Consider the following 57,151-nt stretch of genomic DNA (forward strand, 5'->3'; position numbering starts at 1 on the left):
GCACTCGTCGTCGGGGCAGTCCCATGGCAGGTCGTGCAGCTCCCAGATTCCCTCGAGCGGAACGAAGAGAACGGCGCGCCCGGCTACCTCACCGGCGCGGCCTCTGCCGCCCACGACCTTGCCGCCCCACAGATCCATCGTCCTGAGCGCCTCCCCTCGTGACAGTAACGAGCACGGCGCACTCGACGCCAACCCAGAGAAGGTCGCACCGACCGAAGTCAGCGAGCAGATGCCATGCACCCGAGACGACCCGGGATGTCGAAGAACCGTCGGGCTGAGGCATCCGCCGCTGCGTGACCAGCCTCACGAGCCGGTCCGGATCCAGCGTCTCAGTGCGGGAACGCATTCACTCCGCGACGAGCTCCACCTTGAAGCGCTCGGCGTTCTCGAGGAACGCCGCATAGTGGTCGCCGCCGCCCGCGTAGGGATGGCGGTCGGCGTAGAGCCACCGCCAGCCGTGCTCGGGCGCGGCATCCCAGAGCCGATCGACGTCGCCGCGCGTGCCCGCGTGGAACGCGAGGTGGCTGAGCCCGGCCCCGCGTCGATCGTGCGCGGCGGCACGAGGGGCTGCGGCGAGCACGACGTAGGTGGCACCGAGCCGCCAGCTGCGCCCGCCCGGCCACTCCTGGAACGATTCGTAGCCGAGCTCGCCGAGCAGCCAGTCGAACGCTGGCGTCGTCGACGTGGGGTCGAGCGATTGCAGTTCGACATGATGAAGGATGCCGCGCCGTGGCGCGGCGCCTGCTCCCGCGCCGGTGCCGGTGTGCGCTTCGAGATGCGAGGGATCGGCCACCCGCCCGAGCCTACGGGGACGCGGAACCCTCACCCCTGAGTGCTCTCGACTCCGCTCCCGGGCCTCGAAGCCGTGACCGAACGGGCGACGGCGGGGTGGAGGTGCTCGGAGGCGAGCGCGACCGTGGCCTGGCGGGCACCGGCGGCGAGGCATCCCGTCAGGTCCTGGCCGGCGAGCGAGGCGGCGAGGAACCCCGCGAAGAACGCGTCGCCTGCCCCGTTGGTGTCGACGACGTCGACCGGCACGGCGGGCACCTCGGCCCGCTCCCCCGTCGCCGCGAGGGCGATCGCGCCCTGCGCGCCGAGCGTGCACACCGCGATGCGCGGGCCGCGGTCGAGACAGCTCTGCATCAGCGCCCAGGGGTCGTCGGTGGCGTCGTCGTTCATGAAGACGACATCGGCGGCGCGCATGAACGGCTCGTGGAAGCTCGACGTGCCGTCATAGTCGTGCAGGTCCGTCCAGATCGGTGCGCCGGGAGCACCGGCCAGCCGGCGTTCGACGAGAGCGGCACCGACCTCGCTGAGATCGACCACGGCGACCTCGGCCTGAGCGAGGGCAGGCTCCATGCGGTCCACGTCAGCAGCAGCCGGCGACGAGGGAGTGGAGAGATAGAGGCTCACGCGCTCCCCCGCTCGCGTCATCAGGTTCGCGTGCCTTTCGGTGCGCTCCGAAGCATATGCCTGCAGTCGTACATTCCCCGATGCCAGCGCGGTCGCGACTCTTCGACCGTCCTCGTCGTGGCCGATCAACCCGTGCAGCGCCACCTCGATGCCCTGGTCAGCGAGATGCAGCGCCTTCCCCGCAGAGGTGCCGCCGAGAGTGTGGTGGTCGCCGATCACGAACTGCATGTGCGGCACCGGATCCGGAAGACGGTCGAGCAAGATCAGATGATTCCACGAGGCCGGCCCGTAGACGGCGACCCGCGTGGCAGCCGTCGAAGACAGGAGGGAGGCGGGAGGCATCCGATCAGTAAACCAGCTTCCGCCCGCGGGTGTAAGCGCTTGCAGATGCGGCCGTTGCAGTACTGCGGCAGCCCGGCAGCACGCCGCGGCGGATCGAGATGCCAGGCTGGTCGCATGGCTGTCACCGTCGTTCCCTACTCCGAGGAGTGGCCGCAGCAGTTCGCCCGTGCGGCCGCAGATCTGCGGCTGGCGCTGGCGGACGTGCCCGTGCTCTCGATCGAGCATGTCGGCTCCACGTCGGTCACGGGGCTATCTGCCAAACCGGTCATCGACATCGACATCGTGGTGCGGCGTGAAGAGACCCCGGCGGCGATCGCGGCACTGATTGCCGTCGGGTACACGCATCGGGGCGACCTCGGCGTCACCGACCGGGAGGCGATGGCCGCGCCCGACGACGATCCGCAACGCAACGTCTACATCTGCGTCGAGGACACGCTGCACCTGCGCAACCACCTCGCGGTACGCGCGATCCTGCGCGAGCGTGAAGACCTTCGCGACCGCTACGGCGCGATCAAGACCGAAATCGCCCGCGACCCGGCCATGGACATCGAGCGATATCTCGCCCTCAAGTCGCCCGTGCTTCAGGAGGTCCTCGCCCTGTCCGACCTCACCGACGCCGAGAAGCGGGCGATCCTCGCCCTCAACACGGGCACCTGACGACGGACCGGCCGAGCTGCAGCGACCGCTCACCGGACCGCTCCCCTCGGTCGGCGGGCTGCCGTCAGTGTGAGCCGGTGGCTACTCCTCGCGGGGGCCGAGGTCAGGCTCGGCGATGAACCGGGCCACCGTTTCGGTGACGCGGTCCAGCTCGATCACGACGAGCGAGTTCTCCCCCGCATGCACGGCGGCTGCCGGCACGTACAGCGTCCGCTGCGGCCCGCTGCTCCAGTACCGGCCGAGGAGGAAGCCGTTGACGAGCGCATAGCCCTTGCCCCACCCGGCCGTGTCGAGGAACAGGTCGGCGGGCGATTCGAGCGTGAACACCCCGCGCCGCAGGAACGGGCCGACGAGCGGCTCGGCCGCGGTGGGCGGCGCGTCCGCGACCGGGCCGGCGGCCCCCGTTGTCGCAGAAGCCGCAGCCGCGGCACCCAGCGCGGCGACGTCGATCGGCGTCGCGGTCCAGTCGGTGAGCGGGTTACCGTCGAGCGTCACAGGTCCGATGAGGCCCTTGGGCTCCCCCAACCGGACGTCGTAGTTCACGCGCCCCTGCTCCTCGACGAGCACGCGCACCCGACGAGCGTCTGGCACGAGGAGCGCATCCTCGTGGCGCGTGCGCGACAGCGTGCCCAGCGGCACGCCGTCGACCGACACCCAGGCGTGGTCTCGCACCTCGCCGAAGCGCAGCACGCCGCCACGACCGTCGGGCAGCTCGGCCTCATACGAGACGAGTGCGCTGAGGTGACCCAGCTCCTCGAATGTCGGCGGCGTCCCATGGTGGGACGCGGTCCCCAGGACCGGCGCCGCGGCCGGCTGGAGCGCGACCTCGAAGGCCGGTGCGGAGCCGGTGACCGCCGGCACCTCGTCGGGCACCGTCGCGTACTTGGCGATGACGTCGCGGAAGGCGAAGTACTTGTCGGTCGGGTCGCCGCGCTCGTCGAGCGGCGCGTCGTAGTCGTAGGACGTCACGATCGGCAGATACCGACCCTTGTCGTTCGCGCCGTTGGTGAGGCCGTAGTTGGTGCCGCCGTGGAACATGTAGAAGTTCACGGATGCCCCGGCCGAGAGCAGTGCGTCGAGCTCGGCGGCCGAGGCCGACGGCGGCGTCGTGTGATGGGCGTTGCCCCACCAGTCGAACCAGCCGTCCCAGAACTCGGCGCACATCAGCGGTCCGGTGGGCTGGTGACGGCGCAGCGTGGCCAGACGCTCCGCGGCGCGCGAACCGAAGGAACCGGTGAGATGGACGCCCTCGACGCTGCCGTCGCTCAGCATCTGGTCGGTCGGCTGGTCGATGGTCGTGAGCGGGACGGTGATGCCGGCATCCTTCGTCACGCGCACGAGATGCTCGAGGTAGGCGGTGTCGTCGCCGTAGGCGCCGTACTCGTTCTCGATCTGCACGAGCACGACGGGTCCGCCGCGGTCGATCTGGCGCGGGACCACGATCTCGTACACGCGCTCCAGGTACGCGGTGACCTCGGCGAGGTAGAGCGGCTCCGAACGGCGGAGTCCGACACCCTCGAGTCCGGTCAGCCACACCGGCAGACCGCCGTTATGCCATTCGGCGCATATATAGGGTCCCGGGCGGACGATGGCGTGCATCCCCTCGGCTGCCACCAGGTCGAGGAAGGCGCCCAGGTCGTTCCAGCCCGTGGCATCCCACTCGCCGCGGCGCGGCTCATGCGCGTTCCACGCGACGTACGTCTCGATGGTGTTGAGGCCCATCAGCCGGGCCTTGCGGATGCGGTCGGCCCACTGCCCGGGGTGCACCCGGAAGTAGTGCAGCGCACCCGAGAGCACCCGGAAGGGCTCGCCGTCCAGGAGGAAGTCGGTCTCGCCGATCGCGAACGAGCGGCGGGCCGCCGCCGTCATCGGGCGGCCGCGCGGGTGCGGAGCACTTCGGCGAGACGCTCGAGCTGCGAGGCGTCTTCGAGGGCGGAACCGACCGCCGCGACACGAACTCCGGCGTCGAGGAACTCCTCCACGTTCGAGGCGTCCAGCCCCCCGGTGGCGACGAAGCGCACCTGGGGGAACGGCCCACGGATGTGCGTGAACCAGCCGCTGCCGAGCCACGTCGCCGGGAACGCCTTGAGCCACGTGAGCCCGAGCGAGACCGCCAGCTGCACCTCGCTGGGCGTCGCGACGCCGGGAAGGATCGGGATGCCGGCATCCTGCGCCGCCCGCACCACGACCGGGTCGAGACCCGGCGAGACGAGATAGGCCGCGCCGGCGTCGGCCGCCTGTGTCACCTGCGCGGGCGTGATGATCGTGCCTGCTCCGACGCTCTTCCCGCGGGCGGCAGCCGCTGCGACGACCGCGCGAAGCGACCGCTCGTCCTCGTCGGTCTGCAGGGGCACCTCGACGGAATCGATGCCGAGATCCCACGCGGTCTCAGACAGGCGCACCGAGCGCTCGACGCCCATGCCGCGCAGGATCGCCATGAGCGGCGCCCCGGCGAACGCCGTCTCGAACCAGTCGCCGCCGGTCGCGCCATCCGCCTGGGTGGTGTGTGAGTTCATGCGTGGATCCTTCGTGCGTCGAGGTCGGTCAACTTCTCGGGTTTGGGGCGGATTTTCTCCCTTGGGGCGGAGAATCTGCGCCCCAAGGGACAGAATGCGCCCCGAACCCTGGACTCATCGCGGGCGGGCGCGAGGCTCGTCGATCGAGTCGGTGGTGGTCTGCAGCGTGCGCGCGGCGCGCTCGTGGCCCGCGCGCAGTCGTTCCGACACGGACGCCCCGGAGAGGCGGCCGGCGAGGTACCCCCCGGCGAAGGCGTCGCCGGCACCCACGGGCTCGACGACCTCGACGACCAGCGCCGGTTCGAAGACCTCATCGGCGCCGACGAACGCGGTCGCGCCGATGTCGCCGTCCTTGACGATGAGCTCCGCGACCTCCGGCAGGAGCGCACGCGCCTCGGCCGCGGTCGCGGTGCCCCACAGGTTCTCGGCCTCGTCGCGGCCGACCAGCACGATGTCTGCGGTGCGAGCGAGCTCGAGCAGCGCGGGGGCGGCGGTGGCGGCATCCCACAGCGGCGCCCGGTGGTTGACGTCGAACGACACGGTAACCCCGTGCTCCCGCGCCCGCGCCATGACGCGGGAGAGGAAGGACGAGGCGGATGCCGAGATTGCGGCCGTGATGCCCGACACGTGCAGCAGGTCGATGCCGTCGAACGAGACGGCGTCGGCATCAGCGTCGTCGAGGTGCGCGGCCGCCGAACCCCGGCGGTAGTAGAGGACGCCGTTGCCGGGATCCTTCACGTACAGCCCCGTGGGGTGGGCGCCGTCGAACACGACGCGTGAGACGTCGACACCACGCGAGGTGAGCTGGCGCGCGATGCGGCGGCCGAGTGCGTCGTCGCCCAGGCGGCTGAACCACACCGCCCGGTGGCCGAACGCGGCCACGTGCGCGGCGACGTTGGACTCCGCGCCGCCGGCGTCGAGCAGGAACGCGTCGGCCTCGGCGACGGGCGCCGCCACGACGGGCGTGACCATCGCCATCGTCTCGCCGATCGCGAGCAGAGTCAGGGGCACCGCCCCAGCGTAGTCAGGCCGCGGCATCCTCACCGCCTCGACTTCTCGCTCGCGCCGCCCCCGGCGCCCGCACCGCGAAACGCCGGCACGACCTCGCCCGTCATCGCAGGTCGGTGACGGGCGCGGCGTCCATGTCGTCGAAGGCCTGGTTCTCGCCCGCCATCGCCCAGACGAACGTGTACGCCGATGTACCGACGCCCGAGTGCAGCGACCACGAGGGCGAGATCACGGCCTGGCGGTCGGCGATCACCAGGTGGCGCGTCTCTTCGCGCTCGCCCATGAGGTGGATGACGCGGGCATCCTCGGGCAGGTCGAAGTACAGGTAGCACTCGGTGCGGCGGTCGTGCGTGTGGGCCGGCATGGTGTTCCACATCGAGCCCGGGTGCAGCTGGGTGACGCCCATGACGATCTGGCAGCTCTTCACGCCGTTCTCGTGGATGTACTGGTTGAGCGTGCGGCGGTTGGAGGTCACCTGGTCGCCGAGCTCACGCACCGTGCCCTCGCCGGGCGAGACGAGCGCGGCCGGGTAGGCCGTGTGAGCCGGAGCCGAGAACAGGTAGAACTGGGCGCCCGACTCCGCGCCGTCCGAATCCGCGAACGACACGGAACGGATGCCGCGGCCGAGGTAGAGGCAGGCTCCCTTGACGAGCGTGTAGACCTCGCCGTCGGCGGTGACCGTGCCGGTGCCGCCGACGTTGATGATGCCCACCTCGCGGTGCTCGAGGAAGTAGTCGCTGCGGATCTCGGGGTAGCCGCCGAGCTCGAGCACACCGCCCGCGGGCACGGCGCCGCCGAGCACGATGCGATCGTGGTGCGTGTACGTGAGGCGGATCTCGCCGGGCACGAAGACGTCGGGGATGAGGTACGTGTCGCGCAGGTCCTGCGTGGTCATACCCGGGATCTGGGCGGGGTTGGTCGCGTAGCGCTGCGGGATGTTCGTCTGGGTCACGGTGCTCTCCTGGTCGTGCGCGGTTCTGTCGGGGGTGCTCGGGCGGTGCGTGCGGGTCAGCGGACGAGCCAGCCGCCGTCGACGGGGATGACGGCGCCGGTCACATAGGCGGCGGCGTCCGAGGCGAGGAAGACGAAGACGCCCTGCAGATCGGATGCCTCGCCCCAGCGTCCTGCGGGGATGCGCGACAGGATCGACGCGGCGCGGTCCTCATCGGCGCGCAGCGGTGCGGTGTTGTCGGTCGCCATGTAGCCGGGGGCGACGGCGTTGACGGTCACGCCGGCGGCCGCCCACTCGTTGGCCAGCGCCTTGGTGAGCCCGGCGACAGCGTGCTTGGAAGCGGTGTATGCCGGAACGAGAATGCCTCCCTGGAAAGAGAGCATCGACGCGACGTTGATGATGCGTCCGCTGCCCTGCGCCAGCATGTGACGCCCGGCGGCCTGCGAGAGGTGGAACACGGCGTCGAGGTTGACGGCGAGCACGTCGTCCCAGTCCCCCGCCGGGTACTCCGCGGCGGGCGCGCGGCGGATGGTGCCGGCGTTGTTGACGAGGATGTCGAGACCGCCGAGCTCGCCGATCACCTCGGTGACCGCCGAGGTGAGCTCCTCAGCCGTCGCCGAGACGAGGTCGCGCTGCACACGGTGCACGCGGCGGCCGGTCGCGGCGATGAGGTCGGCGGTGGCCGACGCATCGCCGCGGTCGAGCAGCGCGACGTCGGCGCCCGCTTCGGCGAGCGCGACGGCCGCACCCTGGCCGAGGCCACGGCTCGAGCCGGTGACGAGCGCCACCTTGCCGTCGAGGCGGAACGAATCGAGGATCATGCGGAGCCCTCCTGATCGGTGTCGGCCGTTGCGCCGATGAAGGTGGTGGTGAGCTCGCCGAGGCGCGAGATGCGCACGGTGACGGCGTCGCCGTGGGCGAGCGGCCGGTGCGCGTCCTGGGCGGCGGGCAGCTTCTGCGGCGTCCCGGTCGAGACGACATCGCCCGGCTCGAGCGTCAGCACCTGGCTGAGGTGGTGGATGACGTAGGCCACGCTGAAGATCGTGGTCGAGGTCGACTGCGACACCGTCACGACGCCGTCGCGCACGACCTCGACGAGGAGGTCCTGCGGGTCGCCGGCCTCGTCGGGCGTGACGACCCACGGGCCGAGCGGCGCGAACCCGTCGGAGCACTTGCCGAGCGCCCACTGGCTCTGGCGGCGCTGCCACGCGCGGTCAGACACGTCGTTGAGGATCGTGTACCCGCCGACGTGGTCGAGGGCGTCCTCCAGCGCGACGCGCTGCGCACGGCGTCCGATGACGACGGCCACCTCGCCCTCGTAGTCGACGTCGGTCGCACCCGGCGGGATCATCACCGGCTCGTTCGGGCCGGCCAGCGTGTTGGGCGTCTTCACGAACACATCGGGGTACTCCGGATCGTTCGCGGTGGGATCGACGCCGTCGGGCACGTGCCCACGGTAGTTGTAGCCCAGGCAGAGGATCTTGCCCGGGGCCACCGGCGCGAGAAGCGCCGCGGCGTCGAGCGCGGGCAGTGGCTCCGCCCCGCCGGTCGCCTCCTCGGCCGCAGCGACCTGCATGCGAGCAGCCGCCAGGGCCGCGGCATCCGTCAGCAGTTCCACGACCGAGCCGGCGAACCCACCGAGATCGAGCACCCGGTCGCCGTCGGCACCGGCGACCACGGCACCGGGTCGTGCGGCGCCGTCCGCACCGGTGTAGGTGACGAGCCTCACCAGTACTTCCTCCAGTCGGGGCGCACGACCCGCATCAGAGCCTCGAGGTAGAAGTAGTCGCCCCAGAGCGTGCCTTCGTCGACGCCGTTGCCCTTGGGCAGGTCGTACACCGCGTGCAGGATGAGCGCATCCGAGTCCTCGGGCGTCGCGGGCGTGTAGTTCGCGATGAGCGACGCGAGCATGCCGTGCGCCCGGGCCGTCCAGGCGGCCGCGCGGTCGGGATCCGTCTCGACCTTGGCGAGCTCCAGCAGACCGCACACCGCGATGGCCGCGGCCGAGCTGTCGCGCGGCGCGTCGCTGCCGTCGGTGTAGACGAGGTCCCAGAACGGCACCTCGTCGGCCGGCAGGTGGCGCACGAAGTACTCGGTGCAGCGACGGGAGGCCTCGAGCAGCCGCTCGTCGCCGGTCACCGCGTAGTTCATGGCGAAGCCGTAGATGCCCCACGCCTGCCCACGGGCCCAGCACGACTCGTCGAACGCGCCCTGTTCGGTGGCTCCGCGGAGCGGCTCGCCGGTCTCGGCATCCCAGTAGAAGGTGTGGAAGGTCGAGTCGTCCTCGCGCAGGATGTGCTCGCGCAGCTGCGCGGTGTGCCGCGTGACGGCGTCGGCGAAGCGCTCCTCGCCTGTCTGCTCGTGGGCCCATGTCAGCAGCGGCATATTCATGAGGCTGTCGATGATGGTGCGGCCGCGCTGGGCCGGATCCGACAGGTCGCCCCATGCCTGGATGATGCCCGCGGGCTCCAGGAACCGGCGCATCAGGTGATCGGCGGCGAGCAGCGACGCCTGGCGGGCGTCCTCGTCGTCGTCGAGACGCCACGCGGCGACCGTCGAGAGGGTGTAGAGGAAGCCGAGGTCGTGCGTGTCGAGGTCCTCCTCGGCGCGCACGCGGCGCTCGAAGTCCGCCGTGTCGACCAGCGCCGCCTCGCGGTACGCCTCCTCGCCGGTGAGCTCCCACGCCAGCCACAGCATCCCGGTGCGGAAGCTCGTGGTCCAGCCGCGATTGCCGCCGAGCGGGATGCCGCCCTCGGCCGGGCGCTGCCGGTAGCGGTCGTCCACCGTCGTGTCGTCGGGGTAGGCGCCGCCGAAGGTCGAGATGTTGCGCCGGATCGTGGACAGGGCGGCCGTGATCGCGGCCTCGACCACGATGGTGTCGACGGGCGCGATGCGCGGGTCACCGGGCGTGGCTCGGGTGCCCGCAGCGGGCGAGGTGGACGTCATGGAGGGAATCCTTCGGAGGGAGAAGTGAGGAAGGGATGCTCGGCCTCGTGCCGCGTCGGCAGCGCGAGTGCCGCGGCCTCAGGCCGGCGCAGTCGCCTTCTCATCGAGATCGAGTACGGGACGGAGGGTGTAGCGCGAGTTCGTCCACGCGAAGAACAGGGCGGCGGATGCCGTGAGCCCGAGTCCCAGCGCGGGCGCCGTCGCGAAGACGGCGACCTGGGCGGCGAGGGCGGCGAGCGAGACCGCGGTGAGGTACCAGCGCCGCAGACTCAGGTACAGGCTCGCGCGCACCACGTCACGCAGGCGTGCGGTGGGCGCCTCGGCGATCGCGACCAGGGACACGAGGCCCACCGCGATGGCGAGCAGCGCCAGCACCGCGAGGAGCGGCACCGTGATCACGGCCGCGGCCGTGTTCGACAGCATCCGCACGTCCACGAGGAGCACGACGATGACGGCGGTGACGGCCGCCCCGATGACCAGCGCCCGACGCCAGGTGGCGCGGAAGCCCGCGACGAACGCGCGGATGGGGCCGAGCCCGCCGTCGCCGTGCTCGCGGAACGCCCGGAAGGCGGCCGCGAGACCGGGTGCCGCGAGGGGCGCGGCCACAGCCAGCAGCGGCCACGAGTACACCGGATCGGTGGTGACGAGCAGCACCACCAGCGGCAGGCAGGCGACCACCAGCAGGAGGTTGACGATGAGCGCGAGGTAGATCATCCCGATGAGGGACGCCCACGTCTCGTGCGAGACGAGTCCGTTGAGCCTGCTGAGCGCGCTGGGCTTGTTCACGGTGTCAGCCCTTCAGTCCGCTCGTCGCGATGCCCTCGACGAAGTACTTCTGGCCGAGCAGGAAGATGATCGCGATCGGGATGACCGAGATCGTCAGGCCCGCGAACAGCAGCGCGTAGTTCGTGTCGAACAGGTTCGAGACGAAGCTCTTGAGGCCCAGCTGGATGGTCCACAGATCGGGGTTGCGCAGGTAGATGAGCGGCCCGAGGTAGTCGTTCCAGGTGTTGACGAACGTCAGCAGCGTCAGCGAGGCGAGCGCGGGGATCGACAGCGGCAGCATGATCTTGCGCCAGATCGCGTACTCGCTGAGGCCGTCGATGCGTGCCGCCTCGGAGAGCTCCTCGGGGATCGTCTCGTAGAACTGCTTCATCAGGAACACGCCGAACGCGCCGAACGCCTGCAGCAGGATGATCGCCCACAGCGTGTTCGACACCTTGAAGTTCGAGAGCAGGATGAACTGCGGGATCATGTACGACTGCCAGGGCACGGCGATCGTGCCGACGTACAGCAGGAACAGCACGTCGCGGCCCTTGAAGCGCATGCGCGCGAAGCCGTAGGCCGCGAACGAGCCGGTGAGCACCTGCAGGAAGGTCACGACGACGGCGAGGAACAGCGTGTTGCGGATCCAGACGAGCATGTTCGACTCGGTCCAGATGTCGATGTAGTTCTGCCACACCCACGTCTCGGGGAACCACTTCACCGGCACCGAGAAGACCTCGTTCGCCGACTTGAACGAGCTCAGCACCATCCACGCGAACGGCATGAGCAGGGCGATCGCGAAGACGACCAGCGCGGCGTACAGCGCGATGCGTCCGACGCGGCGACCGGGCGTCATCTTCTCGCCGCTCGCCGCGCGCCGCGGCTTCGGCTCGGAGAGCTTGCGGAGGCCGCGCACGGCCGAAGTGGGGGGTGTGAAGTCCGCGACCAGCTGGTCTGCGGGGACTTTCTCCAACTGCTCGGCCATCAGCTGCTCCGCTTCTTGTTCCAGAGGAACTGCACGATCGTCACGATGATGCACATGAAGAACAGCGCCACCGCGGCGGCCGAGGCGTAGCCGAACTGGCTCTCTTCGAAGCCCTTGCGGTAGATGAACTGCGACATCACGAGGGTGGACTGACCCGGACCGCCGTCGGTCATGACGAGGATCAGGTCGAAGATCTTGAACGAGTTGATCGTCAGCATGACGGTGACGAAGAACATCGTGGGACGCAGGCACGGCAGCGTCACGTTGACGAACCGCTGCCACACGCTCGCGCCGTCGACGCGTGCGGCCTCGTGCAGCTCGCGGGGCACCGTCTGCAGACCGGCGAGGAACAGGATCATGTAGTAGCCCATATCGCGCCACGTGCCGACGATGACGACGGCGGGCATCGCCCACTCGGGCGAGGTGAGCCATCCGGGCGGGTTCTGGATGCCGATGAACCGGAGGAACTCGTTGATCGGGCCGTACTCGGGGCTGAAGAGCAGGTTCCAGACGACCGCGATCGCGACGATCGAGGTGATGTAGGGGAAGAACGCGGCTGTGCGGAAGAACGCGACACCGCGGATCTTGTTGTTCAGCAGCAGCGCCAGGCCAAGCGAGACGATGATCGTCAGCGGAATGTGCAGCGCCGAGTAGTACAGGGTGTTGATGACCGAGATGCGGAAGCTGCCGTCGCCGATGAGGCGCTCGAAGTTCGCGAGTCCGACCCAGTTCGCCGTGCCGAAGACGTTCCAGTTCGTGAACGACATGTAGAACAGCACGACGATCGGCACCAGGGTGAGCAGACCGAAGCCGAGGAAGTTGGGAAGGATGAAGCTCCACCCGATGAGGGTGTTGCGCAGCCGCAGCTTCGAGCGCCGGCGGCGCACGGGCGGCGGCGCGGTGCCGGCCTCTGTGGCAGTGATGGTCGCCATGGCGGACCTCCAGTGGGGTGGATGTAGCGGGGGGCGGTGACCGGCACGCCCGGGAGGAGCGGGCCGGTCACCGGGTGTCCGGTGTGTCGGCGCATCAGGCGCCGAGTGCCGTCCGGCCGGCCCGGGAGAAGTCCCGGGCCGGGCGGACGACGAGGGATCAGTCGGTGCCGACCTCATTGGCGACGCGGTCCTGCGCCTCCGTGATGGCGTCCGCGACGGACTTGGAGCCCGACATGATCGCCGTGTGCATGTCGCCGAGGATGCCCTGGATCGCCGCGGCCTTGTCGGACGTCGGGTTCTCGGGGTGAACCTCGTGCGTCGAGTACGCGAACTTCGACAGGTCGTCCGACGGGGCACCGTCGACCGAGAAGTACGTCTCGACGACGCCGTCCGTCAGCAGCGCCGGCGTGATGCCGATCTCCGCGAGCACCTGCGCGCCCTCTTCGCCGGCGGCGAAGGCGAGGAACTCCTTGGCGGCCGCCACCTTGGACTCGTCGATCGCGGCGTTGATGCCGAAACCGGTCGGGTCGCCGAAGGTCACCGGGGTGTTGTCGAGACCGGCGGTGTCCGAGTCGACCTGCGGGATCGGCGCGATGCCCCACTCGAAGTCATCCGCGTCGCCCGACGCCTGCTGCGCGATGAGGGTCGCGACGAACCACGTGCCCATGGGCAGCATGGCGGCGTTCTGCTTGCCGAACTCGCCCTGGTACGTGACCTGGTTCGCCTTCGCGGTGTTGAAGTCGAGCTGGTCGCCCGCGTCCTGCAGTGCGAGGACGTTGTCGTAGAACGGCTCCATGTAGTCGTACTCGCCCTCGAGGATGTCGCCGTCCGACTGCGCGTTCGCGAAGCCCTGGACCGTCGACTGCCAGTTGTGCAGGTACGCGCCCTTGGCGGTGCCGCCCGCGCCGGCGATGCCCTCGGTCAGTGCCGCAGCGGCGTCGCTGTAGTCGTCCCACGTCCACGAGCCGTCCGGGTACTCGACGCCGGCCTGGTCGAACAGCGCCTTGTTGTAGTACAGCACCCACGAGTCGTTGCGGTACGGCACGGCGTAGGCGGTGCCGTCGACCTCGTACGAACCGGCGCCGCTGATCTCGTCGGGCAGCTCGACGTCCGACACATCGAGCAGCTGGCCGCCGTTCACGAAGGTGGGAACGAACTTGACCTCCTTCTGCGTGATGATGTCGGGGCCCGAGCCGGCAGCGAGGTCGGCCGTGATGAGGGTGTTGTACTCGGTCGCGTCGTAGCCCTTGAGCTCGATCGTGACGTCGGGGTTCTCCTCGTGGAACGCGTCCGCGAGCTTCTGGAATTCGGGCGTGGTGTCGAGGCTCCAGCCTGACAGGGAGAGGGTGACCGGGCCCGACGACTCCTCGGGGGCGGCCTCGCCGCCGCCGCTGCAGCCGGCGAGAGCGAGCGTGGCGACCACGGCGACGCCGGCCGCGGCAGCGAATGAACGCTTCATTCTGGGGGTACTCCTTTGTGATTGCGGACCCGTCCTCGGGCCCATCGGGTTACCGGTTCGCGACGGACGCGGTTCCGGGGTGTGCAAGGCGACTCGTGGTCGCCGTTCCGTCGGGCCAGGTGACCGTGACGGTGGTCTGTTCGCCGTCGTCTGCGACGGCGACGCTCCCCGCGCCGTCTGCCGGCGCGGCGAGATCTGCGGTGGTGAGCTCGACGAGCGTCGCGCTCCACTCCCCCGGCACGACCGGGTAGGTCACGACCGGCACGGCGGCGAGGGGCCCGAGCGGGCTGGCGTCCTCGCGCGTCTCGATCGAGAGCGTGCCGGTGCCGAGAAGGGGACGGATGCCGGAGCTCAGGCCGTTCGCGACCACCGAGGCCGCGGCATCCGTCGTCTTCTCCCCCACCGCCGCTTCCTCAGCTGAGGACACCGCCGCGTCCTCAGTTGAGGACACCGCGGCGTCCTCAGTTGAGGAAGAGGGCCGAGATGAGGAGCGCGACTCGGCGTTTCGGCCCTCATTCTGGCGCAGCTCCTCGATTGAGGAACGGGGCTCTTCGTGGGATGCCAGGGCCCAGCCGCCGACGCGGAGGCGCAGCGCGCCGGCGTCGACCCCGGGCTCGAGGGCGTCGACGCGTGCGAGGCGCACCTCCCACGGCCCGCGCACGAGCGAGTGCACCTCGACGACGCCCGCGATCTCGACGTCGCCGTCGATGCCCGAGCCGTGACGGTGGGAGACGGGACGCAGCGTGATCCAGTGGGCGCGTGACACCGAGGCGGCGATGCCGACCCGGCCGTGCTCGTCGTCCTGCACGCGCACGTCGATGAGGTCCATCGCGGCGCGGTGGGTGGGCCGGCCGGCGTCGTCGACGAGGGCGACCGACTGCTCGAGGGGCTCTTCGAAGGCACGCTGGTTCGCGAGCGGTGCGGCCGCGGTCGCGTAGCCGATGCGGGCGTACAGCGGCGAGTCGCCGACCAGGCTGCCGTCGGCGGCGTGGTCGGTGCCGTGGTTGGCGATGCGCACGATGCCGTCGGCGCGCGTTCCCGAGATCACCCAGCCGGCCGGACGCACGACGCGCAGCTCGTCGCCCGCCTCGATCGGCAGCGGCTCGCTCTCGGCGGCCCACACCGGGTGATCGGCCGGCAGCGAGATGCCGAGCAGACCCTTGACGGCCCAGTACGGCGAGCCCGGCCCGGAGTACGACTGCGCGAGCTCGCGCCACTCGTGATGCCAGCCCATGGTGAGGACGCCGTCCTCGCCGGGGACGTCCTGCTCGACGAAGTGCGCCACGACGGCGTTCGCCGCGCGCCGAAGCTGCCCGAGCGAGACCGAGGGAACCTCGGCGAGCGCGCCGACCCAGAAGGGCGCCGCCGCCGCGAAGCGGTAGATGAGGCTGCGACCCTGAACGAGCGGCGAGCCGTCGGCGCCCACGAGGGCGACGGCATCCTGCAGGAAGCGGTCGAGGCGGGCGATGTCGCCCGGGGTGCGGCCGGCGGTGAGCTCGTCGGCGCCCTGCATGCGCGACCACAGCACGGGGTACGTGTGCAGCGCCCAGCCCACGTAGTGGTCGTAGGAGCGCTCGAAGCCGTCCGAGATCCAGCCGTCCTCGCGCACCAGCGCGTCGTGGAGCGCAAGGTCGTCGGCGATGTCCTGCGCCGACCACGGCCCGCCGACCGAGCGGAGGAACGTCTGCACGACGACGCGGAACCAGAGCCAGTTCGTCTTCGGGTAGGTCGCGTCGCCCACGACGGGGGAGAGGTACGCGATCACGCGCTCCTGCGTCAGGGCGTCGAGGCGATCCCAGATCCACGGCCGGGTCATGTCGAGCACCAGCGCGAGGGACGCGGCCTCGACCTTCGCCTGCGCGTGCTCGTCCAGTCGCACCCAGCGGTCCTCGGCATCCGGGTCGACACCCGTGACGATGCCGCGGCGGTAGAAGTCGGCGAGCTCCTCGGTGCCCTCGCCGCGCGCGCCGGCGATGCGGAACCCCGCGAGGAGGAAGGTGCGGGCGAAGCCCTCGAGCCCGTCGACGGCGTGGCCGTAGCCGCCCTCGGCGCCGGGGAAGTGGATGCGGCCGGCACCGGGAGATGCGTGCGTGCGAGCGGTGTCGAGCAGGCGGTCGGCGTAGGCCAGCCACTCCGTCCGCGTCCACTCACGGGCGGCCCAGGCAGAACCCGTCGCGATGCGCGCCGACGTGGTGGGTTGCTGGACCGTCACTGGGATCTCCCTTGATGCCTACATGTCTCCGCGTCGTGCCAGCGGAAAGCGAACGTTTGGGACTGTATCAACCCGATTCGTTCATTGCAAGATTGTTTGAGATTCGTTATGATCGTTTGTGATCGCTTTCCGGATCGGATTCGTCCGGAACCGGCCGCGAACCTTCACCACGGTGAATCAATGAGGAGGAACCTTGACGACCGCGACGGCCCCCACGCCCGCTGCAGGAGCCTGGCACACGAGCCCTGACAGGTCGCCGGAAGCGGCCTTCCGCGGTGCGCTGTCCGCCGTCTACCTGGAGCAGGCGGGCGCTGACGCCGCCGACTTCGAGGCCGCCCTCGCCGCGCTCCTGGCACCCGCGGAGCGTGCGCTCCCGGTCCCGGCCGCCGACGACCGGGGGACGTGGGGCCCGCAGGGGAGCGCCGACCCCATCGCGATCCGCGACGTGCTGCAGCGCGCCGCGGCCGAGCGGGCCGCGGCCTGGCCGGTGCCGCTCGCGACCGCCGCCGCCCGCCTGCACGACGACGGCGACCGCGAGGGCTGGGAGAGCATCGTGTTCGAGCGGCAGCGGCGGCTTGCCCGCGCCGCGATCGCCGCTGCGCACCACGCCGACGACGAGACCGGTGCGGTGTGGCTCGCCGAGGTCCTCGACGGCGTGTGGCTCATCTGCGAGCAGAGCTCGTGGTGCTGGCCGGCGCACGACGACGCGTTCCGCGAGCGGGGGTCGGTGCTCCCGACGGTGACCGCGCCGTATCTCGACCTGGGCGCGGGCGAGGCGGTGGCGCTTCTGACCTGGATCGATCATCTCCTCGGCACGCGGCTCGAAGCCCGGTACCCCGGCATCCGCTCCCGCATCCGCCACGAGGCCCGCGTGCGCGTGTTCGACCCGTTCACCCAGCGCCGCGACTGGCACTGGCTCGGACTCGACGGCGATGTGCACAACTGGAATCCGTGGATCCACGGCAACGTGCTGCTCGCGGCGCTGCGGCTGCTCGACGACCCCGCAGACGCCGGCGAGCGCGCGCACATCGCCGCCCTCGCGATCGAGGGGATCGACCGCTACGTCTCGGTGCTGCCGGCCGACGGCGCGATCGACGAGGGGTACGCCTACTGGTGGAACGGCGCGTGCCGCGCCCTCGAGGCACTCGACCTGCTGCACCACGCCACCGGGGGAGTGCTCGACGCGTCGGGCATCCCGGCTTTGCGGGAGACCGTCGCCTTCCCCCACCGCATGCACCTCGGCGGTGACTGGTACCTGAACCTGGCCGACGGGCAGGCGCGCGTCCCGGCCGCGCAGCCGTGGCACGCGCTGCACCGGGCGGCGCGGAGAGCGGGCGATACGGATGCCGCTTCCCACGCCGCCTCGCACCGCATCGCCGGCACGCCCGCCGCCACGGAGCACGAGGGGTTCGGCCGGCTGCTGCGCGGCATCACCGATCGCGCGTGGGTCGACGCCGCGCAGACGTCGTCGCCCTTCCCGCGGGACGTGTGGCTGCCCTCGACCGAGGTGATGCTCGCCCGCGAGCGCGCCGGCACGAGCCGCGGGCTGACCGTCGCCGTCAAGGGCGGCCACAACGGCGAGCACCACAACCACAACGACGTCGGCTCGTTCGTCGTCGCGTCCGACGGGGTACCCGTGATCGTCGACGCGGGCCGTCCGACCTACACGCTGCAGACCTTCGGCCCCGACCGCTACGACATCTGGACGATGCAGAGCGGCTGGCACAACGTTCCCGTGATCGATGGCCTCGAGCAGAGCGCGGGTGCGGGGTTCGCGGCCTCCGACGTCGAGGTCGCCCTGGGCGACGACGCCGCGACCCTCGCTCTCGAGCTCTCCGGGGCCTACCCCGGCGCCCTGTCCTGGCATCGAGCGGTGCGCCTCGAACGGCCCGCGCGCCGCATCGTCGTCGAGGACTCCTGGCAATCCTCGCTCGTTGAGCGAGCGAGAAACGTGGTCGTTGAGCGAGCTCGCGAGTCGAAACGCAAAGACGAAACGCCTCGAACCGACGAGAACGCACCGGCACCCGAGCACGGGGGCGCGAACGCCGAGACGATCGGTGCCACGCAGGTGCGGATGCTGCTCGCCGGCGACGTGCGCCGCGAGAGGGCCGGCGCGGTGGTGGTCACTCCCCTCGACGGCGCCACGCCCGTACGCATCTCATGGCCAGACGGCGTCGCCGCGGCGCTCGTGGTGCGCGAGCTGGACGACCCCATGCTCACCAGCGTGTGGGGCTCACGACTCACCCGGCTGGATCTGGATGTGACGGCGCGCGACAGCGTCACCGTCACGATAGAACTGGATCTGACGAACCCGAAGGGCGCCCGATGACCGACCAGACTCCGGCACTGCTCGCCGCCGAGCGGCGGGCGCACGTGCTGGCGGCACTCGAGCGCGACGGCGCCGTACGGGTCGCGCAGCTGATGGACGACCTCGGCGTCGCCCCGGTCACCCTCCGTCGCGACCTCGCGCAGATGGAGCGCGAAGGACTGCTGGTGCGCGTGCACGGCGGTGCGGTTCCCGCCGCGGGCGCCTTCGACGACGTGGAGCTGGGGCATCCGGTCTCCGTCACCCGCACCGGCTCGATCGCGATGCTGGTGCCGTCGCTGAGCTTCTACTGGCCGAGCGTCGTGCGCGGCGCCGAGACCGAGGCCAGCCGGCACGGCCTGCGCGTCGTGCTGCGCGGCGCGTCGTACGAGCTGCAGGACGAGCGCCCGGTGCTCGAGCGCCTCGTGCACGCTGACGGCGTGCGCGGGCTCGTCGTCGCACCGAACACCGACACGCCTCACGCGCAGGACGTGGTGCAGTGGCTGGCCGAGTGCGGCGTGCCCAGCGTGCTGGTCGAGCGCGATGCCGTGGTGCAGCCTGAGGGCAGTCCCGTCGAGAACGTGACGACCGACCACGCGCTCGGCGCGGTGCTCGCGGCCCGCCATCTCGCCGCGCTCGGCCACCGCCGTGTCGGCCTCATCATCGCGCGCGACTCGCCCACGTCCCGCAAGATCGCGGCCGGCTGGCAGGCCGCGTGCGTCGAGCTCGGCCTCACGCCGTCCGACCACTTCGAGACGAGCCTGCCGCCGCGCACGAGCCCCGACTTCTCGGCTGTCGTCGATGCGACGCTCGACGCGGCGCTGGCCAACTCGGTCACCGCGATCCTCGTCCACTCCGATCCGGAGGCGATGGCGTTCGTCGACCTGGCCCTCAACCGCGGCATCTCGGTGCCGGGCGACCTGTCGGTCGTCGCCTACGACGACGAGGTGGCCGAGCTGTTCACTCCGGCGCTCACCGCCGTCAGCCCGCCGCGCAGCTCGGTCGGTCGCGCCGCGGTCGACCTGCTGGCGCGGCGCATCGAGGATCCGACGCGCCCGGTGCACCGCGTCGTGCTGAACCCGACGCTGAACGTCCGCGGCTCCACCGCGCCGCCCCGCGGCGCCTGACCCTCGCACGCGCGCAGGTCGCATTCCACCCACGGAATACGGATGCGGCGGCCCAGTGCCGCCGGCGTCCGGGCTGTCTGCGTCAGCCGGCGAGGGCGGCCTCGCGCCAATCCGTGAGCACGCGCGCGGCGGCACGCGTGTGCGACCACGGCATCTGCGGCACCTCGAGGCGGCCGTCCGCGACGGCGAGCGAGAGCGCATCCGCCTCCGCGGCCATGGGCTGCACGACCGGCACCTCGACCACCCGCTCTTCGCCCCCGCGCCGCACGATCAGGGTCGACGAGCTCTCGGTGCGGCTGCCCCACGCGTTGGGGAGCACGACCTCGGCGTCGGTGAACCGCAGCACTGCCGTGCGCGGGAGGTCCGCGATGATGGAGGTCGCAATCGCCGCCGTCACACCGCCGAAGGCGATCTCCGCGGATGCCGAGCCGTCGACACCCGACACCACTTCCGCCTCGAACCGGCGATACTCCGGCGCATCGATCGGTGCGCCGGCAGCAGCGGCGAGGTCGATCGCCAGCGAGAGCGGATAGCAGCCGACGTCGAGGATCGCCCCGCCCGCCAGTGCGCGGTCGAACAGCCGGCCCTCGTGCACCGGTGCCGCGAACCCGAAGGCCCCCTCGACACGCTCGAGCGCGCCGAGCTCGCCGCCGGCGACGAGTTCTCGCAGCGCATCGGCGAACGGTCCGAATCGTGTCTTGAAGGCCTCGAGGAACGGTCGCCGGGTGCGGGCTGCGATGTCGAGAATGCGCTCGACCTCTTCGAGCGTGGGGCTCGCCGGCTTCTCGCACAGCACGGCCTTGCCGGCCTCGAGCGCGCGGATCGCGAGCTCGGCGTGCGTCGTGTGCACGGTTCCGATGTACACGGCGTCGACGTCGTCGCGCGCGAGGATCTCGTCGTAGGTGCCGGATGCCGCAGCCCCGTGCTCCGTGGCGAAGGCCCCCGCCCGCTCCGCCGACGAGCTGCCGACCGCGTGCAGCACACCGTGCTGCGACGCCCGGAGCCCCACCACGAAGTCCCTGCTGATGGCTCCGGGGCCGAGCACGGCCCATCTCGTCTGCACCGTGTCGTCCGCCTGAGTCATGGCCCCGATCGTATCGAGCCCCCGGTCGGCCGTCGCACGCCGGCCGTCGCACCCCGGCCGTGGCATCCGTCCCTCGCTGCCCGAGCCGCTGCCCGAGCCGCTGCCCGCGCCGTTGCCCGCGCCGTTGCCCGCAACAGGTGATTCGGCGCACACAGGACGACGGATGCCGAACCGGCCTGTCCTCGGCAGAACACCTGTCCCGGGCAACAGCGGCGGGACGTCGGGCGTCGCGTCGGGCGTCGCGTCAGGCGTCGCGTCGGCCGCGTCAGGCGTCGCGTCAGGCGTCGCGTCGGCCGCGTCAGGCGTCGCGTCAGGCGTCGCGCCGGGCGTCGCGTCAGGCGATCGGCTCGGCCGCTTCCCGCGCGGCCCGTGACGATGAGCGCACCGCGCCGATGCTCGCCGCGATGACGAGCGCGATGCCCGCGATCTCGAGCCACGTCATATGTTGGCCCAGGAATATGAAGCCTGCGAGGGCCGCCGTCGCCGGCGCGAGGCTCATCAGGATCGCGAAGACAGCGGCCTGCAGGCGCCGGAGGGCGACCAGTTCGAACGCGTAGGGGATGGTCGACGACAGGATCGCGACCGCGGCGCCGAGCGCGACGAGTTCGGGACGCAGGAGGGCGGACCCGGCATCCGCGATCCCGAACGGCAGCGCGATCACCGCTCCGACCGTCATCGCCAACGCCAGGCCGTCGAGCTTCGGGAAGGCCCTTCCCACCCGCGCCGACGCCAGGATGTAGAACGCCCAGCTGCCGGCCGCGCCCAGCGCGAACAGCACGCCCAGCGGATCGAGGCGGTCCCACCCGCCGCCGCCCAGGGCGACGACGCCGGCGAGCGCGAGCACGGCCCAGAGCCAGGCGGATGCACGGCGGGCGGCGACGATCGACAGCACGAGAGGCCCCAGCACCTCGATGGTGACGGTGATGCCGAGCGGCAGGCGCTCGAGGGCGAGATAGAACAGGCCGTTCATCAGGGCTAGCACGAGTCCGAACAGCGCGACGCCGGTCCAGTCCGACCGCGAATGCCCGCGCACCCGGGGCCGGGCGATCAGCAGCAGCACGATCGCCGAGAACACCAGCCGCAGCATCACCATGCCGAGGGGTCCCACCGCGGGGAACAGCAGCACCGCCAGCGATGCGCCGACCTCTTGGCACGCCAGGCCCGCGATCACGAGCACGATCGCGGGTGTGGCTCCCGATCCCGCGCTGCGACCGGATCCGCCCGCCGGGCTCGCGCCCGCCCCCGTACCGCCCGAGCCCGCTCCGGCCCGCACTACGTCGCCGGAGGCGTGCAGACGGCTGCGGCGCCGATGGCGCCGTGGTACTGCTCGGGAGTCCAGGGCAGCCCGGCCTCGGGCACCGTCTCACCGGCCGCTGCGGGCGCCTTCGATGCGATCGCCGCGAGCTCCCACGCGAGGTACTCGCCCACTGACGCATCGGCGGCCGAGTTGTTGAGCACGACGGCGACCGTCAGCCCGGTCGACGGGTCGGCGAAGGCGGCGGTGATGTAGCCGGGCACCTTGCCGTACTGCCCGATGAGCGACCCCGCGATCAGCGCACCGCCGTCGGCGGTGTACCACGACGGAGCGTCGGGGGCCACCGCCACCGGGGCGCCGAAACGGTCGTCGTCCTGGACGAGCGCGCCCGAGGCGAGGGCCTGCACGTAGCGGCCGAGATCCTCGATGTCGGTGATGGCGCCGGCGTCCGTGAACCCGCTGCTCGTCGACGCCGCGGTCAGGTCGAGGGGGGCCGCGCAGTCGAGCGCGCCCTCGGCGTTGTTCACCGACTGCCCGCCTTTGAGCACGCCCTCCTCGGGAAGGTCGCCGAGCGCGGTCGCGTCCAGTCCCAGCGGATCGGCCACGTACGTCTGGATGAGGTCCGCCGCCGTCATGTCGGTGGCGCGCTCGAGCGCCAGCCCGAGCAGCACGTACCCGGCGTCGGAGTCGCGGTAGGCCGCGCCGGGCGCGCCCGATCGCGGCTGGCCGAGTCCGAAGCTCGCGAGGTAGCGGGGCTCCCAGTCGCGTGCCGGGTTGCTGAGCCACGACGAGTACAGCTGACCGGCGAACGAGCCGATCCCCGATGTGCCGTCGCAGAGCTCCACCAGGCTGACGTCGGCGAGGTCGGGCACGCCCGAGACGTAGGCGGTGACGCTGTCGTCCAGCTTCACCTTGCCCGCGGCGGCGACTTCGAAGAGCACATCGCACGTCATCGCCCGCGTCACCTTGCCGGCGCGGAACGCCAGATCGGCGGTGACCTCGCCGCCGCCGTCAGGCCGCTGCGTGCCGAGGCCGGTGACCCAGGCGCCGCTCCAGGGTGCCCAGACGCCCACGATGGCGCCGGAGGACCCGGTGGTGCCCATCGCGTGGGTGACGGCATCCGTCAATCGCTGCACCGTCTCGTCAGGCAGCGCCGCGTCCGACTGCGACGGCAGATCAGGCTCGACCTCGCCGCCGAACGAGCACCCGGCGAGCAGCAGAGTGGACGCCACGGCACCGGCGATGACCGCGTTGGCGCGGCGACGTGTAGACCGGGTCCGCATTCTCACCCCCCGACGATCGTGCATTGAATTCAAACACACCCTGGTCGCTTGCCGTGCACGGCGATCCGTAGGGTGTCAGCATGACGCACCACTTCGACGACGACGCCCTCACCGGCGTGCTCCGCCATATGAACGGCGATCACGGCGACGACAACCTCCTCATCGCCCGAGCATTCGCCGGCGACCCGGGGATCGCGGGTGCTGAGGTCACCGGTTCCGTCATGACGGGGTTCGACGGCGACCGCGGCGTGTGGCAGGCGACGCTCGCCGACGGCTCGACCGCCGACGTCGAGGTGCCGTGGCCGTCCGGGCCGATCTCCGAGCGTCGCGAGGTGCGCCGCGAGATCGTCGCGCTCTACGACGAGGCGTGCCGGCGTCTGGACGTCGAGCCGCGACCGCACGCCTAGGCCGCGGCCGGGAGAACATTTTTGTTAGGTTCGCCTTATCTTCAGTTAGCATGAAGGTATGAGCGACCCGATCCCGTTCTCGACCGCCCTGCGCGAGCGTTCGAGCAGCTCGCACTCCTCGAGCGAGCACTCCGGCTTCATGGCCGACCTCATGAAGGGGGAGGGGACGCGCGACGACTACGTCGCACTCGTCGCCCAGCACTGGTTCATCTACGAGGCGCTCGAGCGCACGGCGGCTCAGATGCGCAACGACCCGGTCGCCGCGGTGTTCATCTCCGACAAGCTGACGCGCCTGCCCGCGCTCGAGGCGGACCTCGAGTTCCTCGTCGGGTCCGACTGGCACGACCGCATCGAGCCGCTGCCGACCACGCAGCGCTACGTCGACCGCATCAACGAGGTCGGCGCGACGTGGGCGGGCGGCTTCGTGGCCCACCACTACACCCGCTACCTCGGCGACCTGTCGGGCGGCCAGTTCATCGGCCGGCTGATGGCCCGCCGCTTCGGGTTCGACACCAACGGCATCGGCTTCTACCTCTTCGAGGACATCGCCGACCCGAAGGCCTTCAAAGACGTGTACCGCGAGCAGCTGGACGCGGCGCCCTGGGATGCCGCCGAGCAGGAGCGCGTCATCGACGAGGTCCTCCTCGCCTACCGCTTCAACACCGAGCTGTTCGAAGACCTCGCCCACGCGAAGGCCGCCGCAGTCGCCTGACCGCCGCGCTGCCGGTTCGCCGGAGGCCGGCGAGACGATTCAGGATGCCGCGGGCCTGCGCACTGCGGACGCCATGAAGCGCCGCACGTCGGGGTCGACCTGGATGTCGCGCGGCCGCAGCGGCCGCGAGAGGTAGAGCCCGTCGAGCGAGGTCAGCCGGGACAGCGCGACGTACGTCTGGCCCGGAGCGAACGCGCCGGACCCGAGGTCGATGATCGCGCGGTCGTACGTCTTGCCCTGCGACTTGTGGATCGTGACCGCCCACGCGAGCCGCAGCGGGAACTGGGTGAACTCGGCGACGATGTCGCGCGTCAGCTGCTTGGATCCGGGGTTGTACGAGTACCGGTACTTCTCCCAGACCGCGGGCTCGACGTCGAACTCCTCGCCCTCGACGTCGACGCGCACCGTCTCGCCGGCGATACGGGTGACCGTTCCGATCGTGCCGTTCACCCACCGCGGCGGCTCGCCGAACGAGGCGGTGTCGTTGCGCAGGAACATCACCTGGGCACCGACCTTCAGCTTGAGCTCGAGATCGGCGGGGTACGCGGCATCCCCTCGTCCGAAGTCGCCGTTCACCTCGGCCATCGCCGTCTGCTCGCGACCGACCAGCTCGGTCAGGTGCCGGCGGTTGATGTTGTTGACGATGTCGTTGCGCGTGGCCAGCGTGATGATGGGGTGCTCGCCGTCGACGGGGTCCGGGGGAGTGCGTGCGCCTGTCGTGTTGAGGACCTCCGCGATGTCGGCGGTCACGTGCCCGTAGCGCACCGCATTGAGCATGGCCTTGAACGCCGGGTCGGACTGCCGGTGGATGTCGACCAGCTCGCGGATGTTCAGGTCGGCGCCGTACGACCCGACGTCGAGGATGCCGTCGCTCGCCGCCTCGCCCACCCACACCTTGGCGTCGAAGAACCAGAACGACCGGTAGTGGTCGTTCACGTACCGCAGCTCGTCGCCGCGCGGCGGCACCGGGGCCAGCTGGTACGGGTCGCCGAACATCACGATCTGGGCGCCGCCGAACGGCTCGCCGCGGCGTCCCCGCGCCTTGCGCAGCGCGCGGTCGATCGCATCCATGAGGTCGGCGTTGACCATGGAGATCTCGTCGATCACCAGCGTGTCGATGGCGTTGAGCAGCTTGCGCGTCGCATCGGACTGATCCTCGTCGTGCGCGCCGATGATCCCCAGCGGCAGCTTGAACAGCGAGTGGATCGTCTGGCCCTCGACGTTGAGGGCCGCGACGCCGGTCGGCGCGCACACGGCGATCTGCTTGCTCGTGTGCCATGCCAGGTGCTGCAGGAGGGTCGACTTGCCGGTGCCGGCGCGCCCGGTGACGAACACGTGCTCGCGGGTGTCCTCGATGAGCCGGAACAGCGCCTCCTGCTCGGCCGACAGCGCGAGGCCGGCAGGAGAAGGCGTGGTGGTCACCGATTCATGCTAACGAGCGGATGCCGCCTCCCGGCTGCCCGCGCCCGAATCGGTGGACGACGCGTCACTGTCCACAGGTGGCTCGGCATCACGCCAGCTGCCGGTGCCCGCGACGACCTCGTCCATGATCGCCCGGAACCGCGGGCACGTCGTGATGTCGTGCGAGCGGCAGCGCAGGGCGTGCTCGGTCATGCGCCGCGAGCGCTCCATGTCGGCCATCCGGCGGCCGAGGTCGGCGAGGTGCTCCTCGAGCACGCGGTGCCGCTCGGGCGCCTGCTCGTCGAGCAGCACGCCGATCTGCTCCAGGCTCATGCCGGCGCTCCTGCTGCGCACGATCACGCCGATCCGCACCAGGTCGTCGTCGCCGTAGCGGCGTCGGCCGCCCCCGTCGCGTGCGGGAGTCAGCAGCCCCATGTCCTCCCAGTGCCGCAGCACGTGGGTGGGCAGCGAGAACCGGGCCGCGGCATCCCCGATCGACAGATTTGACTTCATGTCGACATGAAGTCACAGAATCGCTCCGGACGCAAACGACGAGAGGACCACTCATGTACGACGTCATCGTGATCGGCGGCGGCCCGGCGGGCCTGCAGGCCGCCCTCACCATCGGCCGCATGCACCGCACCGTGCTGCTGCTCGACTCGGAGGAGTATCGCAACGCCACGGTCGAGCACGCGCACAACCTGCTCACCAACGACGGCCGCAGCCCCGACGAGCTGCGCCGCATCGCCCGCGCCGAGCTCGCCGCCTACGACACGGTCGAGCTGCGCACCGGAGCGGTCACGGCCGTCGGCGGGGCGCTCGGCCGCTTCGAGGTCGCCACTCCCGAGGGCGTGGAACGTGCGCACCGGCTCGTGCTGGCCACCGGCATGCGCGACGAGCTTCCGCCCGTTCCGGGCCTCGCGCAACAGTGGGGTCGCCGCGTCGCCCAGTGCCCGTTCTGTCACGGCCACGAGTTCGCCGGTGAGCGCATCGGCATCCTCATCGACGGAGAGCACGCGGGCATGATCGAACGGATGCTGCGCCCAGTGGTCGCCTCGGCCTTCATCGCGCGTCCGGCCGACGTGGCCGCGGTGACCGAGGTCGACGGTGGTCTCGAGCTCCGGCTTCACGCGGGCGGCGCCGAACGCGTGGCCGGCGTCTTCACGGCCGCGACGTCGACCCAGCGCGCACCATTCGCCGCGCAGCTGGGCTGCGGCATCCTCCCGAGCGGCGGCGTCGAGATCGACCTGCTCGGTCGCACGACGGTGCCCGGCGTGTACGCCGGGGGCGACATGGCCCACCTCGCCGCGGTCCCCGGGCCGATGGTGTCGCTCGCGGCCGCGATCGCCTCCGGTCAGGTCGCAGGCGCCAGCGCCGTCCGGGACGCGATCATGGCCTGACCTGGGAGAACCGGTCGCGGCGATGCGCGAGGGGACGGGGAGTTCCAAATGTTTCAGGTGCGCGACAATGTCGGCCGTCCACAGGGGCCTCCCGGCCGGTCTTTCCTAGACTGGCCGGGTGGATCAGGGGGCATTGGACACGGCAGCCGGTCGCGCGAGTGCGCCTCCGTCCGTCGACGTGACCCCGTCCACCGTCGCCCCCGCACCGGAACAGCCTCTGATCCAGCCGCCGCGCAAGCCCCGCGGTCGAGGCCGTCTCGCGCTCGACCTCTCGCTTCTCGGCGGTGTCGGCCTTGTGCTGGTGGGCGCCGTGTTCGCCGCGTGGGGCGTGATCGAGCGTCAGTTCTACAGCCCGACGGCGTTCGTCGAGCGCTACGTCGACTACCTCGCCGAGGGCCGTGCCGCAGATGCGCTGACGGTGCCGGGCGTCGATGTGACGAGCGCCGACCTCGAGGCCGCCGGCCTCCCACCCACGGCGTCCGAGGCGCTGCTGCGCAGTGCCGCCCTCGCCCCGATCACCGACGTGGAGGTCGTGTCCGAGGAGCAGGACGGCGACATCACCCGCGTCACCATCGAGTACCGCGCCGGCCGCTACGACGGCCGCACCACGTTCGCCGTCGAGCGCGACGGCTCGATCGGCCTCGCGCCCACCTGGCGCTTCGCGAAGAGCCCGCTGGCCGTCATGAACCTCGGCGTCACCGGCTCGATGGCGTTCGACGTGAACGGCTTCGAGATCGACAAGCGGCAGGTCTCACCGGAGGGGGCGGATGCCGATCCCGCCGCCCCGGTGTCGCTGCTGGTGTTCTCACCCGGCCTGTACTCGGTGTCGGTCGACACGGCGATCTCGAGCACCCCCGGGGTGGCCGTGCTCTCGGACAGCCCGTTCCGCGCGATCCCCGTGAACGTGCAGGCGCAGCCCACCGAGCAGTTCCTCAACGTCGTGCAGGACGAGGTCGAGGAATTCCTCACCGCGTGCGCGACGCAGGAGGTGCTGCAGCCGACGGCGTGCCCGTTCGGCTACTTCGTGCAGGACCGCATCGCGTCGCTTCCCGCCTGGGATATCGTCACGCAGCCGACGGTCGCCGTGGAGCCCGACGGCGCCGGCTGGTCGATCCTCCCCTCCGAGGCGGTCGCGCACATCGAGGTCGACATCCGCTCGATCTTCGACGGCAAGGTGCGCACCGTCTCTGAAGACGTCCCGTTCATCGTCAAGGGCGCGATCACCGTGCGCCCCGACGGCAACGTGACCATCGTCGTGACAGGCCCCGACACCAACTGACCCCGCGGGGGCTCAAGCGTGACCTCAGCGCCCGGAGCCGGCCTTGGCGTCCTTCTCGGCGAGTTCGGCCAGTCGGGCGTTGTAGGCCTCGAGCTCGGCGTCCCCCGTGCGGTCGGCGTGACGGTCGCGCCGCTTCGTCTCGCGGTCGTCGCTGCGGCTCCACTGGATGGCCACGGTGATCGCGAGGATGAGCGTCGGGATCTCGCCGATCGACCAGGCGATGCCGCCGCCGGTGTACTGGTCCTCGAGCGGGGTCGCACCCCAGGTGCGGCCCATCGAGCCGAACCACTCGCCGATCATCAGGCCCTCCTGCATCATGATCGCGATGCCGAAGAAGGCGTGCATCGCCATGACGCCGATGAGCAGCAGCAGCCGCCCGGGGTAGGGCAGCCGGTAGGGGACCGGGTCGATGCCGATGAGGGTCATCACGAAGAGATAGCCGGTGATGAGGAAGTGCGCGATCATCCACTCGTGCCCGAGGTGGTCGTACAGCGACCACCGGAACAGCTCGGTGTAGTAGAAGACCCAGAGGGATCCGACGAACAGCGCGGCGGCGACGAACGGGTTCGTCAGCACCTTGGCGACCGGTGAGTGCACCGCCCACAGGAGCCACTCGCGCCCGCCGCGCGTGCCGTCGTCGCGCTTGCGGATGGCCCGCGCCGCCAGCGTGATGGGCGCGCCGGGTACCAGCAGCAGCGGGATAGCCATGGTCAGCAGCATGTGCCCGACCATGTGCATGCTGAACAGGTAGTCCTGGTAGACGTTGATGACGCCGCCGGTCACCCAGACCAGCAGCAGCCAGCCGGCGACCCACATGAGCGTGCGATAGACCGGCCACGCGTCGCCACGGCGACGCAGGCGCCAGACGCCCGCGAGGTAGAAGAAGATCGCGAACCCGGCCACCACGGCCCACAGCAGGTCGACGTTCCACGACGTGAGCCAGCGGTCGAGGGTCAGCTCGGGCGGCAGGGGCGCGCCGGTCAGGCGCTGGGCGGGCGTCGGGCTCTCCGGGATCAGCGCGGTGACCGGCGGAGGCGTGCGGGCGAGCGCGGCCGCCGCACCGCTCGCGGCGCCCATGAGCACGAGCTCGAACACGATGAGGGTCCAGAACGAGCGGGTCGCGCGGTCGGTGTCGCGCATGCGGCCGATGAGCCGCGTGCGGTACCAGGCGCCGAAGAGTCCGAGCGCGATCAGCGCGAGCACCTTCACGCCGAGGATCACACCGTAGGGCGAGACGAGCGCCGACCAGTCCTGCAGTCCGATGGCGGCGCGCACCGTGCCCGAGACCGCGACGACCGCGAACGCGGCGAGCGCGATGCTCGAGTAGCGCCCGACCGTCGCGACGCTGTCGTCGCGCGACTGCAGCGGCCGCACGATCACGATGAGCAGCAGCCCGCCCAGCCACACCGCCGCAGCGATGATGTGCAGGATCAGCGCCGTCATCGCCTCGTGATGGAACGCCTCCTCACCGGAGTGTCCCTGCGTGCCCATCGGGACGAGGGATGCCGCGGCGAGCAGCGCGACGAAGAAGGTCGCGGTCCATGACCTCACGGCGAACGTGAGCACGGTGAGCGCGGCGCCGGCGAGCGTGGTGATGAGCCAGGTGCGGCCGACCTCGGTCTCGACGATGTAGCGGCCGAGCTGCGCGCCGAATTCCGGGCCCATGCTGATGACGGGGTTGAACGCGTCGACGAAGGTCAGGAAGCCGGTCGCCGCAGCGGCGATCGTGAACACCGCCGCCGAGATGGACGCGGTGTCGAGGGCGGTGTCGAACTCGCGCTCGCCGGCGCGCAGGGCGAACAGCGCGGTGACCAGCACCCCGAGCATGCCGGCGGCGGAGATGTTGACGAGCAGCTTCGCCGTGGGCAGCCCCCACCGCACGAACGGTCCGGGATCCGCGATCGCGAGCGGGGCGGTGCCGCCGCCGAACGCCAGCGCCCACGCCATCACCGCGAGCGCGGCCACGACGAGGAGTGCGGGCCCGGCGGCCCGCAGGGCGCGGGGGTTCACCGTACCAGCCTACGTTGCCGGATTCCGGTCGTTGAGCGAGCGAGGAACGAGCGAGACGAAACGCGGTGGCCAGCGGGCGGCCAGGGTTCGTTCGTGCGCTCGAGGCGTTTCGTCTCGCTCGCTGGCGCTCGCTCGCTCAACGACCGGGGGTCGTTGAGCGAGGACCTGCGGCATGTGGCCCGCACACGCAGGAGAGGGGATGCCGCGAGTCGCGGCATCCCCTCTCCGGAGGTCTGCGTGGAATTACTTGACGGCAGCCTTGAGCTTCGAGCCGGCCGTGACCTTGACGCGCTTGCCCGCGGGGATCTTGATCTCTTCGCCCGTCTGCGGGTTGCGACCCGTACGAGCGGAGGTGGCGACCTGCTCGAAGGCGATCCAGCCCGGGATCGCGACCTTGCTGCCCGCGGCGACCGCGTCGGAGACGGTGGAGAAGAGGGAGTCGAGCACGCCCGAGACGGCCGACTGGCTCTGGCCGGTCGCGCTCGCGATGCTTGCGACGAGTTCGGTCTTGGTGATGGTCTTGTCGGCCATTGGTATGTCCTCCAAAGACAGCGGGTGCCGTCTTGTCATTGCTGGGACCGGATGGCTTCGCCCCCGGCTGGTCTGTTCGACCGGGACCGAATGTACCCGACATGGCCGACAGATCCGCGTATTTTCGCGGATTTCTGCGGATTCGGGCCGCGTGTCGTGTGACGGGAGTGACGGATGTGACTGTTGTGGTGTCGATCGCCGAACTGTGGCAGCCCCGTCGGCGGGCGCCTCAGCCTCGCCGGGCCGCCGCGATGACGTCCCGCGCCGTGCGCGCGAAGGCGGGGCCGACGCGGTCTTGGCCGTCGAGGTAGCCGCCCACGAGTGCGGCATCGCGCAGCAGCACGAGGGATGCGGCGACCTCGTCGGGATCGCGCAGCCCGGCGCCCTCGGCGAGTTGGCGGAGAGTCCCGCGGAACCACTCGCGGTGATCGGCGATCAGCTCGCGGACCGGTCCTTCGGAGGGGTATTCGGCCGCTGCGTTGATGAAGGGGCAGCCGCGCGTGTGGCGGTCGCGGATGTCCTGCTCGATGCCGGCCACGACGAGGTCGAGCAGCACGTCCGGGTCGTCCGACACCTGGGCCGCCTCGGCGAACAGGGAGCGCAGCCCGCGGTCCTCGCCCTCCAGATAGGCGAGCACGAGGCCCTCCTTGCCGGCGAAGTGCTTGTACATCGTCGCGCGCGTGACACCGGCCACCTCGACGATCCGGTCGACGCCGACCGAGTGGATGCCCTCGTTGTAGAAGAGGTCGGTGGCCGCCTGAAGAAGCCGCTCGCGTGCTGGTGATGACGTGCGTGCCGCGTTCGTCGCGGCGACGGTGGTGCTCATGGATCCCCCTCGAGTGCTTCCATCGTGCCATCGTTTCTGCCCGCTGACCGGGGCAAGGAGCCGGCGCACCCCTGGCTGAGCGGAATCTTCGCGAAAAAACCTGGGAATACTCTTGCGTAGATAGAACGTTCGGTCTACTGTCAGGATACATCAGCCGGAGACACACCAGGATCCGCAACTGACGTCACCGCAGGAGCACCGCACCACCACCGCCACACCCCAAGGAGCACGAAATGGACACCACGACCAAGACCCCCATCGTCCTCATCCACGGACTCTGGATGACGCCCAAGAGCTGGGACACCTGGGCCGAGCGCTTCCGCGCCGCAGGCCACCAGGTCATCGTCCCCGGCTGGCCCGGGATCGACGACCGCACGGTCGAGGACATCCGCAACAACCCCGAAGCCCTGAAGGGGATCGGCCTCAAGCAGATCGCCGACAACTACGAGCGCATCATCCGCGAGCTGCCCGAGAAGCCGATCATCATGGGCCACTCCTTCGGCGGTGTCCTCACCCAGATGCTCGCCGATCGCGGCCTCGGCGTCGCTTACGTCGGCGTCGCCCCGGGACAGACCGCCGGCGTCACCGCGCTCCCGCTCTCGACGCTCTGGACCGGCACGCCGATCCTCGCGAACCCCTTCGGCAAGAACGGCGCCAAGCCGCTGTCGAAGCGCCACTTCCACTTCACCTTCGGCAACGACCTGCCCCGCGAGGAGTCCGACAAGCTCTGGGAGGAGTTCGCCGTGAACTCCTACAACCGGGTCTTCTTCGAAGGAGTCCTGTCGGTGCTCAACGAGAAGGGCGGCGTCACGCACGTCGATTACGCCCGCACCGACCGCGCCCCGCTCCTCATCATCACGGGCGAGATCGACCACGTCGTGCCGCCGGCCATCGGCGAGGCGATCGTGAAGAAGTACAAGAAGTCCGGGAGCCCCGCCGTCGTCGACTACAAGACGTACCCGGGTCGCACCCACCGCCTGGTCAGCCAGGACGGCTGGGAGGAGATCGCGGACTACGCCCTCGAGTGGGCGACGACGCACCAGATGCGCGAAACGGAGCAGGCTCCCGAGACGGAGGCGGCGCAGTAATCGGATGCCCCGCCCCGCGCCGACGGGAGACCACCCCGCCGTCGAGGCTCCAGTCACCTGGCGCTTCCACGGTCGGGTGGTGCCCCGGCCGGTGTCCGCGGTGGGACGCACAGGCCCGGGGCTCGTCAGAGCCCCGGGCCTTTCGCGTGAGTGGAACCGCCCCCGGCGTCCGCGTCAGGTGTTCAGACGGCGCAGAGCGGCGACGACGTCGTCATGCCAGCGCCGTGCGGCAGGAAGGGCACCGGTGAAGATGGGGGTGTCGTGCGTCACGCCCTGGTAGCGCACGACGCTGGCATCGACGCCCGCCCGCCGCAGCGCCGCACCGTAGGCATCGCCGTCGCCGCGCAGCGGGTCGTACTCGGCGGTGAGGATCACCGCCGGCGGCAGCCCTTCGTGGGATGCGGCGAGGAGGGGCGAGGCGAACGGCTCGTACGCGTCCGCAGGCCGGCGCAAGTACGTGTTCGCGACCGAACGCAACTCGCGCATCGCGATGAAGCGGGGGATTCCGAGGGGCCGGGTCGCCCGCAGATCGAGGTGGCGCCCTGTCAGATCGACCACCGGCACCTCGAGCAGCTGCAGCCGCAGCGGAAGGCCGGCGCGCTCCCGGTTCACCAGGGTGACCGCTGCGGCGAGGTTCGCCCCGGCCGACACCCCGGCGATCGCGATGCGCCGGCGGTCGATGCCGAGGTCGCCCGCCGAGGCGAAGAGCCACTCGAGGGCTGCGTACGCCTGCTCGACGGCCACCGGGTACTGATGCTCGGGAGCGAGCGCGTAGTCGACCGCGGCCACCACGACGCCGGCATCGAGGGCGCGACGGCGATTCGCGGCATCCGTCGTCGGATAGCCGATGCCGCCGATGCGGAAGGCTCCGCCGAACAGGGAGAGAACGCCGGGGATCCCCTGCGGGGGAGCATCGGCGGGATCCGGGTGGTACACGCGCACCCGCACGTCCGGCTGCCCGGGCACCTCGACGATGTGTTCCGTGGTGCGGATCCGCGTCCCAGCCGTGCCCACCTTGTGCAGTTCGCGGCGGTCCCATGCCAGCGCCGCCTTGCGGTGCCGGGCACGCGCGCGAGCGCGGGGCCCCAGCGGCGGCTTCGTGGCCGCGGATGCCGGGGGTGCGACGTCCTCCGATTGCTGCGCCGTCTTCGGCGCCGGACCCCCGCCGCCCATCCCCATCGCCGGCGCCGGCCCCCGGGCGAACGGCCACAGCGCGCTCAGCCGCGAACGCACCGAGCCCAGCGCCTGGTCGAAGAGGTACTTGCGATGCACCCGCAGTCGCTCTTCGAAGAACGGATCAAGATCCACCGGCCCTCCCGTGTCGACAGACTCAGAGCTTAGGACGGCGGTGCGGTGCGCGCCCCGGGCTTGACGAGAGCCGGATGGGGACTTCCAGCCGTCCCGCAGCACGTGTCCGGAGTCGAGGCAGGGGATTCGCGGCGAAACCGGGGGCGACGCCCTCGGTCTCGGCGCAGATCCCCTGGCTCGGCGCGCAGGCGGCGCGCGGGCGGCGCGCAGGGCGCCCCCAGAGACGCGAGAAGGCCCGCAGTTCCGAGGAACTGCGGGCCTTCTCGTAAGCGGGTGCTTACCAGCTGGACTTGGTCACGCCGGGCAGCTCGCCACGGTGCGCCATGTCACGGAAGCGGACACGCGAGATGCCGAACTTCGTGAGGACACCGCGGGGGCGGCCGTCGATGACGTCGCGTGAGCGCAGGCGGACCGGCGACGCGTTGCGGGGCAGCTTCTGCAGGCCCACGCGAGCGGCTTCGCGCTCCTCGTCGGTCGACGTCGGCGAGACGAGCGCCTTCTTCAGCTCGGCGCGCTTGGCGGCGTAGCGGTCGACGATTTCCTGGCGCTGCTTGTTGCGCGCGATCTTGCTCTTCTTAGCCATGGATCAACGCTCCTCTCGGAATTCGACGTGCTTGCGGATCACCGGGTCGTACTTCTTCAGCACGATGCGGTCGGGGTTGTTGCGGCGGTTCTTGCGCGTGACGTAGGTGTAACCCGTGCCGGCGGTCGAACGCAGCTTGATGATCGGACGGACGTCCTGTGCCTTCTTGGCCATCAGAGCTTCACACCCTTCGCCTGGAGGTCACGGACCACGGACTCGATGCCACGGGCGTCGATGACCTTGATGCCCTTGGCGGACACGTTGAGCTTGATGTTGCGACCCAGCGACGGAACGAAGTAGGTCTTCTTCTGCACGTTCGGGTCGAAGCGGCGCTTCGTCCGGCGGTGCGAGTGCGAGATGTTGTGACCGAAGCCGGGAACTGCTCCAGTCACCTGGCACACTGCTGCCATGGTGATGTCTCCTTAGTACCGTGGAGCCGGACGGCCCCACCCAAGATCCCTTGTCTGCATCCCGCGTTCGATCCGGCCGGTGAAGGCCCTGATCTGGGAGGGATGCGAACTGCGTGCTGGAGTGCGCGCAGACGAAGAGTCAGTCTAGCACGGACGGCGTGTCGGCCTTGACTCCGGGCGGAACGGCCCACAATGTGTCCAACGGACACCGCCGGCACAATGCTCCCCCCATATTCCGGCGCGGGAATCCTTCATGACAGGACGGCCAACGGCGGCCGTCCGCACGGTGCCGACCACTGCGGTTCTCTACAACTTCTCGCGGCGGCGGGCGGTCGCGGTGGAACATGTTCGTCAAATCGGGGGAGAGGCGATGGACATCGATTCGCACGACGAGGCCCGGCTGTGGCCGGCGTCTCCCTTCGACCTCGCCGACGCGCATCGCTGCCCGTCGTGCTTCGCCGTGATCTCGGCGCCCGTCTGCGGCGCGTGCGGATTCGAGCTGACCGACCCGCGCGCGCTGCGCGTGCTCGAACTCGGCCGCGAGATCCTGTCGGCCGAGCTGGCGCGGCAGCGCCTGATCGACGACATCCGTCTGACCTCCACTGCGAACGCCCGGCTCGCAGCGGCTGAGGCGGCGGTGACGGATGCCGCGCCCCTGCCGCCCACCGTCATCTCAGCGACCATGGCACCCGAGGTGGCGGCGGCACCCGACGTGGCCGGTGTGGGCCCGGTCGGCACGGTTGCCGTCGGCCCCCTGGCGAGCTCCGGCATCGTCGCTCCGCCGGCCGTCGATCAGCCCGTCACGGCGTCGACGTTCGTCGCGGCCGCGAGTGTCGGCGACGCGGTCGCCGACACCGACGTGGTCGCCGACACCGACGCGATCGCACAGCCCCGCATCCCCGGCGGCGGGCCCGCTGCGCCGGCGGCCACGCCGGTGGCCACGCCGGTGACGGTGCCGAGCGGTGCGGATCCGGTCGCCCCCTCCGCCGTGACGTCGTCCGCGCCCCGCCGTCGCCTCACGGTGCCGGTGCTGCTGCTGATCGTCGGCGTCTCACTGGTCGGCATCGCCGCGGTGTTCTTCCTGCTGCTGGCGTGGTTCGTCATGGGGATCGAGGCGCGGGCGCTCATCATCGGCGGAATCACCCTGGCGACCGTGGTGCTGGCCTCGTGGCTGCGACGGCGCGACCTCGGCGCGACCGCCGAGGCGATCGGCGTGCTCGGCGTCGGGCTGCTCGCGCTCGACGCGTGGGCCGTGCGGGCGAACGACCTGTTCGGGGCGGGTTCCACCGACCCTGCGGTGTACGCGGGAATCTCGGCGCTCGTCGTCGCAGTGCTGTGCCGGCTGTGGTCGCGGATCTCGGGGCTCCGCGGCCCCGACCTGGCCGCCTCCCTCGCTCTGCCGGCCGGTGTCGCCTTCCTCGTCGGAGGCCTGATCGATCTGCCGACCGCCGAGGCCGTGACGGCGGGGTTCCTGGGCGCTGCCGCCGGCGGCCTCGCGCACGCGCTGCCGGCGCCGTGGTCCGCGGCGAGGAGCGGCCCGGCGGGTGTGCCCGAGCGCCTCGTCCTCGCGCTGGCGGGAGTCGGCTCGCTCATCGGCGCCGCGGTGACCGCCGCCGTGGCGACGGGTGACGCGGCGCCCGTGGTGGTGTGGTGCGCCGCGCTCGTGGCGGTGCTGGGCGCGGCGCACGCGTGGGTCGCGCAGCCCCGCGCGGGCGTCGAGCCCCTGCCCGGCGCCGTCGTGATCTCCGGCGTCGCCTCGAGCGTCGCCGCGGCTGCCGTCGGCCTCGCGGGCTGGTTCCTCGCGCTGCGCCTCGACGAGCCCGTGTTCACCGTGTTCGTCGGCCCGGTGCTGGCGGTCACGGTCGCCGTCGCGCTGGATTTCGCTCGCACGCTGCGCGCCTCGAGCGCGCTCGTTCCCGCGACCCTCACCGCCGCGGGAATCGGCGGCTTGTCGGTCGCGGGGAGCCTGGTCCTCTGGCTCCTGCAGGCGCAGTCGGCGCTCGCGTCGAGCTGGACACTGTGGCAGACGGATGCCTTCACCCTGCCGCCCTCGGCCCCCGAGGCGCCGATGATCGGGGTGGCGGCGGCCGCGGCGATGGCCGGGCTGCTGTTCGCCGCGCCCACGCTGCGCCTGCCGCTGCTGAGCGATCTGCGGGCTGTGGTCGTGACCCTGCTGCTCCTGACGGCCGCGGCGCGCACGGCGGTCCCTGCCGTGCTCGTCGGCACCGCGCTCCTCATCGCGGTAGCCGCTCTCGTCGGCGCCGCCCGCGCGTCGGCGCACGTCGCGCCGAAGACCCGCGGTGCCGCACCCGGCGCGGGCGCCGAGCCGGCCGCTGCGGCGGATGACGCGCGGTCCGATCTCCCCGGACGCCGGGGACGACTCCCGCGGGCGAGATCGCTCGAGGGCTCGAGCATCGCGGGCGCGATCGCCGTGGTCATCGCCTTCGCCGCCGGCACCGCCACCCCCTGGCTCTGGCTCATCGGCGTCGCCGCGGCGGCCGGCTACCCGGTGCTGCTGCGCACGGTGCGGCGCGCCGTCGGGCCGCTCGCCGTCGGGCTCGCGCTGGCGCCGGTGGCGGTGGCGGTGGTGGCGGCGATCATCGCGCCGGCCGCGCTCGGCGCCGCGACGGGCCTCACCGGCTCGGGACCCGCCGTCAGCCTCGCCCTGCTGCAGTGGGTCGCACTGGCGACGCTCGTGGGCGCCGCCTTCCTCCGCATCGACACGGCGAGCCGCATCGGCCTCGCCGCCTCGGGCTATGCGCTGACGATGCTGACGCTGGTCTGGACGCTGGTCGCGGCGGCCGACGACGTGGCCACGGATGCCGCGACCGCGGCGACCGTCGCCGCGATCGGCGAGCCCTTCGTGGGGCTGGTGCGCGGGGTCGCGCTCCTCGCGCTCCTCGCGCTGATCGCCATGGGCCGCACGCGGCTGCGTGGGCACGCCGTACCCGCCGCCGCCCTGCTCGCCGCCCCGGCGATCGCGGCGCTCGGCCATTCCGCGCTCGACATGGCCGGCGCGAGCGACGAGGGATGGGCGACGCTGGTGCTCGCCGCAGGGCCGGTCCTCGTCACCATCGCGACCGCCGCGATCGCAGTGATCTCGACGCGGTCGAAACACGGCATGCCGGCCGGCCCGGACGCCCCGCGTCCGGCAGCGTCCCCGTCCAGCCCCACGGACTTGGGCACGGCTGACCTGGGCACCGCCGACCTGGGCACCCCCGACCTGGGCATCGCCGGCCAGGGCACGCCCGCCGCCCCGCCGCGCACCCCCCTGCGTGCGCGCACCGCGGCCGATCTCGGCACGCTGCTCACGGGACTGTGCATCGTCTGGGGCATCGCTCCCGACCTGGTGTGGGCACTGCTCGCACTGGTCGCGCTCGCGTGCGGCGCGGCATCCGTCTCCCGCGGCTGGGCCGCGCCGCCCGCCGTCGACCCGGCCGACGACCGCTTCGCCACCCGCCGCCCCGGCATGCCCGTCATGGCGGCCCCGCGCCGCCTGCTCGCATGGCCGGCGGCCGTCGCCGCGTGCGCGGCGTGGTGGGCGCTGCTCGGCATCGGCACCCCGGACGCCGACTTCGCACTCGAGGCCTATGCCGTCCCCGTGACGGTCGTGCTCGCGGGCTTCGCCGCGGTGCTCGTCCGGCTCCGCCGTCGCGCCGAGGCGAGCATCGCCCTCGGCGCCGCGCTGACCGTCGGGCTCGTCTGGCCCGCAGTGGCCGCGTGGGGGGCCGCGAGCGTCTTCGGCGTGGCGGTGGCGGTGGAAGGGCCGCTCTTCGGCACCGTCGTCGCGATCGTCGCAGCCCTGATGTGCGTGCTGCTCTCGCTGCCTCCGGTGCGCGGCATCCGTCCCCCGTCTGTCGTCGGGTCGGCGGTCGCCCTGCTGGCCCTCACCCTCGCCTCCCTCGCCCGCGCGATCGATTGGTCGACGGACGCCTGGCCGTGGCAGACGGCATGGCTCGCGCTTCCCGTCGCCGTCGGGTATGCCTCGGGTGTGGGCCTCACGGGGGCACGGCCGGACCGGCTGTCGTCGCGCGGGTATGCGGTCGCGGCGCCGCCGGCGACGCTGGGCGTGGGGGCCTTCGTGGTGCTGGGGTTCGTCGGTCACGGCGCCGTCGTGGCCGGCGCCCTCGCCCTGCTCCTCGCGGCGCACCTCGCCTCGGCCGCCATCGGGCGGGCACCGTTCGCCCGGGCGACCAGATGGACGGCGCTGACGGGCGCCATCGCCGTCGCCGGCGTGTCGGTGCTGGCCGGGGGCACCCGCGAGATCGAGTTCGCGACCCTGCCGGTCGCCGTCGCGTGCGGGCTGGGAGCCGTTCTCGCGGTGCGGCGTCGCCGCCGTGCCGGGGGGACGTGGCCGGCCGGCGAGCAGCACGTGTGGTCGGCGGCGCTGCTGCTCGCCACCGTGCCCAGCCTTCTCGTTCCGGCCGAACCGGCCCGGGTGTGGCTCCTCATCGGCATCTCGCTGATCGCCGCGGTCGCGATCTCGCTGACGCCGATCCCCGACGCGTGGCGCGTGCGGGTGCCGTCGGCGCTGATCCTCGCCTCTGCGGCGCTCGCGATGGGCGTGCGCGTGCTCCTCGACCCGTGGTTCGCAGCCGGCGATGCGGCAGCAGCCACCGCGGCCGTCGGCGCCGTCGCGGTCGCGGTGAGTCTCACCGCCACCGCCGTCACCTTCGCAGAGGCGCGGGTGGCGGCGTGGCTCGCGGCCGCCGCAGTCGCCCTGCTCGCCACGACGACCCTGCTGCGCGCCGGCGACGACGCGGGGGTCGTCGCGGTGACCGTCGCGATCGCCGGCGCGGCCGCTGTCGCGGGCGCGGCTGCCCTGGGTCTGCGACGGTGGGTGGCCCTCGGTGCCGTGCTCGCCGTCGGCGGGCTCGTGGTCGTGGCCGTGGGATGCGGGGTGCGCTTCCTCGCCGTCGCCGGCGACCCGGGATTCGAAGCCGACCTCTGGGTGGTCGCGGCGGCCGCGATCGCGGTGGCCGTCGCCACTGCGGCCATGCGCGCCACGAGATCGCGGCGCGTGGACCTCACCGTCGGCACCGGGCTCGCCGTCGCTGTGGTGCTCATCGGAGCGGCTGAGATCGCCCTCCTCGCCGCCGCCACCGGCACGGGCCTCGATGAGCTGCGGACCGCGACCACCATGACGATCCTGACCGCGGCGGCGTACGTCGGCGCCGTGTGGCGCGGCCGGCTCGGAGCGGTGCCCGCCATCGTCGCGGCCCTGACCGCCGCCGTCTTCGGCACCCTGGCGTTCTTCACCTTCGGGGTCGACCCGGTGGAGCTCGTGACGGTGCCCGCGGCGCTCGGCGGCATCGCCTACGGCGCTCGCACGCTGCGGCGCCGGCCGGAGGCGCGGACGTGGCCGACGCTCGGACCCTGGCTCGCCCTGCTCCTGCTGCCCTCGCTGCTGTACGACTTCTTCGGCCAGGCGGAGCTGTGGCGCATCGTCGCGCTCGGCGTCGTCGCCGTGGGCCTCGTGGTGGTCGGTGCGGTCTTCGCCCTGCAGGCGCCGCTCGTGCTCGGCTCGGCCGTGGTGCTCGTGCACGGGATCGCTCAGCTGTGGCCACTGATCTCGACGTCCTACGTCGCGGTGCCGTGGTGGCTGTGGCTCGGCATCGGAGGCGCCGTGCTGATCTTCATCGCGGCGCGCTACGAACGCCGGGTGCAGCAGCTGCGCGCCGCCATCACCGCCGTCACATCCCTGCGTTGACCTCGCGTGCGCCGCGCCCCCACCGGAAGGGCGACACCGTCGGGTCGCCCGGGATCCAGTAGCGCCACGGGAACACCGCAGTGCCCGCCACCCCCGCCACGCCCACGCGCGGGCCCGACGCCACCTCGGCCAGCGGCTCGGCGAGCAGCTCCAGTCGGGCGACCGCCCCGTGCAGGGCGGCTCCCGTGATGGCGTCGATGCCGTCGTGCACGGGATGCCGCAGCCCCACCGCATCGCCCAGCCTGCCGGGTCCGCGCGCGAGGTCGCGCGGCGTGCGGGCCGCCGGTCGGCGGCGGGCCGCGGCATCCGTGCCCTCCAGCACCTCACCCGCCCGCAGCAGCACACCGCCGGCGACGCCGTCCGGTCCGCACACGACGTTGACGCAGGAGTGGATGCCGTGGCTGAGGTAGACGTACAGGTGCCCCGGTTCGCCCCACATCGTGGCGTTGCGCGGCGTCGGCCCCATGCGCGCGTGCGAGCCGGGATCGGGCACCGTGCCGGTGCCGCGGCCGTGGTACGCCTCGACCTCGGTCAGCCGCACGGCCACCTTCTCGCCGCCGACCAGGGTCGTCAGCCGCGCCCCGAGCAGCCTCGGCGCGACGTCGGCGGGCAGATGCTCCAGGTCGGCGCGGGTCGCCGCTCGCCAGAGGTCGCGCACCATGCGCCGAGTCTATGTCGGCACGTCGGCGAGCCGGCGCCGCCGCGAGGACTGCTGCGAGCGCTACTGTTCGCGCATGGGGAACTGGTTCGCACTCGTCCTGCTGAGCGTCTCGCAGTTCATCATGGTGCTCGACAGCACGGTGATGAACGTCTCGATCTCGACCGTCGCCTCCGACCTCGGCACGGACATCTCGGGCATGCAGGCGGCCATCACCTTCTACGCACTCACGATGGCCGCGTTCATGCTCACCGGCGGCAAGCTCGGCGACCGCTGGGGCCGCAGCCTCGCGTTCCGGATCGGCTCCGTCGTCTACGGCATCGGCTCGCTGACGACGGCGTTGAGCCCCAACCTCACCGTCCTGATGATCGGGTGGTCGCTCGTCGAGGGCCTCGGTGCGGTGCTCGTGATCCCGGCGATCGCCGCCCTCGCCGCGATCAACTACGAGGGCCGCGCGCGCGTCGTCGCGTTCGCGGTGCTCGGCGCCGTCACCGGCGGCGCCGCGGCGGCCGGTCCCCTCATCGGCGGACTCGTCACCACCTACTCGTCGTGGCGGTACGTCTTCGTCGCCGAGGCGATCGTCATGACGCTCGTGCTGATCGTGTCGGGGCGCATCAAGGACGTTCCGGGCGACCGCACGCTGCGCATCGACCTGCTGAGCGTCGTGCTGTCGGCCCTGGGGCTCGCGCTGCTCGTGTACGGCATCCTGCAGAGCAAGACGTGGGGCTGGTTCGTGCCACTCGACCCTCCCGAGATCAACGGCGAGCCCTTCGCGCCGCTGGGCATCTCGCCCGTCGCCTACATGATCCTGCTGTCGATCGTCGTGCTGTGGCTGTTCGTGAAGCGCCAGCAGCAGCTCGAGCGCACGGGCCGGGTGCCGCTCCTCAAGGTCAGCCTGCTGCGCATCCCGGCGCTCCGCAGCGGTCTCACGATGTTCATGGCGCAGTACTTCGCGATCGCCGCGCTCTTCTTCGTCATCCCGGTGTACCTGCAGACGATCCTCGGCTTCGACGCCCTGCAGACCGGCCTGAAGATCCTCCCGCTGTCTGTCGGGCTCATCCTCTTCTCGGTGCTCGGCTCGCGACTGTCGACCGTCCGTTCCGCCCGGAACCTCGGCCGCATCGGACAGCTCACCCTCGGCGTCGGTGTGCTGCTGGTGTTCGTGGCGGTGCAGCCGGAGCTCGCCGACTGGCTGTTCGCGACCGGCATGTTCGTGGTGGGCGCCGGCTTCGGGCTGCTCGCCTCGCAGCTCGGCAACGTCAACATGTCGGCGGTGGAGCAGTCCGACACGTCCGAGGTCGGCGGCCTGCAGGGCACGTTCCAGAATCTCGGCTCGTCGTTCGGCACGGCGATCGTCGGCTCCGTCTTCATCCTGCTGCTGACCTCGGGCTTCACCGCCGCGGTGCAGCAGAGCACGACGCTTCCCGACGACGTGCGCGAGCAGGTCGTCGCCACCGCCTCGAAGGGCGCGCCGATCATCTCCCAGCAGCAGGCCGAGGATCTCTTGACGGATGCCGGAGCCGACCCCGAGGCCGCCACCGAGGTCGCCCGGCTCTACGCCGACACCCAGGTCGAGTCGCTCCGCCAATCGCTGTTCTTCGTGTTCGCACTGACGGTGCTCGGGCTCCTGCTGTCGACCGGTCTGCCGTCGAGGATCCCGGTGCCGACCGCGCGGAAGGACGAAACGCCCGGCCCGTGACGATCCGCGTTCGCCCTGCTGCCGCGCGCGCTGAATCGGTTCACTTGCGCTGAATGTACGCGCTGACGCACATTCGCCGTACATTCAGCGCAAGTGAACGCCGTCAGCGGTGGTCGGCGGCGAGGGCGTCAGAGCGGGGGCACCTGGCACCACGAGATCGACGAGCCGTTGAGGGCGACCACGGGCTCGCCGTCGGCGACCTGGAGGATGCGCGTCTCCGGCCGCTGGGGCAGCGGCAGCTGGTACGTGTCGTAGCGGTTGTCCACGGCATCCGGCGCCATCAGCACCGCGACATAGCGCGCGCTGGGCGAGACGCAGACCTGGATCACGGCATCCGTCTCGGCGGTCTCGGCGAGCACGGTCGCCGCACCGTCCGCCGCCACCCGGGCGATCGAGGTGCGCCCCGTCGGTATCCCGGCCGCGTCGAGCACCGCCGCCGTGCGGATCGTGGAACCGTCCGGGAGGGGGGTGATCGAGCTCGTGCCGCCGAGATCGGGGTCGGGCGTCACCAGCGGCTGCTCGCTCGCGTCGGTGAGGTCGATGACCGCGGCCTGGTCGATGCGGTCGACGACGGCCTCGCTGGACCCGCGCGCGATCCCGTTGATGGCGATCGCCGCGCCCAGCGCCGTCGCCCCCTCGCCAGCGGATCCGGTCAGCAGCAGCGATCCGTCGAACGACAGCAGCAGGATGCTGTCGGTGTCGGGCACGAACCGCCACTCGGCCACGCGCGGGTCGGCCCCTTCGACCTCGATGGCCACGGGATCGGCGTCGGGGTCTCCGAGCGAGGCCGTGAACAGGCGGCTCTCGCGGCCGGAATCGGCGTCGAGCTCCGCGTCCGAGAACGTGTAGCCGATGCGCTCGCCCCGGTCGGCCGTCTGCAGGTTGGACACGTACCCGTCGGCGCCGTCTTCCACCGGCAGCGGCAGGTCCTGCGCGTTCTCGCCGTCGAGGTCGGTGACGATGAGCCCCGCCCGGTCGTCGTCGGTGCGCACCGACACCACCAGGTGCTCGGCGGTGGCGCGGAAATCCTCGATGTGCGGGTGGCGGAACACCGGCACGGCATTCTGCCCGGTGAGGTCGGTGCGGTAGATCAGGTCGCCGTCGTTGGTGTCGCGCTGCAGCAGGAAGACGTCTGCCGGCGGGGTGCGGAAGGTCTCGGTGAACGTCGCGGTCGGCCCGCCGCCGAGCGACGCGACGTCGTCGATGGTGACCGTGTACTCCGTGTCGTCCCACAGCGGCAGCGTGAACCGCACGCCGACGCTGCGTCCCGACGTGTCGACCACGAACGGCGTCGCCGGGGTGATCGTCACCTGCGACGGCTCGACCTCGGCGAGCGACTGCGTCGTGGTCACGATCAGACGGGATCCGGATGCCGCAGCCGCGGCCGCGGGATCCACCGACGTCTCGGAGACCCGCGGCCCCTGCGCGACGCTCGCCGCCGCCCCGGCGAGGCCGAGCACCGCGAGCAGCCCCACGACGATGCCGAACGCGGCGACGAACGCACGGCTGCGACGGCGCCCCGACCGCGTGCGGCGGCTGCCGGCGTCAGTACTCATACGGGTCCTCGGGCTCCGCGATCTCCTCGACCGCGCCGGCGTCGACCACGAGACGACCGTCGGACGAAGAGCGCACGGTGCCCGTGATCGTCACCCACTGTCCGGTGCCCGGCGATGCGACGGCGCCGACGACGGGCAGGCTCGCGGGCTGCGCGTCGATCACGCAGTGCGTGATGACCAGGCGCGTGAGATCGAAGGCGCCGTCGGCCGCGGCGTCCGCCGGGGTGACGAAGCCGGTGAGCTCGATCGCGTCGCCGTCGAACGCCTCGGGGTTGGTCGCGGTCGCGAACACCGTCGCCCAGTCGCCGACGCCGAACGACGCGGTGTCGCCGGTCGAGGCCAGCTGCACGGTGTCGGCGCCGCCGAAGAGGGGCGTCGCCCCGACGTCGCGCGACATGGCGAGCTCGGCCGACAGCGACGCCGGCGGCAGCACCAGCGTCAGCACGACCACACCGGAAGCCGCGACCCCGCCGAGGACGGTGGCCGTCACGGCCGCGGGGTGGCGCGCGTCGTGGTCGTGGTCGCGCATCGGCTCGAGCGTTTCGACTCGCTCGTTCCTCGCTCGCTCAACGACCGGACTCCCGGTGGTCGAGCGAGGGCGACGAGACGAAACGCCACCGCCCCCGCCTTCGGCCCCGGTCGTTGAGCGAGCGAAGCGAGACGAAACGCCCGGCGCCCCCGCAGAACCGTGGCCGTGGTCGTGGCCGTGGTCGGCCTCGGCGCCGAGCGGCAGCGCGAACGACGCCACGGTGCCGACGAGCACCAGCACCGCCATCGATACGGCGAACCAGGTCGAGTCCGGGTTGATGTACAGCGCGAGCCGGTCGGTGACGGCGAGCGTGATGGTGACCACGGCGAGCGCGGCGGCGAGCCCGACGCCGAGCCACCGCGTGCCCACGAATCCGGCGTTACGCAAGGAGGTTCACCGCCGTCCCGATGACGAAGGCCGACAGCACCACCACGACGACGATGCCGGCGAGCGTCCGCCACGTGAAGGTCGTGCGCATGAGGGCGAGCATCTTGACGTCGACGAGCGGGCCGACGAGCAGGAACGCGACGATCGACCCCGGCGTGAACGTCGAGGCGAACGACAGCGCGAAGAACGCGTCGACGTTCGAGCAGATCGACACCACCATCGCGAGCGCCATCATCGCGACGATCGACAGCGCGGGGTTCGCGCCGATGGCCAGCAGCGCCTCGCGCGGGATCAGCACCTGCACCGCCCCGGCCAGCGCCGAGCCGATGACGAGCGCCGGCATCACGGCGCGCAGCTCGATCACGAACTGCGCGAGCGTGCGGCGCCACCTGCCTCCCGGTTCGTGCGTGACGAGCTCGCACGTGTCGCGGAAGCGGTCGGTGAGCAGGGCGTCGGGAGACGGATGCCGCGAGTACAGCCACCCGATGAGGTTGGCGATCGCGTACCCGCCGAGGATGCGCGCGACGAGGATGCCGTCGCTGAAGCCGAACGCCTGGTGCGTCGTGAGGATCACGATGGGGTTCACGATCGGCGCCGCGATGAGGAACGTGAGCGTCTCGGGCACCGAGAAGCCGCGCATCAGCAGGCCGCGCGCGAACGGCACGTTGCCGCACTCGCAGACGGGCACGATCATGCCGAGCAGCGACAGCACCGCGCGGCGCGCCCACGCGCGGCGCGGCATCCATCGCTCGATGACCCCCGGCGGCACCCACACCTGCACGACGATCGACAGCACGACGCCGAGGGCGACGAACGGCAGCGACTCGATGAGCACGCTGATCGCGAGCGTGAGCCCGTCCTGGGCACGGGTGGGCAGGGATGCCGGGAACAGCGTGGGCGCGAGCCAGTCGACGAGGAACAGTCCGGCGACGAGGGCGAGGCCCACGCCGAGCCACAGCAGCGTGCGCGCCTGCGCGGACGGCCGCGGCGCGGCATCCGTCATCGTCGCGTGATCGTGCCCCGCAGAGCGCGCCCGCGTCGTCGGGTCAGATCGCGTCACGCTCGGCGTCACGCTTGTCGTCGGCGGCCGCCGCACACGACCCGCAGAGCCCGAAGATGTCGACGACGTGCTCGGCGTCGCGGAATCCGTGGCGCTCGGCCGTGCGCTTCGCCCACTGCTCGACGTCGGTCGCCTCGATCTCGACGGTGAGCCCGCAGGAGCGGCAGATCAGGTGGTGGTGGTGGCCCGTGCTGGTGCAGGCGCGGTAGAGCGCCTCGCCCTCGGGGCTCTGCAGCGAATCGGCGTCGCCCTGGGCGGCGAGCCCGGCGAGCGTCCGGTACACGGTCGCCAGCCCGATGCCGGTGTTCTCGTCGCGGAGGGCGGCGTGCAGCGACTGTGCGCTCACGAATCCGCGGGCGTCCGAGAGGGCTTCGCGCACGCGCTCGCGCTGCCACGTGTTGCGCTGGACCATGCGGGCGAGTCTACCGACGGGTCCTGGACGTCGGCCGGGCGCGGTCCGCGATCACGCGGCCGCCCTCGTCACGCGGTCGCGGCGGGCTCCGACGATGCGGCACACGACGTAGATGGCGAACGAGATCGTCGTGATGTACGGGCTCACGGGGAGGGTCCCCATGATCGCGAGCAGGATGCCGCCTACCGCCGACACGAAGCCGAACAGCGCCGACAGGAGGGGCACCGAGAGCGGCCCCGACGCGATCCGCACGGCCGCAGCGGCGGGCGTCACGAGCAGGGCCATGACGAGCAGCGCGCCGATGATGTGCACCGCGACGGCGACGATGAGCCCCAGCAGCAGCATGAACACGAGCGAAACGGCGGTGGTCGGCACGCCGCGCGCGGCGGCCGACTGCGCGTCGAGCGAGTCGAACCGCAGGGGGCGCCAGATCAGCAGCAGGCCCAGCAGCACGACGGCGCCGATGCCGATCAGCCAGCCGAGCTGGTCCGACTGCACCGACACGATCTGTCCGGTGAGCAGGCTGAAGCGGTTGGCGCTGCGGCCGTCGTAGAGCGAGAGGAACAGGATGCCGAGGCCCAGCCCGAACGGCATCAGCACGCCGATGATCGAATTGCGGTCGCGGGCCTTCGCCCCGAGCACCCCGATGATCGCCGCGGCGATCAGAGACCCGATGATCGACCCGGTGACGACGTCCCATCCGATGAGCAGCGCCGCGGCGGCGCCCGCGAACGACAGCTCGCTGATGCCGTGGACGGCGAACGCCATGTCCCGCTGCATGACGAACACGCCGACGAGCCCGCCGACGAGCCCCAGCACGGCGCCGGCCCACACCGAGTTCGATACCAGTCCGAGGATCTCGCCGTAGAAGGGCAGCCCGCCGAACATCGCGTCGGCGATGTCTTCCCAGTTCACGCGTGCGCCTCACCGTCGTGGTGGTGATGGGATGCCTCGGCATCCGGCGCGCCGACCACCACGAGCCGGTCGCCGGCGCGCAGCACGAAGACGTGCGCGCCGTAGAGCGCGGTGAGCACGTCGGAGCGCAGCACCTCCTGCGGCGTCCCCAGCGTGAAGCGGCCGTTGGCGATGTAGAGGATGCGGTCGACCTTGCCGAGCACCGGGTTGATGTCGTGCGTCACGAGCAGCACCGCGGCATCCTTCTCGCGGCGATGCCGGTCGATGAGACCGATGACGGCCTGCTGGTTGGCGAGGTCGAGGCTCGTGAGCGGCTCGTCGCACAGCAGCAGCGGCGGATCGTCGGCGAGGGCCTGGCCCGCGCGCAGGCGCTGCTGCTCGCCGCCCGAGAGGAGCCCGACCGGCCGATCGGCGAACTCGCGCGCGCCGACGGCGTCGATGAGCGTCTCGACGCGGGCGCGATCGCCGCGTCGCGGGATCGGCGGGCCGAAGCGGTGGCCGTCGACCCCGAGGGCGATGAGGTCGCGTCCGCGCAGCGAGGTGTCGCGGGGCAGCGGCCGGGCCTGCGGGATGTAGCCGATGCGCCGGTTGCCGCGGCTCGTGACGGGTGCGCCCTCGACGGTGATCTCGCCGCGCGAGAGCGGCTCGAGTCCCAGGATCGCCCGCAGCAGGGTGGTCTTGCCCGAGCCGCTGGGCCCGAGCACGGCGACCACCTCGCCGGCGTGCACGTCGAGGTCGAGTCCCGACCACAGCTCGCGGTCGCCGCGCTGCAGGGCAGCGTTCCTGATGCTCAGCACCACGGGACGACCGGCGTGCGCAGAGGCGGGTGTCACGCCTGCAGCGCCGTACTCAGCGCCTCGATGTTCGCCTGCATCCACGAGATGTAAGTCTCCCCCTCGGGCAGCGTTTCCGAAAACGCGATCACCGGGATGCCGAGCCCGTCGGCCTCGTCGACGATCTCCTGCGTCTCGGCGCCGCCGGTCTGCGCGTTGGTGATCACGACGCTCACGTCACCGCCCCGCACGAGCGCGAGGGATTCGAGCAGCGTCGCGGGCGCGACATCCTGCCCCTCCTCGACGGCCTCGCTGAACGCCTCGGGGGTCGCGTTCTCGAGCCCTGCGGCCTCGATCAGGTACACCGGCACCGGCTCGGTGACGAACACCTTCTCGCCGCCGTGCGCGGCGCCGATGTCGCCGAGCGAGGCCTCGAGCGTCTCGACCTCGGCGCCGAACGCCTCGGCGTTCGCGATGAAGGTCTCGGCGTCGGCCGGGCTCAGCTCACCGAGCTCATCGGCGATCGCAGAGGCGACGTGCGCGATCGTGTGCGGGTCGTACCAGACGTGCTCGTTGAAGCCCTCGACGTGGTCGTGCTCGTGCTCGTCCGCTTCATGCTCATCCGCCGCGTGCTCATCGGCCGCGTGCTCGTCCGCCGCGTCGGCGGCGGCATCCGTCTCTGCCGCCTCCGTCCCGGTGGGGTCCGTCTCCTCGGCGCTCCCCTCGGCGGGCGGGTCGGCGTGGCCGGCGTTGTCGGGCCAGTCGTGCGAGTACTCGACCGCGGTGACGACCGGGGCCTCGGTGCCGCTCGACTCGATGAGCGCGTCGATGAACGCGTCGTAGCCGCCGCCGTTCTCGATGATGAGGTCGGCCTTCGACACCGCGAGCTGGTCGCGCGCGCTGGGCTCGAACGAGTGCGGGTCCTGCGACTCGTTGCTGACGATCGAGGTGACGTCCACGAGGTCGCCGCCGACCTCGGCCGCGATCTGCCCGTAGACGTTCGTCGACGCGACGACCGAGAGCTTTCCGCTCGCCTCGTCGCCCGCCTCGGCCGTGCCCGCGCATCCGGCGAGGACGAGGGCGGATGCCGCCCCCAGGCCGAACACGGGCAGAAAGCGTCGCAGCGAAGTCATGTGAGCGACTCTAACGCTAATGAGAATCGTTCTCAAATCGCTGGCGGCGCCTCGCATGGAGCGCGCCCCGCAGCTCGCGTCGACGGCGCTGATATCGTCGGGCCGTGCAACTGCAGGCCGTCCGCCGTTCACTGCTGCTCGCCCTCCCCTTCCAGGCGGGCACCCTCGTCGTGGCTCTCGCGCTCTCGGCCGTAGGCCTGCCGACTCAGGTGCTGCTCACGGTGCTCCTCGCGCTGTCCATGTGGGCGCCGGCCGCCGCCGAGCTCGTCTTCCGCACGACCCTGCCGCGCGCGCTGCAGCTGCACTACCTGATCTTCATCACGCTCGGCCCGTACGCGGGCAGCGCGCTGAACGTCTACGTCGCGATCGCCGACTGGGACACCCTGATCCACTTCGACTCGGGAGTCATGCTCGCCTGGCTCGGGATGCTGTGGGTCCGGCGCATCGAGGAGCGCTCGAGCATCTCGCTCCCCGCGTGGTTCTCGCTCACCGTCATCCAGCTGACCGCCATGGCCTTCGCCGCCGCGTGGGAGATCTGCGAGTTCGCGAGCGACCAGCTCATCGGAACCGTGTCACAGGGCGGTCTGGAAGACACCATGGCCGACATCATGGCGGGCACGATGGGCGGCCTGTTCGCGATCACGCTGCTGCTGATCCTCGGACGCCCTCGCTCGCTCGCGCCCGCCTCGCTCCTGCGCGCCTCGCACCGTGTCCCTCGGGAGTCCGCGACGACCAGCGACGACTGAGCCACGGCGCGGATTCGCGCCTGGGCGATGCGGGCCGGGTAGCTCGCGGCATCCACCGCGTCAACCCCGGCGGCCGCACGCGCAACCCGACCTACCGTGGCCCGCATGTCGGATCCGTCGCTCCCGAGCGGGCTGCCCTGCCGACGGCAGCTCGCGGTGACCTGGGGAATCCCCGACCGCTACGGCGGCATGACGGCGGCTCTCCTGCACCGCTCGCGACTGTTCGCACGCGCCGGCGCGACAGCCGACGTCGTGACCTTCGAGTCGCGGCCCGACTACGACGTCGTGCGCGCCGACCTCGAGGAGCGCGGCGAGCTCGACGACGGAGTCGTGCTGCGCAACATCTACGAGGACTTCCGTGCGGCAACCCGCACCGCGATGCCGGCGCCGTCGCGGCCGTCCCCGGCGCCCGCGGCGCGCCCGCCCGACGATGAGATCGTCACCGCCGCCGGCACGGTGCGTCGCTGGACGACCGGCGACGTGCTCGTGCGGGTCGAGCATCTCCGCGCCGACGGCACCCTCGCCGTCCTCGAGCAGCTGCCGCGTGCGGATGCCTCCACCCGGGTCGTGACCGCCCTCGATGTCCACGGGCGCGTCACGGGCCGGTGGGAGTCGCTCCGGCGCTTCCGCTTCGCCTGGCTGGACGAGGTGCTCGCCGGCGAGCCCGCGGTGGCGGTGGTCGACAGCAAGGTCGCGGCCCACTCGCTGCAGCACTACCGCCGTGCGAACGTCACGCTGATCCACCTGGTGCACGGCGCGCACCACGACGCCGCGGGGCGGCTGACGCAATCGCGTCGCGAGCTGTTCGAGCACCTCGACCGGTGGGATGCGGTCTGCTTCCTCACCGAGCGCCAGCGCGACACGGCGATCGCCGCGCTCGGCGACACCGGCGGACTCCACGTCGTCCACAATGCGGTGACCGTGCCGGATCGGATGCCGCTGCGGCCGCCCGACCGGCTGCACGGCGTGATCGTGTCGCGGCTCAGCCGTCTCAAGCGCCTCGATCAGGCCCTGGAGGTGATGGCGCGCGTGCGAGCGCTCGGCGTGCCGGTGACCGCCGAGATCGTGGGGGACGGCCCCGACCGCCGACGCCTCGAGAAGGAGGCGGCCCGGCTCGGCCTCGACGGTGTGGTGCGCTTCGCCGGCTACACGACGAACGCTGCGGAGCGCTTCGCGGACGGCGCGTGGACGCTCCTCACCAGCCGCTCCGAGGGCGAGTCACTGTCGCTCCTCGAGGCGATGGGCGCCGGCTGCGTGCCCGTCGCGTACGACATCCCCTACGGCCCGGCCGAGCTGATCCGGCCGGGCCGCACGGGTCACCTCGTGGCCGACGGAGACATCGCCGCCGCGACCGCGGCGCTCGTCGAGCTCTGCACGCTCGATGACGACGCCTTCGCCGAACTGCGGCGCAGCGCGCGGCGCGTGGCCGAGGAGGGTCACAGCGATGACGCGGCACTCGCCCGGTGGGCCGAGGTCGAGCGTGCCGCGATGCGCCGGCACGACGACAGCCGCCGGCGGGCCCGCCGCTCGTTCGTGCGCCGCGCGGTCGGACGCGCGGTGCGGGTCAGTCGAGGAGCAGTGCGGGCTCTTCGAGGATCGACGCCACATCCGCGATGAAGCGCGACATCCCGTCGCCGTCGACGACCCGGTGGTCGAACGAGCCGGCGACCGTGGTCACCCAGCGCGGACGCACCTCGCCGTCGACGACCCACGGCTTCTGGCGGATCGTGCCCAGCGCCACGATCCCGGCCTCGCCCGGGTTGATGATCGGGGTGCCCGCGTCCATGCCGAAGACACCGATGTTGGTGATGGTGATGGTGCCGCCGTGCTGGTCGGCGGGGGTGGTCTTCCCCTCCCGCGCGGTCAGCGTGAGCTTCTCCAGCGCCCGGGCCAGTTCGCGCATCGAGAGATCCTGCGCGTCCTTGATGTTCGGCACCAGGAGCCCGCGCGGAGTCGCCGCGGCGATCCCGAGGTTGACGTAGCGCCGGACGCGGATCTCGGCGCCGCCCTCGGCATCCACCCACGCGGCATTGACCATCGGGGTGCGCCGCGCGGCCCAGATCACGGCGCGCGCCATGATGAGCAGCGGCGAGACCTTGACGTCCGCGAAGTCCGGCGAGGTCTTCAGCCGCTTGACCAGCTCCATCGTGCGAGTGGCGTCGACGTCGGTCCACACCGAGACGTGCGGGGCCGAGTACGCCGACTGCACCATCGCCGACGACGTGGCCTTGCGCACGCCCTTGACCGCGATGGTCTCCTCACGGCCGGCGGCGTCGGGAGCGGGCGTCGACGGCGCGACCTCCGCGGGGCCGGGCGTCGACCGGGCGGCGGTCGCCGGCGCGGCGACCGAGATGGTCTCTTCGCGCACGTCGCCCCACTCGGGCGTCTCGATGTTGCGGAAGACGCTCGCCTGCGACGCGTGGCGCACGACGTCGTCGCGGGTGACCTCACCGGCGGGGCCGCTCGGCGCGACCGCGGCCAGCTCCACCCCGAGATCGCGGGCGAGCTTGCGGATCGGGGGCTTCGCGATGATGCCGACGGATGCCGCGACTCGCTCGGCCGCCGGCACCGCGGGCCTGCGACGGCGCGACTGGACATGACCGCCCGTCCCGTACCCGACGAGCACGGCGCCCGCGCCCTCGGCCGCTTCGGCGGGTTCGCCGTGCTCGGACTGCCCGACGGTCGCCGGGGACGCGGCATCCGTCGTCGAAGAGATGGTGATGATCGCCGTGCCGACGTTCACCGTGTCGCCCTCGGCGGCGAGCAGCTCGCCGACGGTGCCGGCGAACGGCGAGGGCAGCTCGACCAGCGACTTCGCGGTCTCGATCTCGACGAGCACGTCGTTGACCGCGACGCTGTCGCCCGGGCCCACCCGCCACTGAACGATCTCGGCCTCGGTGAGGCCTTCGCCGACATCGGGGAGGACGAACGTCTGGGTCGAGCTCATGGAGTGTCCTTTCGAAGAACCCGGTCGTTGAGCGAGGGAGCGCCAGCGACCGAGACGAAACGCGCCGAACCGAACCGAGACGCCGGGTGCAGGCGTTTCGTCTCGCTCGTTCCTCGCTCGCTCAACGACCGGGAGAAGGTTCCTCGGTCGCTGAGCGAGGGAGCGCCAGCGACCGAGACGAAACGCGCCGAACCGAACCGAGACGCCGGGTGCAGGCGTTTCGTCTCGCTCGTTCCTCGCTCGCTCAACGAGCGGGAGAAGGTTCCTCGGTCGTTGAGCGAGGGAGCGCCAGTGACCGAGACGAAACGCGCCGAACCGAACCGAGACGCCGGGTCCAGGCGTTTCGTCTCGCTCGTTCCTCGCTCGCTCAACGAGCGGGAGAAGGTTCCTCGGTCGTTGAGCGAGGGAGCGCCAGCGACCGAGACGAAACGCGCCGAACCGAACCGAGACGCCGGGTGCAGGCGTTTCGTCTCGCTCGTTCCTCGCTCGCTCAACGACCGGCTCCCTCTCAATAGGCGAGGGACCGGTCGACGGCCTCGAGGATCCGGTCGGCGTCGGGCAGGAAGACGCCTTCGAGCTTGGCAGGGGGGAACGGCGCGTCGAACCCCGACACGCGCAGCACGGGGGCCTCGAGCGCGTAGAACGCGCGCTCCATCACGGTGGCCGCCACCTCGGAGCCGAGCGACGTGAAGCCCGGCGCCTCCTGCGCGTAGACCATGCGGCCGGTGCGCCGCACCGATTCGAGGATCGGCCCGTAGTCCACAGGCGAGAGCGAGCGCAGGTCGATCACCTCGATGCTGGTGCCCTCGGCCTCGGCGAGCACGGCGGCCTGCAGCATCGTCGTCACCATGGCGCCGTGGCCGACGAGCGTGACGTCGGTGCCGCGGCGGACGATGCGCGACGCGTGCAGCGGCAGCGCGCGGGCCGACGTGTCGACCTCGCCCTTCTGCCAGTATTTGCTCTTCGGCTCGAGGAAGATGACCGGGTCGGCCGAGGCGATCGCGTCCTGGATCATCCAGTAGCCGTCGTTGGGTGTCGACGGGCTCACGACGCGCAGTCCCGGGGTGTGCGTGAAGTACGCCTCGGGGCTCTCCTGGTGGTGCTCGATGGCGCCGATGTGCCCGCCGTACGGGATGCGGATGACGACCGGCATCTGCACCGCACCCTCGAGGCGGTTGGTGATCTTCGCCAGCTGCGAGGTGATCTGGTCGAACGCGGGGAACACGAACCCGTCGAACTGGATCTCGACCACCGGTCGGAACCCGGCCAGCGCCAGCCCGATCGCCGTGCCCACGAGTCCGGACTCCGCCAGCGGGCTGTCGATCACCCGCTGCTCGCCGAACTCCGCCTGCAGGCCCTCGGTGATGCGGAAGACCCCGCCGAGCTTGCCGATGTCCTCACCCATCAGCAGCACGCGGTCGCTGCCCGCGAGGGACGCGCGCAGGCCGGCGTTGATGGCCCGGCTGAGCGGCATCGTCTGGACGGCCGCGGCCGCGTCGGCTTCCGTCGCGCTCGTCGCGCGGATGTCGGTGTCGGTCACGATGCGCCTCCCTCGAGGGATGCCTCGTACCCGGCGAGCCACTCCCGCTGCTCGGCCATGAGGGGGTGGGGTTCGGAGTACACGTGGGCGAACATCTCGTCGGGCTCGAGTCCGCCCAGCGCGTTGGTGCGCGTGCGGATGTCGTCGGCGAGAGCCGCACCCTCCGCGTCCACCTCGGCGAAGAACGACTCCGACGCGCCGCGGGCGAGCAGGAAGGCCCTCATGCGGGCGAGGGGGTCGCGGCGACGCCACGCCTCCTCCTCGCTCGAGGGGCGGTACTTCGTGGGGTCGTCGCTCGTCGTGTGCGCGCCGAGGCGGTAGGTCATCGCCTCGATCGCCTGCGGTCCGCCGCCGGCGCGCGCGTCGTCGAGCGCGGCCCGCGTGACGGCCCAGCTCGCGAGCACGTCGTTTCCGTCGATCAGCGTGCTCGGCATCCCGTAGCCCGCGCCGCGCTTGTACAGCGGCGAGCGCGACTGCGTCGAGACCGGCACCGAGATCGCCCACTGGTTGTTCTGGAGGAAGAACACCTCGGGGGTGCGGTAGCTCGCGGCGAAGACCATCGCCTCGTGCACGTCGCCCTGGCTGGAGGCGCCGTCGCCGTAGTAGACGATGACGGCCTCGTCGCGATCGGCGTCGCCGGTGCCGCAGCGCCCGTCGAAGACGAGACCCATGCCGAACCCCGTCGCGTGCAGCGTCTGCGAGCCGAGCACGAGCGTGTAGATGTGGGTGTTGCCGTTCTTGGGGTCGGTCGGGTCCCATCCGCCGTGCGTCAGTCCGCGCATCACGCGGATGATGTCGATCGGGTCGACGCCGCGGATCTTCGTGACGACGTGCTCGCGGTAGGACGGGAAGATGTGGTCCTGCGTCCGCGCCGCGCGTGCGGAGCCGACCTGCGCGGCCTCCTGGCCGTAGCTCGGCGGCCAGAGGGCGAGCTGTCCCTGGCGCTGCAGGTTGGTCGCCTGCACGTCGAACGCGCGGATGACCGCCATGTCGCGGTAGAACGTCTCGAGGTCGGCATCGGTCAGCGCATCGACGGCGGCGCGATATCGCTCGGCCGCGGGGGTCGGAGCGAAGGTGCCGTCCGCTTCGAGGAAGCGGACGAGTGCGGGGTCTTCGGGCACGGTGGTCTCCGAAGGTGCCGGGGCGCCAGTCGTCACCAAGTCTTCAGGCGGGGTCACCGTTCTACGCTAGCCCGCACTCCTGGGTGCCCTTCGGGGAGGTTCTTCACAACGGATGCTGCAATCCCTAGGACCTTGTCAACAGATTCCTCTTCGCCGACCGAGATGCGGATGCCGTCGCCGGCGAACGGGCGGACGATCAGGCCGGCCTCCTCGAAGGCTGCCGCGAAGGTCGCGGTCTCGCCTCCGGCCGGGAGCCACACGAAGTTGCCCTGCGCCTCCGGGACGTTCCACCCGGCCTCGCGCAGGCCGTCGGCGAGGCGGTCGCGGCGATCGGCGATGACGCCGACGCGTTCGAGCAGCTCGCTCTCGGCATCGAGGCTCGCGAGGGCCGCCTCCTCGGCGTGCGCGGTGACAGACAGCGGGATGGCGGTGCTGCGGGCGGCGTCGAGGACGCGCGGGTGGCCGACGGCGTAGCCGACGCGGAGGGCCGCGAGCCCGTAGGCCTTGCTGAAGGTGCGCAGCACCACGACGTTCGCGGGGGCGTCGGTCGCCAGCACACGGGCACCGTCGACGGCGTCGGGGTCGGTGACGAACTCGGAGTACGCCTCGTCGAGGATCACGAGCACGTCGGAGGGCACGCGGGCGACGAACCCGTCGAACTCGGCCTGGGTCACGACGGGGCCGGTGGGGTTGTTCGGGCTGCACACGATGATGGCGCGCGTGCGCTCCGTGATCGCGGCGGCCATCGCGTCGAGGTCGTGGCGGGCGC

At 71.5% G+C, this 57,151-nt stretch carries 51 protein-coding genes (2 of these 51 cut by a window edge); 12 read left to right on the plus strand and 39 right to left on the minus strand.

The window, feature by feature from the left end:
- The 3 genes from ABG085_RS18900 to ABG085_RS18910 all read right to left on the minus strand — a co-directional run.
- A protein-coding gene (locus ABG085_RS18900; protein WP_347977291.1) for a hypothetical protein crosses the window boundary here: on the minus strand, positions 1-138 show its start. Its footprint begins 147 nt before the window's first position; 138 of the gene's 285 nt are visible here — the first part of the coding sequence; its start codon is at positions 136-138; its stop codon lies off the left edge, out of view.
- A 208-nt stretch (positions 139-346) separates the two neighbouring features.
- Positions 347-793 carry a VOC family protein gene (locus tag ABG085_RS18905; RefSeq protein ID WP_347977292.1) on the minus strand — a complete coding sequence of 149 codons (447 nt, stop codon included), beginning with the start codon at positions 791-793 and terminating at the stop codon, positions 347-349.
- A gap of 29 nt (positions 794-822) precedes the next feature.
- Entirely contained in the window at positions 823-1,755 is a 933-nt protein-coding gene (locus ABG085_RS18910) for a PfkB family carbohydrate kinase (RefSeq protein ID WP_347977293.1), read from the minus strand.
- 114 nt (positions 1,756-1,869) lie between these two features.
- Between ABG085_RS18910 and ABG085_RS18915 the strand changes: the two genes are divergently transcribed.
- A complete protein-coding gene (locus ABG085_RS18915; protein WP_347977294.1) occupies positions 1,870-2,412 on the plus strand; it encodes a GrpB family protein in 543 nt (180 codons plus the stop codon).
- Positions 2,413-2,493: 81 nt separating this feature from the next.
- On the opposite strand, the gene ABG085_RS18920 is transcribed toward ABG085_RS18915, so the two are convergent.
- The 12 genes from ABG085_RS18920 to ABG085_RS18975 form a co-directional block, all read right to left on the minus strand.
- Positions 2,494-4,281: a beta-galactosidase family protein gene (locus ABG085_RS18920; RefSeq protein ID WP_347977295.1), complete on the minus strand. Its 1,788-nt coding sequence runs from the start codon at positions 4,279-4,281 to the stop codon at positions 2,494-2,496.
- Entirely contained in the window at positions 4,278-4,928 is a 651-nt protein-coding gene (locus tag ABG085_RS18925) for a bifunctional 4-hydroxy-2-oxoglutarate aldolase/2-dehydro-3-deoxy-phosphogluconate aldolase (protein WP_347977296.1), read from the minus strand. Before ABG085_RS18925 ends, ABG085_RS18920 begins: the two co-directional genes overlap by 4 nt.
- A 114-nt stretch (positions 4,929-5,042) precedes the next feature.
- Positions 5,043-5,939, minus strand: a complete 897-nt coding sequence (locus ABG085_RS18930) for a sugar kinase (RefSeq protein ID WP_347977297.1) — start codon at positions 5,937-5,939, stop codon at positions 5,043-5,045.
- Positions 5,940-6,039: 100 nt separating this feature from the next.
- The gene (kduI, locus tag ABG085_RS18935) at positions 6,040-6,888 is read right to left on the minus strand and encodes a 5-dehydro-4-deoxy-D-glucuronate isomerase (RefSeq protein WP_347977298.1); all 849 of its coding nucleotides are present in this window, start codon (positions 6,886-6,888) and stop codon (positions 6,040-6,042) included.
- Between the two features lie 56 nt (positions 6,889-6,944).
- Positions 6,945-7,709 (minus strand): 2-dehydro-3-deoxy-D-gluconate 5-dehydrogenase KduD, encoded by a 765-nt coding sequence (gene kduD, locus ABG085_RS18940; protein WP_347977299.1) that lies wholly within the window; start codon positions 7,707-7,709, stop codon positions 6,945-6,947.
- Entirely contained in the window at positions 7,706-8,617 is a 912-nt protein-coding gene (locus tag ABG085_RS18945) for a fumarylacetoacetate hydrolase family protein (RefSeq protein ID WP_347977300.1), read from the minus strand. Before ABG085_RS18945 ends, kduD begins: the two co-directional genes overlap by 4 nt.
- Positions 8,614-9,834: a glycoside hydrolase family 88 protein gene (locus ABG085_RS18950; protein ID WP_347977301.1), complete on the minus strand. Its 1,221-nt coding sequence runs from the start codon at positions 9,832-9,834 to the stop codon at positions 8,614-8,616. The genes ABG085_RS18945 and ABG085_RS18950 overlap by 4 nt, the downstream gene beginning before the upstream one ends.
- Before the next feature lie 78 nt (positions 9,835-9,912).
- Positions 9,913-10,620: a ferredoxin-NADPH reductase gene (locus tag ABG085_RS18955; protein ID WP_347977302.1), complete on the minus strand. Its 708-nt coding sequence runs from the start codon at positions 10,618-10,620 to the stop codon at positions 9,913-9,915.
- Positions 10,621-10,624: 4 nt separating this feature from the next.
- Entirely contained in the window at positions 10,625-11,584 is a 960-nt protein-coding gene (locus ABG085_RS18960; RefSeq protein WP_347977303.1) for a carbohydrate ABC transporter permease, read from the minus strand.
- Positions 11,584-12,516 carry a sugar ABC transporter permease gene (locus ABG085_RS18965; protein ID WP_347977304.1) on the minus strand — a complete coding sequence of 311 codons (933 nt, stop codon included), beginning with the start codon at positions 12,514-12,516 and terminating at the stop codon, positions 11,584-11,586. The genes ABG085_RS18960 and ABG085_RS18965 overlap by 1 nt, the downstream gene beginning before the upstream one ends.
- Before the next feature lie 157 nt (positions 12,517-12,673).
- A complete protein-coding gene (locus tag ABG085_RS18970; protein ID WP_347977305.1) occupies positions 12,674-13,975 on the minus strand; it encodes an extracellular solute-binding protein in 1,302 nt (433 codons plus the stop codon).
- 49 nt (positions 13,976-14,024) lie between these two features.
- Positions 14,025-16,187 (minus strand): DUF2264 domain-containing protein, encoded by a 2,163-nt coding sequence (locus ABG085_RS18975; protein WP_347977306.1) that lies wholly within the window; start codon positions 16,185-16,187, stop codon positions 14,025-14,027.
- Between the two features lie 193 nt (positions 16,188-16,380).
- Here ABG085_RS18975 and ABG085_RS18980 point away from each other — a divergent pair, with 193 nt between their 5' ends.
- Positions 16,381-18,516 carry a heparinase II/III family protein gene (locus tag ABG085_RS18980; protein ID WP_347977307.1) on the plus strand — a complete coding sequence of 712 codons (2,136 nt, stop codon included), beginning with the start codon at positions 16,381-16,383 and terminating at the stop codon, positions 18,514-18,516.
- A complete protein-coding gene (locus tag ABG085_RS18985) occupies positions 18,513-19,619 on the plus strand; it encodes a substrate-binding domain-containing protein (RefSeq protein WP_347977308.1) in 1,107 nt (368 codons plus the stop codon). Before ABG085_RS18980 ends, ABG085_RS18985 begins: the two co-directional genes overlap by 4 nt.
- Before the next feature lie 82 nt (positions 19,620-19,701).
- Here ABG085_RS18985 and ABG085_RS18990 read toward each other — a convergent pair whose 3' ends face one another.
- From ABG085_RS18990 to ABG085_RS19000, 3 genes are all read right to left on the minus strand, one after another.
- Positions 19,702-20,703, minus strand: coding sequence for a Gfo/Idh/MocA family oxidoreductase (locus ABG085_RS18990; RefSeq protein ID WP_347977309.1), 1,002 nt, complete (start codon positions 20,701-20,703; stop codon positions 19,702-19,704).
- Positions 20,704-21,037: 334 nt separating this feature from the next.
- On the minus strand, positions 21,038-21,880 hold the full coding sequence (locus ABG085_RS18995; protein ID WP_347977310.1) for an EamA family transporter: 843 nt from the start codon (positions 21,878-21,880) through the stop codon (positions 21,038-21,040).
- A gap of 95 nt (positions 21,881-21,975) precedes the next feature.
- Positions 21,976-23,241, minus strand: coding sequence for a serine hydrolase domain-containing protein (locus ABG085_RS19000; protein WP_347979242.1), 1,266 nt, complete (start codon positions 23,239-23,241; stop codon positions 21,976-21,978).
- A gap of 80 nt (positions 23,242-23,321) precedes the next feature.
- Here ABG085_RS19000 and ABG085_RS19005 point away from each other — a divergent pair, with 80 nt between their 5' ends.
- Entirely contained in the window at positions 23,322-23,648 is a 327-nt protein-coding gene (locus ABG085_RS19005) for a DUF2470 domain-containing protein (RefSeq protein WP_347977311.1), read from the plus strand.
- Positions 23,649-23,706: 58 nt separating this feature from the next.
- Entirely contained in the window at positions 23,707-24,360 is a 654-nt protein-coding gene (locus tag ABG085_RS19010) for a biliverdin-producing heme oxygenase (RefSeq protein WP_347977312.1), read from the plus strand.
- Positions 24,361-24,399: 39 nt separating this feature from the next.
- Here the strand turns inward: ABG085_RS19010 and ABG085_RS19015 are convergent, their stop codons facing one another.
- Together ABG085_RS19015 and ABG085_RS19020 are read right to left on the minus strand one after the other, a co-directional pair.
- The gene (locus ABG085_RS19015; RefSeq protein ID WP_347977313.1) at positions 24,400-25,782 is read right to left on the minus strand and encodes a DEAD/DEAH box helicase; all 1,383 of its coding nucleotides are present in this window, start codon (positions 25,780-25,782) and stop codon (positions 24,400-24,402) included.
- A gap of 9 nt (positions 25,783-25,791) precedes the next feature.
- Positions 25,792-26,274 carry a MerR family transcriptional regulator gene (locus ABG085_RS19020; RefSeq protein ID WP_347977314.1) on the minus strand — a complete coding sequence of 161 codons (483 nt, stop codon included), beginning with the start codon at positions 26,272-26,274 and terminating at the stop codon, positions 25,792-25,794.
- Between the two features lie 53 nt (positions 26,275-26,327).
- On the opposite strand from ABG085_RS19020, the gene ABG085_RS19025 reads away from it, so the two are divergent.
- Together ABG085_RS19025 and ABG085_RS19030 are read left to right on the plus strand one after the other, a co-directional pair.
- On the plus strand, positions 26,328-27,161 hold the full coding sequence (locus tag ABG085_RS19025) for an NAD(P)/FAD-dependent oxidoreductase (RefSeq protein ID WP_347977315.1): 834 nt from the start codon (positions 26,328-26,330) through the stop codon (positions 27,159-27,161).
- Between the two features lie 118 nt (positions 27,162-27,279).
- Positions 27,280-28,440: a hypothetical protein gene (locus tag ABG085_RS19030; protein ID WP_347977316.1), complete on the plus strand. Its 1,161-nt coding sequence runs from the start codon at positions 27,280-27,282 to the stop codon at positions 28,438-28,440.
- Positions 28,441-28,464: 24 nt separating this feature from the next.
- Here the strand turns inward: ABG085_RS19030 and ABG085_RS19035 are convergent, their stop codons facing one another.
- From ABG085_RS19035 to ABG085_RS19045, 3 genes are all read right to left on the minus strand, one after another.
- Entirely contained in the window at positions 28,465-30,450 is a 1,986-nt protein-coding gene (locus ABG085_RS19035; protein ID WP_347977317.1) for a cytochrome c oxidase assembly protein, read from the minus strand.
- 243 nt (positions 30,451-30,693) lie between these two features.
- A complete protein-coding gene (locus ABG085_RS19040) occupies positions 30,694-30,981 on the minus strand; it encodes an HU family DNA-binding protein (protein ID WP_163615791.1) in 288 nt (95 codons plus the stop codon).
- A 229-nt stretch (positions 30,982-31,210) separates the two neighbouring features.
- Positions 31,211-31,807, minus strand: coding sequence for a TetR/AcrR family transcriptional regulator (locus ABG085_RS19045; RefSeq protein ID WP_347977318.1), 597 nt, complete (start codon positions 31,805-31,807; stop codon positions 31,211-31,213).
- 233 nt (positions 31,808-32,040) lie between these two features.
- Between ABG085_RS19045 and ABG085_RS19050 the strand changes: the two genes are divergently transcribed.
- Positions 32,041-32,895 (plus strand): alpha/beta hydrolase, encoded by an 855-nt coding sequence (locus ABG085_RS19050; RefSeq protein ID WP_347977319.1) that lies wholly within the window; start codon positions 32,041-32,043, stop codon positions 32,893-32,895.
- 174 nt (positions 32,896-33,069) lie between these two features.
- Here ABG085_RS19050 and ABG085_RS19055 read toward each other — a convergent pair whose 3' ends face one another.
- The 4 genes from ABG085_RS19055 to rpmB all read right to left on the minus strand — a co-directional run bounded on the left by ABG085_RS19055 (position 33,070) and on the right by rpmB (position 35,196).
- On the minus strand, positions 33,070-34,203 hold the full coding sequence (locus ABG085_RS19055; RefSeq protein ID WP_347977320.1) for an alpha/beta hydrolase: 1,134 nt from the start codon (positions 34,201-34,203) through the stop codon (positions 33,070-33,072).
- Between the two features lie 277 nt (positions 34,204-34,480).
- Entirely contained in the window at positions 34,481-34,786 is a 306-nt protein-coding gene (rpsN, locus tag ABG085_RS19060; RefSeq protein WP_347977321.1) for a 30S ribosomal protein S14, read from the minus strand.
- A gap of 3 nt (positions 34,787-34,789) precedes the next feature.
- Positions 34,790-34,960: a 50S ribosomal protein L33 gene (gene rpmG / locus ABG085_RS19065; protein ID WP_005051772.1), complete on the minus strand. Its 171-nt coding sequence runs from the start codon at positions 34,958-34,960 to the stop codon at positions 34,790-34,792.
- On the minus strand, positions 34,960-35,196 hold the full coding sequence (gene rpmB / locus ABG085_RS19070) for a 50S ribosomal protein L28 (protein WP_055832508.1): 237 nt from the start codon (positions 35,194-35,196) through the stop codon (positions 34,960-34,962). The genes rpmG and rpmB overlap by 1 nt, the downstream gene beginning before the upstream one ends.
- 370 nt (positions 35,197-35,566) lie before the next feature.
- Between rpmB and ABG085_RS19075 the strand changes: the two genes are divergently transcribed.
- Positions 35,567-40,906 carry a hypothetical protein gene (locus ABG085_RS19075; RefSeq protein WP_347977322.1) on the plus strand — a complete coding sequence of 1,780 codons (5,340 nt, stop codon included), beginning with the start codon at positions 35,567-35,569 and terminating at the stop codon, positions 40,904-40,906.
- Here the strand turns inward: ABG085_RS19075 and ABG085_RS19080 are convergent.
- A complete protein-coding gene (locus ABG085_RS19080; protein WP_347977323.1) occupies positions 40,890-41,567 on the minus strand; it encodes a DNA-3-methyladenine glycosylase in 678 nt (225 codons plus the stop codon). The two genes, ABG085_RS19075 and ABG085_RS19080, sit on opposite strands and share 17 nt — an antisense overlap.
- Before the next feature lie 73 nt (positions 41,568-41,640).
- Here ABG085_RS19080 and ABG085_RS19085 point away from each other — a divergent pair, with 73 nt between their 5' ends.
- Complete coding sequence (locus ABG085_RS19085) at positions 41,641-43,263, plus strand: MFS transporter (RefSeq protein WP_347977324.1); 1,623 nt, start codon at positions 41,641-41,643, stop codon at positions 43,261-43,263.
- A 128-nt stretch (positions 43,264-43,391) separates the two neighbouring features.
- On the opposite strand, the gene ABG085_RS19090 is transcribed toward ABG085_RS19085, so the two are convergent.
- Genes ABG085_RS19090 through ABG085_RS19120 form a run of 7 tightly spaced genes read right to left on the minus strand, consistent with a single transcriptional unit; the run spans position 43,392 to position 50,028 of the window.
- The gene (locus ABG085_RS19090) at positions 43,392-44,819 is read right to left on the minus strand and encodes a hypothetical protein (protein WP_347977325.1); all 1,428 of its coding nucleotides are present in this window, start codon (positions 44,817-44,819) and stop codon (positions 43,392-43,394) included.
- Complete coding sequence (locus tag ABG085_RS19095; protein WP_347977326.1) at positions 44,809-45,717, minus strand: TIGR03943 family protein; 909 nt, start codon at positions 45,715-45,717, stop codon at positions 44,809-44,811. Before ABG085_RS19095 ends, ABG085_RS19090 begins: the two co-directional genes overlap by 11 nt.
- Before the next feature lie 10 nt (positions 45,718-45,727).
- The gene (locus tag ABG085_RS19100) at positions 45,728-46,738 is read right to left on the minus strand and encodes a permease (protein WP_347979243.1); all 1,011 of its coding nucleotides are present in this window, start codon (positions 46,736-46,738) and stop codon (positions 45,728-45,730) included.
- A 43-nt stretch (positions 46,739-46,781) separates the two neighbouring features.
- Positions 46,782-47,207 (minus strand): transcriptional repressor, encoded by a 426-nt coding sequence (locus ABG085_RS19105; protein ID WP_347977327.1) that lies wholly within the window; start codon positions 47,205-47,207, stop codon positions 46,782-46,784.
- Positions 47,208-47,258: 51 nt separating this feature from the next.
- Positions 47,259-48,122, minus strand: coding sequence for a metal ABC transporter permease (locus tag ABG085_RS19110; RefSeq protein ID WP_347977328.1), 864 nt, complete (start codon positions 48,120-48,122; stop codon positions 47,259-47,261).
- Positions 48,119-48,955, minus strand: coding sequence for a metal ABC transporter ATP-binding protein (locus ABG085_RS19115; protein WP_347977329.1), 837 nt, complete (start codon positions 48,953-48,955; stop codon positions 48,119-48,121). Before ABG085_RS19115 ends, ABG085_RS19110 begins: the two co-directional genes overlap by 4 nt.
- Positions 48,952-50,028: a zinc ABC transporter substrate-binding protein gene (locus ABG085_RS19120; RefSeq protein ID WP_347977330.1), complete on the minus strand. Its 1,077-nt coding sequence runs from the start codon at positions 50,026-50,028 to the stop codon at positions 48,952-48,954. Before ABG085_RS19120 ends, ABG085_RS19115 begins: the two co-directional genes overlap by 4 nt.
- Before the next feature lie 104 nt (positions 50,029-50,132).
- Here ABG085_RS19120 and ABG085_RS19125 point away from each other — a divergent pair, with 104 nt between their 5' ends.
- Together ABG085_RS19125 and ABG085_RS19130 are read left to right on the plus strand one after the other, a co-directional pair.
- Positions 50,133-50,774: a hypothetical protein gene (locus ABG085_RS19125; protein ID WP_347977331.1), complete on the plus strand. Its 642-nt coding sequence runs from the start codon at positions 50,133-50,135 to the stop codon at positions 50,772-50,774.
- 105 nt (positions 50,775-50,879) lie between these two features.
- Positions 50,880-52,391, plus strand: coding sequence for a glycosyltransferase (locus tag ABG085_RS19130; RefSeq protein WP_347977332.1), 1,512 nt, complete (start codon positions 50,880-50,882; stop codon positions 52,389-52,391).
- Here the strand turns inward: ABG085_RS19130 and ABG085_RS19135 are convergent.
- The 4 genes from ABG085_RS19135 to ABG085_RS19150 form a co-directional block, all read right to left on the minus strand.
- Positions 52,339-53,721 carry a dihydrolipoamide acetyltransferase family protein gene (locus ABG085_RS19135; RefSeq protein WP_347977333.1) on the minus strand — a complete coding sequence of 461 codons (1,383 nt, stop codon included), beginning with the start codon at positions 53,719-53,721 and terminating at the stop codon, positions 52,339-52,341. The two genes, ABG085_RS19130 and ABG085_RS19135, sit on opposite strands and share 53 nt — an antisense overlap.
- Positions 53,722-54,229: 508 nt before the next feature.
- Positions 54,230-55,195 (minus strand): alpha-ketoacid dehydrogenase subunit beta, encoded by a 966-nt coding sequence (locus ABG085_RS19140; protein ID WP_347979244.1) that lies wholly within the window; start codon positions 55,193-55,195, stop codon positions 54,230-54,232.
- A gap of 62 nt (positions 55,196-55,257) precedes the next feature.
- Positions 55,258-56,382, minus strand: coding sequence for a thiamine pyrophosphate-dependent dehydrogenase E1 component subunit alpha (locus tag ABG085_RS19145; RefSeq protein ID WP_347977334.1), 1,125 nt, complete (start codon positions 56,380-56,382; stop codon positions 55,258-55,260).
- 53 nt (positions 56,383-56,435) lie between these two features.
- Positions 56,436-57,151: the 3' portion of a histidinol-phosphate transaminase gene (locus ABG085_RS19150; protein ID WP_347977335.1), read on the minus strand. It continues 406 nt past the right edge of the window; the window shows 716 of its 1,122 coding nt (coding positions 407-1,122); its start codon lies off the right edge, out of view; its stop codon occupies positions 56,436-56,438.

It is taken from the genome of Microbacterium sp. ProA8, from assembly GCF_039905635.1.
In the GTDB taxonomy this organism is placed as follows: domain Bacteria; phylum Actinomycetota; class Actinomycetes; order Actinomycetales; family Microbacteriaceae; genus Microbacterium; species Microbacterium chionoecetis.

What these genes read in the sequence shown, in the direction of transcription:
- ABG085_RS18910 (WP_347977293.1), bottom strand. Translation starts at nt 1,755, where the DNA reads ATGCCTCCCGCCTCCCTCCTGTCTTCGACGGCTGCCACGCGGGTCGCC.
- ABG085_RS18915 (WP_347977294.1), top strand. Translation starts at nt 1,870, where the DNA reads ATGGCTGTCACCGTCGTTCCCTACTCCGAGGAGTGGCCGCAGCAGTTC.
- ABG085_RS18920 (WP_347977295.1), bottom strand. Translation starts at nt 4,281, where the DNA reads ATGACGGCGGCGGCCCGCCGCTCGTTCGCGATCGGCGAGACCGACTTC.
- ABG085_RS18925 (WP_347977296.1), bottom strand. Translation starts at nt 4,928, where the DNA reads ATGAACTCACACACCACCCAGGCGGATGGCGCGACCGGCGGCGACTGG.
- kduD (WP_347977299.1), bottom strand. Translation starts at nt 7,709, where the DNA reads ATGATCCTCGATTCGTTCCGCCTCGACGGCAAGGTGGCGCTCGTCACC.
- ABG085_RS18950 (WP_347977301.1), bottom strand. Translation starts at nt 9,834, where the DNA reads ATGACGTCCACCTCGCCCGCTGCGGGCACCCGAGCCACGCCCGGTGAC.
- ABG085_RS18960 (WP_347977303.1), bottom strand. Translation starts at nt 11,584, where the DNA reads ATGGCCGAGCAGTTGGAGAAAGTCCCCGCAGACCAGCTGGTCGCGGAC.
- ABG085_RS18965 (WP_347977304.1), bottom strand. Translation starts at nt 12,516, where the DNA reads ATGGCGACCATCACTGCCACAGAGGCCGGCACCGCGCCGCCGCCCGTG.
- ABG085_RS18970 (WP_347977305.1), bottom strand. Translation starts at nt 13,975, where the DNA reads ATGAAGCGTTCATTCGCTGCCGCGGCCGGCGTCGCCGTGGTCGCCACG.
- ABG085_RS18985 (WP_347977308.1), top strand. Translation starts at nt 18,513, where the DNA reads ATGACCGACCAGACTCCGGCACTGCTCGCCGCCGAGCGGCGGGCGCAC.
- ABG085_RS18990 (WP_347977309.1), bottom strand. Translation starts at nt 20,703, where the DNA reads ATGACTCAGGCGGACGACACGGTGCAGACGAGATGGGCCGTGCTCGGC.
- ABG085_RS19000 (WP_347979242.1), bottom strand. Translation starts at nt 23,241, where the DNA reads ATGCGGACCCGGTCTACACGTCGCCGCGCCAACGCGGTCATCGCCGGT.
- ABG085_RS19005 (WP_347977311.1), top strand. Translation starts at nt 23,322, where the DNA reads ATGACGCACCACTTCGACGACGACGCCCTCACCGGCGTGCTCCGCCAT.
- ABG085_RS19010 (WP_347977312.1), top strand. Translation starts at nt 23,707, where the DNA reads ATGAGCGACCCGATCCCGTTCTCGACCGCCCTGCGCGAGCGTTCGAGC.
- ABG085_RS19020 (WP_347977314.1), bottom strand. Translation starts at nt 26,274, where the DNA reads ATGAAGTCAAATCTGTCGATCGGGGATGCCGCGGCCCGGTTCTCGCTG.
- ABG085_RS19025 (WP_347977315.1), top strand. Translation starts at nt 26,328, where the DNA reads ATGTACGACGTCATCGTGATCGGCGGCGGCCCGGCGGGCCTGCAGGCC.
- ABG085_RS19040 (WP_163615791.1), bottom strand. Translation starts at nt 30,981, where the DNA reads ATGGCCGACAAGACCATCACCAAGACCGAACTCGTCGCAAGCATCGCG.
- ABG085_RS19045 (WP_347977318.1), bottom strand. Translation starts at nt 31,807, where the DNA reads ATGAGCACCACCGTCGCCGCGACGAACGCGGCACGCACGTCATCACCA.
- ABG085_RS19050 (WP_347977319.1), top strand. Translation starts at nt 32,041, where the DNA reads ATGGACACCACGACCAAGACCCCCATCGTCCTCATCCACGGACTCTGG.
- rpsN (WP_347977321.1), bottom strand. Translation starts at nt 34,786, where the DNA reads ATGGCTAAGAAGAGCAAGATCGCGCGCAACAAGCAGCGCCAGGAAATC.
- rpmG (WP_005051772.1), bottom strand. Translation starts at nt 34,960, where the DNA reads ATGGCCAAGAAGGCACAGGACGTCCGTCCGATCATCAAGCTGCGTTCG.
- rpmB (WP_055832508.1), bottom strand. Translation starts at nt 35,196, where the DNA reads ATGGCAGCAGTGTGCCAGGTGACTGGAGCAGTTCCCGGCTTCGGTCAC.
- ABG085_RS19075 (WP_347977322.1), top strand. Translation starts at nt 35,567, where the DNA reads ATGGACATCGATTCGCACGACGAGGCCCGGCTGTGGCCGGCGTCTCCC.
- ABG085_RS19080 (WP_347977323.1), bottom strand. Translation starts at nt 41,567, where the DNA reads ATGGTGCGCGACCTCTGGCGAGCGGCGACCCGCGCCGACCTGGAGCAT.
- ABG085_RS19085 (WP_347977324.1), top strand. Translation starts at nt 41,641, where the DNA reads ATGGGGAACTGGTTCGCACTCGTCCTGCTGAGCGTCTCGCAGTTCATC.
- ABG085_RS19090 (WP_347977325.1), bottom strand. Translation starts at nt 44,819, where the DNA reads ATGAGTACTGACGCCGGCAGCCGCCGCACGCGGTCGGGGCGCCGTCGC.
- ABG085_RS19100 (WP_347979243.1), bottom strand. Translation starts at nt 46,738, where the DNA reads ATGACGGATGCCGCGCCGCGGCCGTCCGCGCAGGCGCGCACGCTGCTG.
- ABG085_RS19105 (WP_347977327.1), bottom strand. Translation starts at nt 47,207, where the DNA reads ATGGTCCAGCGCAACACGTGGCAGCGCGAGCGCGTGCGCGAAGCCCTC.
- ABG085_RS19120 (WP_347977330.1), bottom strand. Translation starts at nt 50,028, where the DNA reads ATGACTTCGCTGCGACGCTTTCTGCCCGTGTTCGGCCTGGGGGCGGCA.
- ABG085_RS19130 (WP_347977332.1), top strand. Translation starts at nt 50,880, where the DNA reads ATGTCGGATCCGTCGCTCCCGAGCGGGCTGCCCTGCCGACGGCAGCTC.
- ABG085_RS19135 (WP_347977333.1), bottom strand. Translation starts at nt 53,721, where the DNA reads ATGAGCTCGACCCAGACGTTCGTCCTCCCCGATGTCGGCGAAGGCCTC.
- ABG085_RS19140 (WP_347979244.1), bottom strand. Translation starts at nt 55,195, where the DNA reads ATGCCGCTCAGCCGGGCCATCAACGCCGGCCTGCGCGCGTCCCTCGCG.